Origin of the sequence: Nocardioides currus (genome assembly GCF_003057875.1) — a bacterium.
In the GTDB taxonomy this organism is placed as follows: domain Bacteria; phylum Actinomycetota; class Actinomycetes; order Propionibacteriales; family Nocardioidaceae; genus Nocardioides; species Nocardioides currus.
In genome coordinates this window covers 114,084-171,040 of the sequence record NZ_PYXZ01000008.1, presented here as the reverse complement: position 1 = coordinate 171,040, position 56,957 = coordinate 114,084, and the positions used below count along the sequence as shown (strand labels likewise).

Genomic DNA, 56,957 nt, shown 5'->3' with positions numbered 1-56,957 from the left:
GGCCGGCTCGGCCTTCGGCTCCGGCTTCTCGGGCGCGGGGGTGTCGAACAGCGACCCACTCGACGCGGGTTCGGGCTTCTTCGCCGCCTCGGACGCCTGGGTGTCGAAGAGCGAGCCGCCGGACGCGGGAGCCTTTGCCTCGGGGGTGTCGAAGAGCGACGACCCACCCGACGCCTTGGCGGCGGGGCCGGCGTCGGCGGTCTCGGTGACGGTGTCCTCGGTGACGGTGACGTCGCCGGCCTCCGGCTCGTCCTTGGTGGCGACGTCGGTCGCGGCGGTGGCGGTCGCCGTACCAGCAGCGGCGGTGGCCGGGGCTGCGGCGGACGCGGAACCGGGTGCGGCCTTCGTCGCCTGCTCGCCCTTCACCGAGGCGAGCAGCATCTGCGCGACGTCGAGGACCTCGACCTCCTCGCGGGCGTTGCCGGCGGCCTGCTCGGCGGTCAGCCCGTCGGAGAGCATCACGCGGCAGAACGGGCAGCCGACGGCGATCTGGTCGGCACCGGTGCCGACGGCCTCCTTGGTGCGGTTGAGGTTGATGCGCTCGCCGATGTTCTCCTCCATCCACATGCGCGCGCCGCCTGCGCCGCAGCAGAAGGACTTCTCGGAGTTGCGCTCCATCTCGGTGAACTCGGCGCCGGGCAGGATCTCGAGCAGCTCGCGCGGCGGCGTGTAGACGTCGTTGTGGCGACCGAGGTAGCACGGGTCGTGGTAGGTGATCGAGCGCTTCGCGGCGCCCGCGCCGTCCTTGACCGGCGTCAGCCTGCCCTCGCGCACGAGCCGGTTGAGCAGCTGCGTGTGGTGGACGACCTCGAGCTCGATGCCGAAGTCCTTGTACTCGTTCTTGAGCGTGTTGAAGCAGTGGGCGCAGGTCGAGACGACCTTCTTGACCTTGTACTCCTTGAAGGTCTCGACGTTCTGCTGCGCGAGCCCCTGGAAGACGAACTCGTTGCCCGCGCGACGCGCCGGGTCACCGGTGCAGGTCTCGCCGTTGCCGAGCACGCCGAAGGAGACACCGGCCATGTCGAGCAGCTCGGCGACCGCGCGGGTCGTCTTCTTGGCGCGGTCCTCGTACGCCCCGGCGCAGCCGACCCAGAACAGCCAGTCGACGGACTCGAGCGACTCGAGGTCCTCGCCGACGACGGGCACGTCGAACTCGAGGCCCTTGGCCCAGTCCATCCGCGCCGAGGCGGACATGTTCCACGGGTTGCCCTTGTTCTCGAGGCCCTTGAACAGCCCGTTGAGCTCGGCGGGGAAGTTGGACTCGACGAGCACCTGGTAGCGACGCATGTCCATGATGTGGTCGACGTGCTCGATGTCGACGGGGCACTGCTGGACGCAGGCGCCGCACGAGGTGCAGTTCCACAGCACGTCCTCGTCGATGACGAAGGCGGCGTCGGTGGGGTTGTAGAAGTAGTCGAGGACGTCGGTGCCGACGGTGCCGCCGCTCTCGCCCTTGGTGCCGGAGCCGATCAGCGCGCGCTCGGCGTGGGCCTCGTCGCCGTCGGACTTGGCGTAGGCGTGGTCGCGCAGGCTGGTGATCAGCAGCTTGGGCGACAGCGGCTTCTCGGTGTTCCACGCGGGGCACTGCGACTGGCAGCGGCCGCACTCGGTGCAGGTCGTGAAGTCGAGGATGCCCTTCCAGGAGAAGTCCTCCACGGAGCCGACGCCCAGCACGGAGTCCTCGTCGAGGTCGTCGATGTCGTCGAGGGTGATCGCCTGGCCGGCCGACGTGAGGGGCTTCATGGCGCCCAGCGCCGTACCCCCGTCTGACTCGCGCTTGAAGTAGATGTTGAACCACGCCGTGAAGCGGTGCCACGCGATGCCCATGGTGATGTTGCGGGCGATCACCATCAGCCAGATCATCGCCAGCGCGATCTTGAACGCGGCGATGGCGTAGATGAGGTTCTCGAGGGTCTCGGGGTCGTTGGTGTAGAGCGCGTCGCCGATCCAGGAGGCGAGCGGGTAGTGGCTGCGCCCGGCGTCCTCGTCGAGCTTCCACTCCGCGGCGCGCACGAAGAGGATGGCGCCACCCTCGAGGAGCGCCAGCGCCTCGACGAAGTAGGCCTGCCAGAAGTTCGAGCCGAAGAAGCGGCTCTTGCGGCCCTCGCTGCGTGGGTGGTGCAACTGGCGGTAGACGATGAGGAAGACGATGCCGACCGTGCTGAGCAGGCCGATGAGCTCGCTGAACCACTCGTAGGGGTACCAGTGGCCGATCAGTGGCCAGGCGAACGACGGCTCGAAGAGCTGGAAGTACGCCGCCAGCACGGCCGTGCTGAGGAACAGGAACGCCGCGTAGACGAACCAGTGCATGATCCCGACCCAGTGCCACTGCAGCATCCGGGTGTGGAGGAACGTCTCCTTGAGCATCGTCGTCGCGCGCCCGACCGGGTTGTCGGAGCGCCCCGGCGCCGGCTGGCCGCTGCGGATCACGCCGAGCATGCGGCGTACGGCGGGGACCAGCAGCGCGACCGCGGCGACGGTCAGCGCCAGCGAGACGGCGATGGCAAAGATCTGCATGAAGGACTGCTCTCCTCGATCAGGACGTGCGTGTCATGGAGCCTATGGCCACGAGGCCGTGTGGCGAGGGCTCGTTCCCGTGACATGGATCCTACTTGTCGGTAACGTCGCGCTATCGCACCCATCGACCCTGGATGCCTCGACACGCCACGTTGAACCTTCAGTTGTTACCCGACCGTGGGGCCGCAGTGGAACCTCTGTGGGCGGCGACTTGCGAGGCTGTCATCAGTTCGGATTCGACCCGCCACGGCGGGGAAGATCGAGGAGACCTGGATCCGGGGGGGTCCGCGGAGTGGTTTTCCACGCCGCAGTCATGGTCGATTCGCATGATCGTCCGACGCGGCCGGCCGGCTCTTTTCCGAGGGAGCAGGTCGGCCGCCATCTATTTCCGGCGTTCCCCGCCCAGGCGCCGCGTCAGCTCGAGTGCCGTCGCCTGCACGCCGGCGGCCGCCCGGTCCGACGGGGTGCCGTGCGCGAAGGTGAGCGCGACAGCCGCGACCGGGTGCCCGTTGTGGTCGAGCACCGGCGAGGCGACGCTGGCGAGCCCGTCGGACACCTCGCCGTCCTCGACCGCGTGGCCGCGCTGCCGCGACTCGCTCAGCAGTCGGCGCAGCGCCGAGAGCGTGGTGGGTCCGCTGCCGCGCCGCTCCACGAAGGCCGACTGATCGGGGTAGAGCGCGCGGACCTGGCTGCTGGGCAGCGCCATCAGGATCGCTCGGCCGCTGGCGGTCAGGTGGGCGGGCAGCCGCACGCCGACGTCGGTCACCAGCGGGGGGCGGCCCGGTGCGCGCTCCTCGAGGACGTAGAGCACGTCGTTGCCGTGCAGGACGGCCAGGTGGCCGCTGAGCCCGGTCGCGTCGACGAGGGCGGCGAGGGGACGACGGGCCACCCGCTGGAGCGGCTCCTGGCGGGAGAAGCCACTGCCGACCTCGAAGGCCGCGAGTCCCAGCCCGTAGCGGCGTTCGTCCTCGAGGTGCACCACGAAGCCCTCGGCGATCATCGCGTTGACCAGGTGGTAGGCCGTGCTGCGCGGCAGGTCGCAGGCGCTCGCGATGCGGTCGAGGGCGACGGGGTAGGGCTGGCTGGCCAGGAACCGCAGCACCCGCAGGGTGCGGGTGGCTGCGGGGACCTGCGTCATGCTCAGGCCCGGTGGGTGCCACCGGTCGTGTCGGTCGTGTCGGTCGTGTCGGTCGTGGTGTCGGTCGTGGTGCCGTCCTCGGAGCCGAGGGTCACCGAGGTGCCGTCGGGGCGGGTGTCGGTCTCGGTGGTGCGGTCGTCGAGCGTGCGGTCGTCCGTGGCCCGGGAGTCCGCGGCGTGGTCGTCGGCGTCGAGGATCGTGTCGGGCCCGCCGTCGTCGGCGCGGCTCGGCGTGGTCGCCGCTCCGGGCGTGGCGCGGCCCGTGGTCGGGTCGGCGTAGGCCGGGTCGGCCGGGATGTCCGAGGGGCCGGCCGGGGTGGCCGCGGCCGGGGTGTAGTCCTCGGCGCGGTGGTCGACGTTCGGGTCGAGGCGGTCGGCGGCGCGGATCTGGTCCTCGTGCTGGGCCTGCTGCTGGTCGACCTCGGTGCGGGCCACGGCGGCCTCCTCCTCGGCGCGGGCCGCCTCGGCGCGGGCCTTCTCGGCGCGGGCCTCCGCCTGCTCCGCCTGCGCCTGCGCGTCCGGCAGGCCGGCGGCGCGGGTGTCGGCGTCGCGCCGCAGCTCCTGCGCCCTCGCGGCGTTGTCCTCCCGGTTGCGCTTGCGCATCGAGGCGACGACGACGCCGGCGATCGCCAGCACGAGCACGACGATGACGATGGTCCAGACGATCTGCGAGGTGGTCATCAATCCAACCTAGGGGCGCGGCCCGTCCATACGCCACCTCCCTCGGGGTGTCTCGCATCCGAGACACGCAGCGTGGAGGAGTGGGTGGTGCAGGGTGCTCCCCGGGAGTTGGATGAGCGACATGTCACTCGCTCCCGTCATCGTCGGCACCGGCCCGGTCACCTTCGACGAGCTCATCGCCGTCACTCGCGACGGGGCCACCGTCACCCTGGGCGACGACGCCCTGGCCGCCATCGACCGGGCGCGGGAGGTGGTCGACGTGCTCGCCGCCGCCGAGACCCCGGCGTACGGCATCTCGACCGGCTTCGGCGCCCTCGCGACCCGGCACATCCCCACCGAGATGCGGGCGCAGCTGCAGAAGTCGCTGGTGCGCTCACACGCCGCCGGCTCCGGCCCGGAGGTCGAGCGCGAGGTGACGCGCGGGCTGATGCTGCTCCGGCTCTCGACCTTGGCGACGGGCCACACGGGCGTACGCCGCGAGACCGCCCAGCTCCTCGCCGACCTGCTCACCCACGACATCACGCCGGTCGTGCACGAGTACGGCTCGCTCGGCTGCTCCGGCGACCTCGCGCCGCTCTCGCACTGCGCCCTCGCGCTGATGGGCGAGGGCTCGGTGCGCAACGCGGCCGGCGAGCTGGTGCCGGCCGCCGAGGCGCTCGCCGACGCCGGACTGACTCCGGTCGAGCTGGCCGCCAAGGAGGGTCTCGCGCTGATCAACGGCACCGACGGCATGCTCGGGATGCTGGTGATGGCGATCAGCGACCTGCGCATGCTGCTCCGGACCGCCGACATCGCCGCCGCCATGAGCGTCGAGGGCCAGCTCGGCACCGACCGGGTGTTCGCCGCCGAGCTCCACGCGATCCGCCCGCACCCCGGGCAGGCGCAGTCCGCCGCCAACCTGACCTCGCTGATGGCCGACTCCGCCATCGTCGCCTCGCACCGCACGGGCGACTGCAACCGCGTGCAGGACGCCTACTCGCTGCGCTGCTCGCCGCAGGTGCACGGCGCCGCCCGCGACACGGTCGAGTACGCCGCGGTGGTGGCCGGTCGCGAGCTCGCCTCGGCCGTCGACAACCCGGTGGTGCTGGCCGACGAGGGTCGCGTCGAGTCCAACGGCAACTTTCACGGCGCCCCGGTCGCCTACGTCCTGGACTTCCTGGCGATCGTCGCCGCCGACGTGGCCTCGATCAGCGAGCGGCGTACGGACCGGTTCCTGGACAAGACCCGCAGCCACGGGCTCAACCCGTTCCTCGCCGACGACCCCGGCGTCGACTCGGGCCACATGATCGCGCAGTACACCCAGGCCGCGATCGTCTCCGAGCTCAAGCGGCTCGCCAACCCGGCCTCGGTCGACTCGATCCCCTCGAGCGCGATGCAGGAGGACCACGTCTCCATGGGCTGGTCGGCGGCCCGCAAGCTGCGCCGCTCGGTCGACGGGCTCACGCGCGTCGTCGCGATCGAGGTGCTGACCGCCGCCCGCGCGCTCGACATGCGCGCCCCGCTGACGCCGTCGCCGGCGACCGCCGCGGTCGTGGCCGCGCTGCGCGAGGCGGGCATCGAGGGTCCCGGTCCCGACCGGCACCTCTCGCCCGAGATCGAGACCGCCGTCCAGCTCGTCGCCTCCGGAGCCGTCCTCGCCGCCGCCGAGTCGGTGGTCGGGGAGCTCGCGTGAGCACCCCCGCGAGCGTCGAGCAGGTCGCGCGCGACTTCGCCCGACGCATCGACCAGCGCGACTGGGACGAGCTCGCCGCCCTCCTGGCCGCCGACTTCCGTGGCGACTACCGGCACGACGGCAAGGCCTTCACACGCGACGAGTGGGTCGCGTACAACGCCGACTACCCCGCCCTGGTGCGGTTCGTCCCGGAGGACCTCGTCGTGGCCGGCGACCGCGCCGTCCTCCGCTCGCACGTCTTCAACGACGACGTCGCCTTCTACGTCGCCAGCTTCCTGACCGTCGTCGACGGCCTGATCACCGAGCTCGTCGAGGTGTGGACCGACGACATCCCTGCTCCCGAGGAGAACCAGTGAACGACTCGACCAACCCCCGCCTGCCCATCCACGCCGCCACCGGCACCGAGCTGACCGCGAAGTCGTGGCAGACCGAGGCCCCGCTGCGGATGCTGATGAACAACCTCGACCCGGCCAACGCCGAGCGGCCCGAGGACCTCGTCGTCTACGGCGGCACCGGCAAGGCGGCCCGCAGCTGGGAGGCGTACGACGCCCTGGTGCGCACGCTGCGCGACCTCGAGGACGACGAGACGATGCTCGTGCAGTCGGGCAAGCCGGTCGGGGTGATGCGCACCCACGCGTGGGCGCCGCGCGTGCTGATCGCCAACTCCAACCTCGTCGGCGACTGGGCCAACTGGGAGGAGTTCCGCCGCCTCGAGGACCTCGGCCTGACGATGTACGGCCAGATGACGGCCGGCTCCTGGATCTACATCGGCACGCAGGGGATCCTGCAGGGCACCTTCGAGACCTTCGCGGCCGTCGCCGACAAGAAGTTCGGCGGCACGCTCGCCGGCACCATCACGCTGACCGCCGGTCTCGGCGGCATGGGCGGCGCGCAGCCGCTCGCGGTCACCATGAACGACGGCGTCGCCATCTGCATCGAGTGCGACCAGTCGCGCATCGAGCGCCGCATCGAGCACCGCTTCCTCGACGTGCAGGCCGCCTCGCTGGAGGAGGCCGTCGCGATGGCGATCGAGGCGCGTGACGAGCGTCGCCCGCTCTCGATCGGCGTGCTCGGCAACGCCGCCGAGATGGTGCCGGCGCTGCTCGAGCAGGGCGCGCCGATCGACGTCGTCACCGACCAGACCTCGGCCCACGACCCGCTGTTCTACCTCCCCGTCGGCGTGCCGTTCGAGGAGTGGCAGGCCCAGCGCGAGGCCGACCCCGTCGGCTTCACCAAGGCCGCGCAGTCCGCCATGGCCGCCCACGTCGCCGCGATGGTCGGCTTCATGGACGCCGGCGCCGAGGTCTTCGACTACGGCAACTCGATCCGTGACGAGGCCCGCAAGGGCGGCTTCGACCGCGCCTTCGACTTCCCCGGCTTCGTGCCCGCTTACATCCGCCCCCTGTTCTGCGAGGGCAAGGGCCCGTTCCGCTGGGCCGCCCTGTCCGGCGACCCCGCCGACATCGCCGCCACCGACCGCGCCATCCTCGAGCTGTTCCCCGACAACGAGCGCCTGCACAAGTGGATCACGATGGCCGGCGAGCGGGTCTCGTTCCAGGGGCTCCCCGCCCGCATCTGCTGGCTCGGCCAGGGCGAGCGCCACCTCGCGGGGCTGAAGTTCAACGAGATGGTCGCCAGCGGCGAGCTCACGGCCCCGGTCGTCATCGGCCGCGACCACCTCGACTGCGGGTCGGTCGCCTCGCCGTACCGCGAGACCGAGGCGATGAAGGACGGCTCGGACGCCATCGCCGACTGGGCGCTGCTCAACGCGCTCGTCAACACCGCGTCCGGCGCCACCTGGGTCTCGATCCACCACGGCGGCGGCGTCGGGATGGGTCGCTCGATCCACGCCGGACAGGTCTGTGTCGCGGACGGTACGCCGCTGGCGGCCGAGAAGATCGAGCGCGTGCTCACCAACGACCCGGGCATGGGCGTCATCCGCCACGTCGACGCGGGCTACGACCGCGCCGCCGAGGTCGCGGCCGAGCGAGGTGTGCGGATCCCGATGACGGAGGGCTGATTCTCCTCCGGCGCTCGGAGCGCCGTGCAAGGATCCCGGCATGGCCAAGAACGTGACCAGGTCCCGTGTCCGTCTCACGAGCATCAGCTCCCGGGCGTGGGAGCACCCGGCGGACCGTGGCGCGCTGGTCGCGCTGCGCAAGCTCAAGGGCTTCGACACCGTCCTGAAGACCCTGAACGGGCTGGTCAACGAGCGCCAGTGGCGGCTGCTGCTCCTCGGGTCGGCGGTCAAGGCCGACGAGCGGCAGTTCACCCGGCTCCACCACCTGCTCGCCGACGTCGGGGCCACCCTCGACGCGACCGACCTGCCGGAGCTCTACGTCCGGGCCAGTCCCGCGTTCAACGCCGAGACGATCGGCATGAACAAGCCCGTCATCGTCATCAACTCCGGCATGGTCGACCTGCTCGACGACGAGGAGCTGCGGTTCGTCATCGCGCACGAGCTCGGGCACGCCCTGAGCGGTCACGCCGTCTACCACACGCTGCTGCACCGGCTGCTCAACGTCAGCGGGATCTTCTACGCCCTGCCGGGCGGCGCGCTCGGGATCCGCGCGCTCATCGCCGCGCTGCGGGAGTGGTCGCGCAAGTCGGAGCTGTCGGCCGACCGGGCCGGGCTGCTGGCGACCCAGGACCCGGCCGTCGCGACCCGCGTCCACATGAAGCTGGCCAGCGGCGGGCACCTCGACGACCTCGACATCACCTCGTTCTTCGCCCAGGCCTCCGAGTACGAGGAGACCGAGGACCTGCGTGACTCGGTGCTCAAGATGTTCCTGGTCGAGAACCGGACGCACCCCTTCAACGTGGTCCGGGCCGCCGAGCTGCGGCGCTGGACCGAGTCGGGCGACTACACCGCGATCCTGCGCGGCACCTACCCCCGCCGCGAGGACGACGCCGAGGCGAAGGTCAGCGACGCCGCCCAGGACGCCGCCAAGAGCTATTCGACGGCCTTCGCCAACACCCAGGACGCCCTCGGGCGGATGGTGCACGACGTCGCCGGGTTCATGGGGTCGGCCAAGCTGTGGATCGACGAGAAGTTCGGCTCCCGCGGGACCGAGTGATGTTCGTCAAGGTCTGCGGGCTGGACACCGTCGACTCGGCGCGGGTGGCGGTCGACGCCGGGGCCGACGCGGTCGGCGTCGTGATGAGCGAGGGCAGCCCGCGCGACCTGCCTGTCGAGGCCGCCTCCACCATCGTCGACTCGGTGCGCGGCGAGGTTGTGACCGCGCTGGTGGTCAGCGACCTGCCGGTCGCGCAGGCGGTCGCGGCGGCGCACCGGGTCGGCGTGGACGTCCTCCAGCTCCACGGCGGCTACACCCGCGACGACTTCGCGCAGGCGCACCGAGACTTCGGCCGCGTGTGGCGGGCGACGTCGCTGCGCGACGACACCGACCTCCACGTCGGGGCCTGGGACGAGGAGCTGCTGCTGCTCGACGCGCCCCGGGCGGGATCGGGGGAGCGGTGGGACCTCGGCGCCCTCGCGGCGCGGCGACCCGACGGCGACTGGCTGCTGGCGGGCGGCCTGCGCCCGGACAACGTCGCGGAGGCGATCCACCTCGCCGCGCCCTGGGGCGTCGACGTGTCGAGCGGGGTCGAGGGCGCCCGCGGGGTCAAGGACCACGACGCCATCAGGGCCTTCGTGGCCGCCGCACGCTCGGCCGGCTGACAGCCCTCAGTCGGCGACGACCTGCTCGCCGGTCGCAGGGTCGGTCAGCGGCGCGGCGGGACCGGCGATCCCGTTGACGGCGGGGGTGATCAGCCGCTCGACGACGAGCGCGAGCACGGCCATCGCCGAGCAGCCGGCGACGATCATCGCGATGAAGGCCCACGACCAGCCGTGGTCGATCATCACGCCGGCGACGACCGGGCCCAGGATCGTGCCGGCCTGGAAGGCGCCGGCGCTGATGGCGTTGTAGCGGCCCCTCAGGTGGTCGGGGGCCATGTCGTTGGTGATCGCCGGGATCGTCGGCTGCAGCAGGGTCTCGCCGAGCGCGAAGACGCCGTTGAACGCGAGCACCCCGATCGCCGCGGCGAGGGTGCCGGCGACCACGCCGGTCAGCCCGAGGGTCAGCCACGCCACGGCCCACAGGGCGGTCATCACGACGAGCACGCGCGTGCGGCGCCGCCCGCTGATCCTCCGCAGCACGACGAACTGCAGCAGTACGATCGTGGCGGTGTTGACCGCGAACCCGAACCCGATGACGCGCGTCGACACCTCGTTGACCGACCGCGCGAACGCCGGCAGCCCGGCCTCGATCTGGCCGTAGCCGACGAACGTCCCCAGGAAGGTCAGCGCCGTCAGCCACACGACCGCCGGCTGCCGCAGGATCGCGAGGTAGGAGCCGGGTGCGTCGTCGTCGGCGGGCCGCTCGGCCAGGCCCTGCACGTGTCGCAGCGGTCCGAGCAGCAGCAGGATCGGCACCAGCATCGAGGCGGCGTCGGCCAGGAAGATCACGGTGAAGGTGGTCGCGTCGGTGACGTCGGCATAGAAACCGCCGATGATCCCGCCGACGCCGATGCCGAGGTTGATGAGCGCGAAGTTGATGCCGAAGTACTGCTGGCGCGTCTCGCCGGTGGTCACCGCGGCGACCAGCGCGTTGAAGGCCGGCCACGAGACGCCGAAGTTGATGCCCAGGAACGCGAAGCCGAGCGCGAAGAGCAGCGGCGTGGTGGCGAAGGCGATGACCACGCAGCCGACCAGCTGGCACGAGGTGGAGAACAGCAGCATCCGGCGGGCCCCGACACGGTCGACCAGCACGCCGCCCGGGCCGGTGACGGCCAGCGCCACCACGGCGATGAAGGCCATCAGGAGGCCGGCGAGGTCGAGCGAGATCCCGCGGACCTCGTTCATGTAGATGATCGTGAACGGGAGGGTCAGGCCGCGGCCCAGGGTCTGGACGACGACGGTGGAGAGCAGCCACCGGCCCTCGGTCGACAGCGACGACCAGAACTCGCTCACGCCGGGACGCTCCACGCTCGACTCGCTCACGAGAGCGCATCCTGCCCGCTGGCACCGACGACCGACGAGTCGATATCGGACATCACCATCCCAGGCCGAAACGCCCGCCGCCGAAATGCGGCGTGGCCCGCCCCCGGAGGGACGGGCCACGCGGTGCAGGGGTGGCGTGCGCTAGAAGACCCTGCGGCTGCTGCCGCCGATCGGCACGAAGTTCAGGATCAGTCCGACGATCAGCAGGATCGCGCCGATGGTGGTCAGCAGCGAGTTCGAGATGACCAGGCCGATGATGAGAAGAATCAGGCCAAGAATGACCATGGTGGTGCCTCCTTTTTGTCCGCTCCGTGGTGGAGCGCGTCCCTACGTTGCCCGATCGTGGACACGGTTGTCCACCTCCACAGGGGTGGTGACCCTCGGGAGGCGGTGCCACTATCGAGGCGTGAGCGAGCTGCCGCCGTCCCAGCCCCAGACCATCTCCTACCCGGCCGAGGCGCGGGTGTCCTCCCGCTACCAGCAGGAGCGGATCGATCCCCACGTCATCGTGCTCTTCGGGGCCACCGGCGACCTCGCCCGGCGCAAGCTGCTGCCGGGCATGGCCCACCTCAGCGTCTCCGAGCTGGCGCCCGACATCCGCATCGTCGGCACCTCGCTGGAGGAGATGGGCGACGTCGAGTTCCGCGAGTTCGCCCGGACCGCGATCGAGGAGTTCGGCGTCCACAAGCTCACCGCCGAGCAGTGGAACCAGTTCGACGACAACCTGGTCTACGTCCCGCAGTCGGCCGGCCCCGCGGCGCTCGCGGCGGCCGTGGGCCAGGCGGAGCGACAGCTCGGCAGCGACGTACGCCGCCTGCACTACCTGTCCGTGCCGCCGAAGGCGGCGCTGCCGGTGATCGAGATGCTCCGCGACGCCGACCTCGTCAAGCGGTCGCGGATCGTGATGGAGAAGCCGTTCGGCACCGACCTGGAGAGCGCGATCAGCCTCAACGCCCGGGTGCACGAGACGTTCAAGGAGTCGCAGGTCTTCCGGATCGACCACTTCCTCGGCAAGGAGGCCGCGCAGAACATCCTGGCGTTCCGCTTCGCCAACGGGCTCTTCGAGCCGATCTGGAACCGCAACTTCATCGACCACATCCAGATCGACATCCCCGAGACGCTCGGCCTCGACCAGCGGGCGAACTTCTACGAGTCGACCGGTGCCTACAAGGACATGGTCGTCACTCACCTGTTCCAGGTGCTCGCGTTCGTGGCGATGGAGCCGCCGACGGCCCTGGAGCCGCGGGCCATCTCGGAAGAGAAGAACAAGGTGTTCCGCTCCCTGCTGCCCATCGAGACCAAGAACGTCGTGCGCGGGCAGTTCACCGGCTACACCGAGCTGCCCGGCGTCGCCTCCGACTCCGACACCGAGACCTTCATCGCGCTGGCCTGCCACCTCGACAACTGGCGCTGGGCCGGGGTGCCGTTCTACCTGCGGACGGGCAAGGAGCTCGCCGAGGGCAAGCGGATCATCTCCATCGCGTTCCGCGAGGCGCCGCGCTCGATGTTCCCGCAGAACAGCGGCGTCGGCTCGGCCGGCCCCGACCACCTGACCTTCGACCTGGCCGACGAGTCGAAGGTGTCGCTGTCGTTCTACGGCAAGCGCCCAGGCCCCGGGATGCGCCTGCAGAAGCTGTCGATGCAGTTCTCCACGGGGGAGACCGAGTCGGCCGGTGACGTGCTCGAGGCCTACGAGCGGCTGATCCTCGACGCGATGCGCGGCGACCACACGCTGTTCACGACCGCCGAGGGCATCGAGTCGCTGTGGGACCGTTCGGCCGGCCTGCTCGACAACCCGCCGCCGGTGAAGCCCTACGCGCCGGGCACCTGGGGACCCAATGCCATCCACCAGCTCATCGCTCCCCACGCCTGGCGACTGCCGTTCGAGCGGGTGTGGCGGGCGAAGAAGTGACCGGCGGATCCACGAGTTTGCCGTTGTCCCCTTGACAGGGAGTTTGTTAGTGCGATGAACTAACAAATGTGACTCAGACCACCGTTCGCGTCGGCAAGAGCCTGCGCCCGCAGGGCAAGGTGCGCCAGGAGGACGCTCGCCGTCACCACCGCACCCTCCTGCTGCAGCACCTGTTCCGCACGGGCGCCGCCAGCCGGGCGGACCTGGCGCGCACCAGCGGCCTGACCCGGGTCACGGTCTCCGACCTGGTCGGGGAGATGCTCGCCGACGGCCTGGTCGAGGAGCTCGGCGCCCCGGCCGAGGCGCGGGTCGGGAAGCCGCCGACGCTCGTCGGGATGGTCGTCGACAGCTCGCACGTCGTGAGCCTCGACCTCTCCTCGGTCGACACCATGCAGGGCGCGGTGATGAATCTCGCCGGCGCCGTCGTGGACCGTGCCGAGGTGTCGTCGGGCGGCGCCCGTGGCACCGACGCCGTCGCCCTCGCCGTCGAGCTGGCCCGGACCCTCGTCGAGCGCAGCGGCCGCCCGGTGCTGGGCATCGGGATCGGCTCGCCCGGCATCGTCGACGACCGCGGCACCGTCCTCGACGCCCCCAACCTCGGGTGGCACGGCACCGACCTGGCGGGTGAGGTCGCGGCCGCGACCGGCCTCCCGGTGCACGTCGCCAACGACGCCAACGTCGCCGCCCTCGCCGAGCACACCTACGGCGGGGCTGCCGAGGGCGGGCTGCTCGTCCTCCGGGTCGGCTTCGGTGTCGGCGCCGGCCTGATCCTCGAGGGCGTCCTGCTCCACGGCCACGCCGCCGCGGCCGGCGAGATCGGCCACGTCACCGCCGAGGACGACGGCGAGCCCTGTGCGTGCGGTCGGACCGGCTGCCTCGAGACCCTCCTCGCCGTACCCCGCCTGCGGGCCAGGTTGGCCGCGGCGGACGACGAGACCGCCCTCCTCGCCGCCACCGGAGCCCGGCTGGGCGAGGTGCTGGCCCCGATCGTCGGAGCGCTCAACGTGCACGAGCTCGTGCTCACCGGACCGCTAGACCTGCTGGACGGCGCGCTGCGCGACGCCGTCACCACCACCCTGCGTCGCCGCGTCATGGCCGTCACCTCCGACAGCCTCACGGTGCGTACGTCGAACCTCGGGGACGACGTAGTCCTGGTCGGCGCCGCCGGCCTTGTCCTGGCCGGAGAGCTGGGCGTCTCGTGACGCCCGTCGCCGGTTCCACCCATGAAAGGAACGACTGGTGCGTACGACGACCAAGCACGCTCTCGCCCTGACGACGGCGTTGTCCATGGCCCTGGCGCTCGGCGCCTGTGGCTCAGGAGACGACGGCGACGACGGCGCCAGCGAGTCCGGCTCGAGCTCCTCGGAGATCCGGGTGTGGCTCAACGGTGCCGACACCCCGCAGGAGGCTCGCGACTACCTCAAGACGACCTTCGAGGACGAGAACCCCGGCGCCACCCTCACCATCGAGGAGCAGCAGTGGGAGGGCCTCGTCGAGCGCCTGACGACCGCGCTCTCCAGCGAGTCCGAGACGCCGGACGTCGTCGAGGTCGGCAACACCCAGGCCGCGACCTTCACCACCGCGGGCGCCTTCACCGACCTGAGCGACCAGCTGGCGGACCTCGGCGGGGACGACCTGCTGCCCGGCTTCGTCGACGCCGGCACCGCCGACGGCAAGACCTACGCCGTGCCCTACTACGCCGGGTCGAAGTACGTCTTCTACCGCAAGGACCTGTTCAAGAAGTCCAAGATCGACGTGCCCACGACGACGCAGGAGTTCGTCGACGCCGCGATCAAGCTGAAGAAGGACAACCCGCAGCCGGCCAACTTCTCCGGCTTCTGGCTCCCCGGCCAGGACTGGCGCAACGCCGTGTCCTTCGTCTGGAACGACGGTGGCGACCTCGCGACCGAGGACGGCGGCACCTGGACCGGCGCCCTCGCCTCGCCCGAGTCACAGGAGGGCCTCGCCACGGTGCAGACCCTCTTCGAGCAGGCCTCCGGTGCGGCCAAGGACGGCAACGAGACCGACCCGCAGGTGCCCTTCTGCAACAACGAGATGGCCATGATGTCGGCTCCCGGCTGGATGGGCGGCGTGCTCGCCGACGCCGACGCGGGCTGCCCCGACATGATGGACAAGGTCGGCGTCTTCGCCCTCCCCGGCAACGACGGCAGCCCGGCGCCGGTGCTGCTCGGCGGGTCCAACATCGCGGTCGCGGCCCAGTCGCCCGACCAGGACCTCGCCAAGAAGGCCGTCGCCATCATGCTCAGCGACGACTACCAGTCGATCCTCGCGGCCAACGGCCTCACCCCGGCCAAGGTGTCCCTGGCCAGTGAGCTGGGCGACGACGAGTTCGCCCAGGCCACGATCGCGGCCGCCAGCAACGCCAAGCTCACCCCGGCCGCCGCCGGCTGGGCCAGCGTCGAGGGCGCCCGCATCCTCGAGGACCTGTTCGTCGGCATCGCCAACGGCGGCGACATCGCCGACCTGGCCGCCGGGGCTGACAAGGCCATGGAGGAGCAGCTGAACTAGCGGCGTACGCCGCACTGCCTGCGCGGTCGGGACCCACCCGTCCCGGCCGCGCGGGCCCAGCACGCCCGACCGTCCGCCCGCGCACCCGAGGAGGTGAACGATGTCCACGACCATGGTCCGCACCACGCCGACCCGGTCCGCCAGCCCGACGCCGCCACCGCCGCGGACGCGCAGGTCGGTCCTGCCCTACACGCTCCTGCTGCCCGCGCTGCTCGCGCTGTGCGCCGGCCTCGGCTACCCGCTGGTGCGTCAGGTCGTGCTGTCCCTCCAGGGCTACGGCCTCGCCCAGCAGTTCGGGCGGCCGGCCGAGTGGGTCGGCCTCGACAACTACGCCGAGATCCTCGGCGACCGCTACCTGTGGCTGCTCGTCCTGCGCTCGGTCGTCTTCTGCCTCGTGTGCGCCGCCACCACGATGGTCATCGGGACGCTGCTCGCGCTCGCCATGCGGCTGATGTCCAAGCCGGTGCGACTCCTCGTGCAGACCGGCCTCCTGCTGGCCTGGGCGATGCCGGTGCTCGCCGCCCTGACGGTCTGGCAGTGGCTCTTCGACTCGCAGTACGGCGTCGTCAACTGGCTCCTCGCCCGGGGCGGCCTCGACTACGAGGGCCACTCCTGGCTGATCGAGCCGCTCTCGTTCTTCTTCGTCGCCGCCGTCGTCGTGGTGTGGATGAGCGTCCCGTTCGTCGCCTTCACCGTCTACGCCGGGCTGATCCAGCTGCCGGCGGAGATCATCGAGGCCGCCGAGGTCGACGGCGCCGGCCCGGTCCAGCGGCTCCGGCACGTGATCCTGCCGCTGACGCGACCGATCCTGCTGATCGTCGGGCTGCTGCAGGTCATCTGGGACCTGCGCGTCTTCACCCAGATCTACGTGCTCCAGAACGCCGGCGGCGTGACCCGGGAGACCAACCTGCTCGGCACCTACATCTACCGCTCGGGCATCGGCGAGGGGAACTTCGGCGTCGCCTCCGCGGTCGCGGTCTTCATGCTCGCGCTGACCGTCGTGCTGACCTGGCCCTACGTCGCCAAGATGGTGAAGGACGTCGACGCATGAGTCTCACCGTCCCCCTTCGCACCCGCGTCGTCGTCGACCTCGTCGGCGTCCTGGTCTTCGTGGCCTGCGTCTTCCCGGTCTACTGGATGGTCAACACGTCCTTCCTGACCCGCCGCGAGATCCGCTCGCCCGACCCGACCTGGCTGCCGTTGGGCGGCGGGCTCGACAACTACCGACGGCTCTTCGCCGACGACGGGTTCGTCAACGCCCTCGGCATCAGCCTGATGGTCACCGTCGGCACGGTCGTGGTCGCGCTGCTGTTCGCGTTCCTGGCCGCGCTGGCCGTCTCCCGCTTCCGCTTCCGCGGCCGCCGCTCGTTCGTGGTGACGCTGCTGGTCGTGCAGATGATCCCGGCCGAGGGCCTGTTCATCTCCCAGTACAAGATGCTCGACACGCTCGAGCTGACCAACACCGTGATCGGCCTGAGCGGGCTGTACGTCGCTGCGGTGCTGCCCTTCACGATCTGGACCCTGCGCGGCTTCGTCGCCGGACTGCCGGTCGATCTCGAGGAGGCCGCGATGGTCGACGGGTGCACGCGGGTCGGCGCCTTCTTCCGGATCACCTTCCCGCTGCTCGCCCCGGGCCTGGTGGCCACCGGCGTCTTCGCGTTCATCCAGGCCTGGAACGAGTTCACCCTCGCGCTGGTCGTGATGACCAACGCCGAGAAGCGCACGCTGCCGGTGTGGCTGAGCACCTTCAGCGACGTCAACCGCGGCACCGACTGGGGCGCGGTGATGGCCGGCTCGACGCTGATCGCGGTCCCGGTCATCATCTTCTTCCTGCTCGTGCAGAGCCGGATGGTCGCCGGCATGACCTCGGGTGCGGTGAAGGGATGAGCGCCGAGGTCGAGCGGCTCGCGCTCGCCGTCCAGCTGGCGTCCTTCGCCGGCACGTCGCTGCCCGACGACTGGGCGCGCCTGCTCGAGGAGGGCCTCGGAGGCATCTGCCTCTTCGGCAGCAACACCACCGGCGATGTGAAAGGCCTGACGGACGCGATCCGGGCGGTGGCGCCGTCCGCCGTGATCGCGACCGACGAGGAGGGCGGCGACGTCACGCGACTGCACTACGCGAGTGGCAGTCCCCACCTCGGTGCGGCGGCGCTGGGGGCCGCCGACGACCTCGACCTCACCCGCGCCACCGGCGCCATGATCGGTACGGCGCTCGCGGACTGCGGCGTCGACCTCGACCTCGGCCCCGTCGCCGACGTCAACAGCAACCCCGACAACCCCGTGATCGGCACCCGCAGCTTCGGCTCCGACCCCGCCCACGTCGCGCGCCACGTCGTCGCCTGGGTCGAGGGCCTCCAGTCGGCGGGTGTGGCGGCGTGCCTCAAGCACTTCCCGGGCCACGGCGACACCGCCACCGACAGCCACCTCGCGCTGCCGCTGCTCCCGGTCACGACCGACGTCCTCGAGTCGCGGGAGCTGGTGCCGTTCCGGGCGGCCGTCGAGGCGGGCGCAGCGGCGGTGATGACCTCGCACATCGTGGTGACAGCGCTCGACGACCAGCTGCCGGCGACCCTGAGCCCGGCGGTGCTCGGGACCCTGCGCACGCTCGGGTTCGACGGCGTGATCGTGTCCGACGCGCTCGACATGGCCGGCGCGAGCGAGGGTCGCGGCATCCCCGAGGCCGCCGTGCTGTCGCTGGCCGCCGGCGCCGACCTGCTCTGCATCGGGCCGGACAAGGAGTCCGGCCTCGTGCGGGACGTCCAGGCCGCGATCGTCACCGCCGTGGCCGACGGGCGACTCACCGAGGAACGGCTGGCCGACGCGGCCCGCCGGATCGAGAAGCTGCCCCGCGGAGCCGGGCGCCCAGCGGCGTACGACCTCGACGGCCAGCTCGCCGGCGCCCGCGCCGCGCTGCGTTTCGACGGCGACCTGCCCGACCTGACCGGCGCCCAGCTGGTGCGCGTCGAGACCGAGCCCAACATCGCGGTCGGGGCGGTGCCCTGGGGGCTCGACGCCCCCGTGGTCGAGGCCGGGTCGGTGTTCGGCGGTCCTGTCGTCGTGCAGGCCCGCGACGCCCATCGGCACCCCGCGACGCTCGCGCTGCTCGCCGACCTCGCCGCCCGCGGAACCGTGGTTCTCGTCGACTACGGCTGGCCGGGGGAGCTCCCGCTCGCCGTGCCGCGGATCGTGACGCACGGCGGGTCCCAGCCGTCGTACGCCGTGGTGGAGGACGTGCTGCGTGCGCAAGGGTGGCACCCGTGATCGGCATCGACATCGGCGCGACCAAGGCGCTCGGGGTCGCCCTCGGCGGCGACGGCTCGGTCGTGGCGCAGGTGCGCTTCCCCACCCAGGCCGGACCCGACGGCGTGCTGCGCACGGCCGCGCGGGTGGTGGACGAGCTGAGCGGCTCGGTCGGCCCCGCCTCGATGGTCGGCATCGGTGTCCCCGGCATGGTCGACCCCGACAGCGGCGAGGTCTCGCACGCCGTCAACCTGGACATCGACGGCGTGCCCCTCGCCCTCGCCGCCCGACTCGCCGAGGTGGTCGGGCGCCGGGTCGTGGTCGAGAACGACGTCAACGTCGCCGCGCTCGGCGTCGCCGCGCTCACCGGGTCCACCGACCTGGCCTACCTCGGGATCGGCACCGGCCTCGCCGCCGGGATCGTGGTGGACGGACGCCTCCGCCGCGGGGCCAGCGGGGTGGCCGGGGAGATCGGCCACGTCTCGGTCGACCCGGCCGGCGTGCTCTGCGGCTGCGGCCAGCGCGGCTGCCTGGAGACGATCGCCTCCGGGTCGGCCCTCGCCCGCATGTGGCCCGGCGGCGAGTCCGCGCGGGTGGGCAGGTTGCGAAAGGCCGCGCTGGACGGCGATGCGCACGCCGCGACCGTGTGGAACCAGTTCGCCGACGGACTCGCCCAGGCCGTCACCGCCGTCGCGCTCGGCGTCGACCCCGAGGTGATCGTCCTCGGCGGCGGCGTGGTCGAGGCCGGTGACGCCCTGCTGCACGCCGTGGAGGAGGCGCTCGACCGGCGGGCGTCGCGGTCGCCGTTCCTCGCGACCCTCCACCTCGCGGACCGCCTCGAGCGCGTGCCCTCCGGACCCTTCGCCGCCGTCGGAGCGGCGATGCTCGGGGCTAGTCGCTCCTGAGCGCCTCGTGCGTCGAGAGCGTCCTCAGCAGGTCCGCCACGACGCCGCCGAGCTCCCAGCGCGACATCGGTTCGGTCGTGCTGGCGATGTCGTCGAAGGTGACCGCCTGGAACACCAGGTCGACGAACGGCGCGAGCTCGAGCACGCGGTCGACGTCGGCGTCGGGGTAGGCAGCACGCCACTGCTCGGCGTACGTCGCCTCGAGCCCCTGGTCCCCGGGCCGCGACCGGGTGAAGTGGGCGAGGTGGGAGGCGTCGAGGAACGGGTGGGAGACGCAGCCGTCGGTCCAGTCGAAGATGCGCAGCGAGGTGCCGTCCCACGCGACGTTGCCGAGGTGCAGGTCGCCGTGGGAGAGCGTGTCGGGGATCCCGGCCGCCCAGAACTCGCGCACCACCGCGTCGACGCCGGAGGTCCGGACCGTCTCGAGCTCCTCGGGCGTGAGCAGCGGCAGCTCGGTGCTGTGGTCGAGCAGGTCGTGGAACGCAGCCAGGGTCTCCTCGACGCCGCGGACCCGGCAGCCGCCGGCGACCAGCTCGTCCACGTGGGCGACCGCGTCGACCTGGGTGCGCGCCCACACGGTCGCGACCTCGAGCCCGGCACCGTCCGCGCGGTCCTCGTCCTCGGCGCCGACCAGCGGCTCCATCAGCAGCCAGCCCTGCTCCTCCTCGACCGCGACCAGGGACGGCACCAGGTCGGGGAAGAGGCGGGCGACGGTCGGGTGGACCCTCGCCTCGGCCCGGAAGTGCTCGCACGGCGCCTTCAGCCACAGGTCACCGGCGTCGGTGCGCACGCGGGCCACGGCCGAGATGCTCCACATCTTGACGGCCTCGATGGGGTGCGTACGCCGCCGCCCCGACCCCTCCAGCACGGAGTCGATCCACGCCTCGACCTCGTCGAACCACCCGGGGCGGAACCACGCGGGCCGGCCGGGTGGGGTGCGTGCCGGGTCGAGCTCGGTGACGGCGGTCGCGACCACCGCGGCGAGGGCCGGGTCGGCGAGCCGGTCGGGGGTGACGAAGGTGCCGGCCGGGTCGCCGTGACGCACGCCGACGAGCTGCACCCGTCCGCCGTCGTCGAGCCTGGCCGTCGGGGACACCAGCACGTCGGCGCCCACGAGCCGCAGCGAGACCGCGAGGCTCGACCCGGGCGAGTCGTCCTGGTGCACGAACGACGGCAGGGCTCCCGTCTCGTCGACGAGGACCCCGCCGTCGTGGAGGAGCGCGACGTGGTGGACCTCGGTCATGCGACCGAGCGTCCCACTTCCTCAGGCCCGGAGCGAACCGATTGCGTCGTGGATCGCCAGCGTGCGCTGGGCCGACTCGACGTGGAGGTTCTCCACCATCCGCCCGTTGTAGGTGACGACACCCGTGGTGCGGGCGTCCCACGCGGCGAGGATGCCGCGGGCGTCCTCGACGGCCTTCTCGCTCGGCGCGAACGCGGTGTTGGCGCCCTCGACCTGGCCGGGGTGGATCAGGGTCTTGCCGTCGAAGCCCATCTGGCGGCCCTGCTCGCACTCGGCGAGGAAGCCGTCGAGGTCCTTGACGTCGTTGTAGACGCCGTCGACCACCGAGATGCCGGCCGCCCGGGCGGCCAGGACGACGGTGTGCAGGGAGGGCAGGATCGGCGCCCGGCCGGGGACGTGCTCGGCGTAGAGCTCCTTGACGAGGTCGTTGGTGCCGAGCACGAGCACGGTCAGCCGCTCGGAGGCGGCGGCGAGCTCGCGCGCGTCGAAGATCGCCTCCGGCGTCTCGACCATGGCCCAGAGCTTCGTGTGCTCGGGCGCCCCCGCTGCTGCGAGCGCGTCGGCGAGGTCGCGGACCTGGGCGGCGGAACCGACCTTGGGCACGACGACGGCGTCGGGGCCGGCCGCCGCGGCGGCAGCCAGGTCGGCCTCGTGCCACTCGGTGCCGGCGCCGTTGACGCGGATCGTGAGCTCGCGACCGCCGTACTCCCCGGAGCGGACCGCTGCCGCCGCAGCCTCGCGGGCCTCGGCCTTCGCGTCGGGGGCGACGGCGTCCTCGAGGTCGAAGATGATCGCGTCGACCGGGAGGGTCTTCGCCTTCTCCAGCGCCTTGGCATTGGAGCTCGGCATGTAGAGCACCGAGCGGCGCGGCCGGAAGTCCTCGCTCATGCCGACACCTCCACGGCGTCGTAGGCCGCCTTCAGCTTCGGGTCGATCGCGGCCAGCTGCTCGGCGAGCTCGACCATCACCAGGCACTGCTTGAGGGACGCGTCGTCCTCCATCTTGCCGTCGAGCATCACGGCACCGGTGCCGTCACCCATGGCGGCGACCACGCGGCGCGCGTGGCGGATGTCGTCGGCGCTGGGGGCGAAGACGCGGTTGGCGATCTCGATCTGCTTGGGGTGCAGGCTCCAGGTGCCGACGCAGCCGAGCAGGAAGGCGTTGCGGAACTGGTCCTCGCACGCGACCACGTCGGCGATGTCGCCGAACGGGCCGTAGTAGGGGTAGATCCCGTGCATCGCGCAGGCGTCGACCATGCGGGCGATCGTGTAGTGCCACAGGTCCTGCTGGTAGGTCGTGCGGTGCGCGTCGGGCTGGTCGGGGTCGGGGTCCGACCGCACGAGGTAACCCGGGTGGCCGCCCCCCACGCGGGTGGTCTTCATCCGGCGGTCGGCCGCGAGGTCGGCCGGGCCGAGCGAGAGGCCCTGCATGCGCGGCGAGGCGCCGCAGATCTCCTCGATGTTGGCCACGCCGCGCGCGGTCTCGAGGATCGCGTGCACGAGGATCGGTCGCTCGAGGCCGGCACGCGCCTCGAGCTGCGCCAGGAGCCGGTCGACGTAGTGGATGTCCTCGGCGCCCTGCACCTTGGGCACCATGATGACGTCGAGCTTGTCCCCGATCTCGGTGACGAGCGTCGTCAGGTCGTCGAGCACCCACGGGCTGTCGAGCGCGTTGATCCGGGTCCACAGCTGCGTCGGACCGCTCTGCCCTCCGAGTTCGGCGGTCTCCTTCGCGATCCGCACCAGGCCGGCGCGCGCGGCCTCCTTGTTGTCGGCCTTGACGGCGTCCTCGAGGTTGCCGAGCAGCACGTCGACGGAGCCGACCATCTGGGGGACCTTGGCGGCCATCTTCTCGTTGGACGGGTCGAAGAAGTGGATCGCCCGGCTGGGCCGGGCGGGGATCTCCGTGACTGGCTGTGGCGCGCCCACGGCGAGGGGGCGGAAGAAGTCCTTGCTTGATCGCATGGGCCGGAACCTACCCGCCGTCGACCGGTCCTCGATATGACCGATCCCACGCGAGACAGCGGTCTCGGGGCTCCGCTAGGTTTCCCCCGGGAGGCCGGGAGCAACCCGGCCCGATCCGTCTGGGGGACACACATGACCAGGAAGCTGGGGCTCGCTGTCGCGGCCACGGTAGTTCTTCTCGCCGGCTGCGGCGGGGACGGCGGGGGCCGTCCCTCCGTCGACGAGCTCACCGACGTGCTGACCGAGGGGGGCGAGATCGGCGGCGAGGACTTCAGCCTGCCGAAGGACCAGGCGGAGTGTGTCGCCAAGGCCTTCCACGACTCCGACCTGTCCGACGAGGCGCTCAACGCGATGGTCGAGAAGGACGAGGACTACGAGCCGTCCGACGCCGACACCAAGGCGCTGTCCGACCTCGGCTCCGAGGACATGGTCGCCTGCATGTCGGGCAGCTGACCCACTAGCTGCGCCTCGACCGGCGCGACCGGCGCAACCACCAGCGCCGCGGCTGCGCGTCCTGCTGCTCCTGCAGCGCAGCGCGCTGGGCGGCCCGTCTGGTCTCTCGCCGTTCGTGCCAGAGCGCGACCTCGTCCTCGGGGTCGCGTTCTGGCGTGATGACCGGGGGTCCGCCCTGGAGCTGCATGCGGGCACGCCGCACGCGCGCGTTGAACTCCTCGACCTCGCGCCGCACCTCGCGCTCGGTGGGGAGCCGGTCCAGCGTCTGCGCCAGCTCCGCGTCCTCCTTGCGGATCGCGAGCGCCGGCGGCAGGACACTGATCTGCTCGCGCTCGACGAGCTTCTTGAGCCACCAGTCGGGGTCGTGCTCTCCGCCGAGACCCTCGATCGGCTTGCCCGCTCCGGGCAGGTCGTCGAAGTCGCCGCGCTCCTGCGCGATGCGCAGCTGCTCCTCGACCCACTGCGACTGGAACCTGATGCGCGCAGCGGACGCCGACTGGCCGGTGCGCGCGTCGCGCGCCTTCTCGTGGTGGCTGGTGTCGCGTGGCTCGTCCGTGCTCATGACCCTTCCACCATAAATCGCGGGCTCAAGCCTGCCCGGCGTCCCTAGGCTCGTGACATGTCCTCCGTGCTCTCCGTCAACGTCGGCTCGCCGTCCCCGCGCTCGGCCAAGCCGACCCCCACGGGCATCATCAAGGTGCCGGTGCCGCAGATCGAGGTCGCCGACCCCGGTCCCAAGCGACGCGCCGCCGACGGGTCGGGGGTCTCGGGCGTGGCCGGCGACTTCATCGGCAGCGGCCGCCACCACGGCGGTGCCGACCAGGCGGTCTACGCCGTGGCCCGCGAGGAGCTCGACCACTGGGGGCGCGAGCTCGACCGGGACCTGCCCGACGGGATGTTCGGCGAGAACATCACCACCACCGGCCTCGACGTCGACGCCTCGACGTACGGCGATGTCTGGACCGTCGGGAGTGCGGTGCTGCGCGTCAGCGCTCCCCGGGTCCCGTGCGCCAACTTCGCCGCGCGGATGGGTGAGCGGGGCTGGGTCCGGCGCTTCGCCGCCCGGGGTCGGGCCGGGACCTACCTCGCCGTCGTCGAGCCCGGGGTGATCCGCCCCGGCGACGCGATCGCCGTCGCCCGCTCCGGTTCGGGCCTGCTGGTCCCCTCGCTCCTGGCCGCGTGGATGGGCGACCTCGACGAGATGCGCTCGGCGCTCACCCACGACGACCTCGACGACGAGAGCCGCGGCCACTTCATGCGCGCGCTGGCGCGGCGGGGGTAGGCGCGACCACTTCGTCGGACGTCACGCGGGACGTCCGACGATGCGGCGGTGTGGGCGACCGCATCGTCGGACGTTGCGCAGACCGCGACGATCTGATCCGGCTGGCCGTCAGTTCAGGATCCGCATCGTCTTCGGCACGCCGCCGCCGCGCTGGACCTCCTCGACCAGCTCCTGCAGCGCCGTCAGGGCGACGTTCTGCGAGAGCGGACCGTGGGACACCCGCGCGACGCCGAGCTCCTGCTGCCGCGCGAGCGACGGGGTGCCGGGGATGGCGATGGTGGTCAGCCGCTGCGGGCCGTAGGCCTCGACCAGCGTCACGATCTCCTCCTCGGTGAGGATCGCCGGCACGAAGACGACCGGCGCGCCGGCGTCGAGGAACGCCTTGCCGCGCTCGACCGCGTCGGCGAGCACCTCGCCCCGGTCGCGCTCACGGCCGAGGTGGAAGGCGTCGGTGCGGGCGTTGAGGACGAAGTCGGGCACGCCCTCCGCGGCGGCCGCGGCCATCACGGACTCCACCTGCTTGGCCGCCTCGGCGAGCGGCTTCATCTGGTCCTCCAGGTTGCAGCCGACCACCCCGACGCCGATCGCGCGGCGGACGGTGTCGGCGGCGTCGCCGTACCCGCCCTCGAGGTCGGCGCTGACCGGCAGCGACGTGTGCTCGACGATGCGCCGGCACATGTCGATCATCTCCTCGACGGGGATGACCTCGCCGTCGGGGTAGCCCAGGGTCGCGGCGATCGAGTGGCTGGCGGTGGCCAGTGCCTTGGTGCCCTCGGTGTCGCTGACGACCTTGGCGCTGATCGCGTCCCAGACGTTGACGACGGTGAGGAGCTCGGGAGCGTGGTGGAGCGCGAGGAGGTCGGTGGCCTTGCTGGAGGTGGTCATGCCTGCCATCCAAGCAGCCGGGGTCAATCGCCGAAAGCAGTCTTGGGTACGGCGAGGAGGGCCACCGCCGCGCACAGCGCCGCGACCGAGCAGACCGCCCAGACCGTGAGGTAGCCGCTGAGCGGGGCGTGCCCCTCGGTCGGGTCGCCGAGGGAGCCGGTGGAGGCGAGCGCGATCGCGAAGATCGAGGAGGCGATCGCCCCGCCCACGGTCTTGGTCGCGTTGGTCATGCCGGTCGCGAAGCCGGTGCGGTCGGGCGGCGCGGCGGCCGCGGCGGCCGCGGGCAGCGCCGCGACGAGCGCACCCGACCCGATGCCGGCGACGCCCATGTTGATGAGCGCCTGGGTGGTCGTGTCGTGGAACGGGATCCACAGCGCGTAGCCGATCGCGACGAGCACCGAGCTCGCGATCAGGGCGCCACGGGCGGTGAGGGTGCGTGAGGTCAGCGGGAGCGTGAAGGCGCCGATCGCGAGGCTGACGACGTAGACGCCGATCAGGGTGGAGACGAACCCGGCGTCGGCGCCGAGGCCGTAGCCGACCGTGTCGGGATCGGTGCGGGCGAAGGTCGACAGCGGGATCTGCGCGCCCAGCACGGACATGCCGAAGAGGAATGCGGTCAGCTGCACCGGCCACTGGGCGCGGGTGGCGATCAGGTCGACGTCGATCAGCGGCTCGGCGATCCGCCGCTCCGCTCGCACGAACGGCACGACGAGCACCAGACCGCCGACGACCAGCAGCCAGGCGAGGATCGAGCCGGGGCCCTCGAGGCGGACCACGATCAGCCCGGCCATCAGCACCCCGAGGGCGCCGGTGATGAGGGTGAAGCCGATCCAGTCGATGCCGCCCTCGGACCGCCCGGGCAGGTCCTCGATGCCGAACCAGATCACCACGAAGCAGACCGTCACGGCGATGGCCGGCAGGCTGAGCAGCACCGTCATCGACGTCGACTCGACCAGGGCGCCGGACGTGAGCGCGCCGATGATGACCGCCAGCTCGAGCGCGCCGACCAGGATCGCCGCCGCGCGGCGCGTGAGGAGGCCCTGGCGCCCGGTGTCCGCCGTACGCCGATGGATGATCGCGACCTCGAGCGGCAGCCACACGACGTAGGCCCCCTGGATCGCCCAGCCGATCAGGAAGGTCGTGAACGACGGGGCGAACGCCAGGATCCACGACCCGAGCGCGGTGATCGCCGTTGAGATCAGCAGCACGTTGCGGTGCCCGATCAGGTCGCCGAGGCGGGCGAGCAGCGGCACGCACAGGGCGCTGACGATCAGCTGCGCCGCCTCGAACCAGTTGACGTCGGCGTCCGCGATGTCGAGGTGGTCGGCGATGTCGCTGAAGATCGGCGTGTAGTAGCCCTGCAGGATCCCGCTGGCGATCTCGACGCAGACGAGGAAGCCGACGATCCGGAACAGGTGGGTGCCGACCCCGGGCCGCTCGGGGGTGGTGGTCGTCATCTCGGGAGCCTCTCGATCAGGGTGCGATACCAGGCGACCCCGTCGATGAGGTCACGGATCCCGAGGTGTTCGTCGTAGGAGTGGATGGCCTCGCGCTGGGCCTTGGTCATCCGGAAGGGGGCGAAGCGGTAGACCCGCTCGCTGATCTGCGTGAAGTGGCGCGAGTCGGTGGCGGCCATCATGACGTAGGGAGTGGGCACCGCGTCGGGAAAGACCGACAGGATCGTCTGCTCCAGCAGTCGGAACGCCTCGTCCATCGGCGAGACCGGCGACGGCTCGCCCTGCTCGACGACCTCGATGCGGATGTCGTCGTCCCGGATCGCCCGGCGCAGGTGGTCGAGCACGCCGGCCACGGTGTCCCCGACCATGATCCGGATGTTCAGCCCGGCGCGGGCGCTGCTCGCGATCACGTTGAGGGCGGGGCTGCCCGACAGCGTCGTCGCGGCGACGGTGGTGCGGGTCATCGCGGCGGCTTCCGGGCCGGCGGCCAACAGTGCCTTGGTGACCAGCGGCGTGATCCGGTCGGCGTTGCGGGCGACGGGCCGCACGGGCGCAGGGAGGTACGGCGCCAGCCGCCGCAGCAGCTCCAGCGTCGGTTCGGGGGCGGACGCGGGGAAGGGGCTCTTCTCGATCCGCAGGATCGCCCGGGCGATCCGCGCCGTCGGTCCGTTGCGTGCCGGGGTGGACGCGTGCCCGCCCCGGCCCTCGGCGACCAGCTCGACGCTCGTGGTGCCCTTCTCGGTCACCCCGATGACGCCGAGCGGCGGCTCGACGCCGGGGAACGCCTGGTGGGCGATCGCCCCGCCCTCGTCGAGCACGAACCACGGGGTGACGCCGCGCGTGCGCAGCTCCTCGACGGCCGCGACCGCCGCCGTGCCGCTGACCTCCTCGTCGCAGCCGAAGGACAGCCAGACGTCCTGGGCGGGGGTCGCGCCGGCCTCCAGCAGCAGCTCGACCGCCTCGCAGATCGCCACGACGCAGCCCTTGTCGTCGAGGGTGCCGCGGCCCCAGATCGAGCCGCCGTGGATCTCGCCGCCGAAGGGCGGGTGCTGCCACGGTGCGCTCTCGTCGACCGGCACCACGTCGAGGTGCGCCATCAGCACGACCGGACGCTCGTCGCCGGTGCCGGCCCATCGGAACAGGAGCCCGTGGGTGCCCACGCGGGTCAGCTCCAGGGACTCGTGCAGTCGGGGGAACTGCGCCCGGAGCTCGTCGAGCAGCCGGTCGAAGACGGCGGCGTCGACACGGTCCGGATCCCGGTCGGAGACGGTCGGGATCCGGACCAGGGCCTGGAGCTTGTCGACGACCCGGTCGCGTGGTTGAGCCATGCGCCGAACCTAGTCGGCGTCGGTCACCTCGAGCAGCACCTTGCCCACCGCGCCGTCCTCGACCGCGGCGTGGGCCAGTGCGGTCTCGGTCAGCGGGTAGTGGTGGAGGGGGAGCCCGTGCTCCTCGCCGACGCCGAACGCGCCGTCGACCAGGGCGGCGGTGATGTCCTCGGCCGCGGCCCGCAGTGCGGCGTCGCCGACGGTGTAGAGCAGCACCCACTGGAAGCGCGCGTTGGTGGAGAACGTCTCCCGCACGCTCAGGGCCACGTCGTCGCCGCCGTTGTTGGCGTAGATCGCGATGGTGCCGCGCGGCTTGATGACCTGCACGTCGAGGCGCAGGTTCTGCGCCGGGGCCACCTCGACGACGATGTCGACGCCGTCCGGGGCCACCGCCCGGATCGCCTCCACCGTGTCGCCGTCGTGGTAGTTGACGACGTGCTGGGCGCCCGCCGCCGTGGCGAGGACAGCCTTGTCGTCGCTGCTGATCGTCGTGATGACCGTGGCGCCGGCCCAGCGCGCGAGCTGGATCGCGGCGTTGCCGACGGCACCGGCGCCACCCGCGACGAGCACGGTGAGCCCGGCCATCGCTCCGGGGGCGAGCCGGTCGGGCCCGTCCTCGGAGGTGGTCAGGGCGCGGTGGGCGGTCACGGCCGGCACCCCGAGCGAGGCGCCGACGTCGAAGCTCGCGCCGTCGGGCAGCGGGGTCAGGTTGGCGACGGGGAGCACGACCAGCTCCTGCGCCGTACCCCCGGGACGGGTGTGCTGCGCGAGCATCGTCCAGACCCGGTCGCCGACGGCGAACGTGTCGACGCCCTCGCCGACCGCGTCCACGACGCCGGCGCCGTCCTGGCCCGGCACGATCTCGGGGAAGGCCAGCTCGCCCATGCCGCCGGCGCGGAACTTCCAGTCGGTGGGGTTGACCCCGGCGCGGACGATGCGCACCCGCACCTCACCGGGGCGGGGCTCGGCCACCTCGCGCTCGACGACGTCGAGGACGGAGGCGTCGCCGCTCTCCGTGTAGACGACGGCGCGCATCAGCTGGCCTCGAGCGTCGGGTAGTCGGTGTAGCCCTCGGCGCCACCGCCGTAGAAGGTGTCCTGGTCCGGCTCGTTGAGCTCCGCCCCGGTGCGCCAGCGTCGCGCGAGGTCGGGGTTGGCCAGGAACTCGCGACCGACGGCGACGAGGTCGCCCAGGTCGTCGGCGAGGATCGTCTCGACGGCCTCGAGGTCGGTGACCGAGCCGAAGCCGGAGTTGAGCATGACCGGGCCGCCGAAGCGGGCTCGGAGGTCGGCGACCAGCGGGCTGCGCGGGTCGGCGAGGATGCTGAGGTAGGCCAGCCCGAGGTCCTTGATGCCGTCGAGCAGCGCCTCGTAGGTCGCCGTCGTGAACGCCTCGTCCTCCTCCAGCACACCCTGGATGTTGTGGGCCGGCGAGATGCGGATGCCGACGCGGTCGGCGCCGATCTCCGCGGCCACGGCCCGGGTCACCTCGACGGCGAAGCGGGCGTGAGCGGCCGGCGACCCGCCGTACGCGTCGGTGCGGGTGTTGGAGGACTGCCCGAGGAACTGGTGGATCAGGTAGCCGTTGGCGGCGTGCACCTCGACCCCGTCGAGACCGGCGTCGACCGCGTTGCGGGCGGCGGTCACGAACTCCTGGACCACACCGGGGATCTCGTCCGTCTCGAGGGCGCGCGGGGTCGGCATGTCGACCTGGCCCTCGGCGGTCACCATCTTCCCGTCGGCGGGCAGCGCGCTCGGCGCGACGGACTCGAGCCCGCCCTTGTTGTCGGGGTGGGCGACCCGTCCGACGTGCATCAGCTGGGCGACCACGTGCCCGCCGTCGGCGTGCACGGCCTCGGCGACCTTGCTCCAGCCGGCGAGCTGCTCGGGGGTGTGGAAGCCGGGGGTGTCGAGGTAGCCCTGGCCGACCGCGCTGGGCTGGGAGCCCTCGGTGATGATCAGTCCGGCCCCGGCGCGCTGGCCGTAGTACTCCGCGTTGAGCTCGCCGGGGACGGTGCCCTTCGCGCGGTTGCGGGTCAGGGGCGCCATCACGAAGCGCTGGGGCAGCGTCCAGCTGCCCACGGTGATCGGTTCGAATGCCTTGGACACGGGTGTCCTCTCCTCGACGACTTGGTTGATTCCTTCACCAGGTGCAAGGAGGCGGCGGCCCGAGTCATTCCCGGAAGCGGCCGCGGTGGACCACGTCGGTGCGCCGCGGCCGACGGGCCGGCGAGCCCGGGCTGCCGGTGTCGGCGACCCGGTGGCCGACCGTGATCGCGCCGATGGGCTTGAGGTGGTCCGGGACGCCGAAGGCCTCGCGGAACGCACCGGTCCGGGCGCCCGGGACGCCGAAGAAGCAGGCGCCCAACCCCTCGTCGACGGCGGTCTGCAGGATCAGCAGGGAGGCCATCGCGGTGTCCATGTGCCAGTACGGCACGGGCCAGTCGTGCGTCCTCTTGTCGGACTCGTCGTAGCGGTCGAGGTAGGCGCCCTTGTCCGACATCGGCACGATCACGACCGGGGCGGTGCGCATCCCGTCCAGCCACCGGTTGCTGGCGTCGGGCTCGGGCGAGGTGGCCTCCCAGAAGAGCGCCACGTCGGACGGGGTGTCGAGGACGAGGAACGCCCAGCCCTGGGTGAAGCCAGCGCTGGGTGCGCGGACGGCGTGGTCGAGCATCCGGTCGACCACGGCGGGGTCGACGGGACGCTCGGCATACCTGCGCACCATCCGCCGGCGGCGTACGACGTCCTCGAACTCCACGACGACACTGTGGCACGCGCGGTGTGGCACGCTCGCGCCATGGAGCAACTCGTCGAGCTGGACCAGTCGGGGCCGGCCGAGCGCGGCTGGGTGGTCGAGGCGATCCGCCGGCTCAAGGCCGACCAGACGCGGTCGGCCGACACGCACCTGCACGCCATGCGGATCCCCGCCATGCCCGGGATCGACCTCTACCTCAAGGACGAGTCGACGCACCCGACCGGCTCGCTCAAGCACCGCCTCGCCCGCTCGCTGTTCCTCTACGGCCTGTGCAGCGGACTGATCTCCGAGGGCACGCACGTCGTCGAGGCGTCGTCGGGCTCGACCGCGGTCAGCGAGGCGTTCTTCGCGCGGATGCTGGGGCTGCCGTTCACCGCGGTGATGGCCAGGTCGACCTCGCCGTCCAAGATCGCGCTGATCCAGCGCGAGGGCGGCGTGTGCGTGCTGGTGGACGACCCGGCGTCGGTCTACGACGTGGCGCGCGGGCTCGCCGAGAAGAGCGGCGGGCACTACCTCGACCAGTTCACCTTCGCCGAGCGGGCCACGGACTGGCGCGGCAACAACAACATCGCCGAGTCGATCTTCGACCAGCTCGCGATGGAGCGGCACCCCGAGCCGACGTGGGTCGTCGTCGGTGCCGGCACCGGCGGGACGTCGGCCACGATCGGACGCTTCGTCCGCTTCCGCGGGCTGTCCACCCGGGTCTGCGTCGTCGACCCGGAGAACTCCGCGTTCCTCGCGGCCTTCCGTGACCCCGGCTGCGGCGAGACGACCTGCGGCTCGAGGATCGAGGGGATCGGGCGCCCGCGGGCCGAGCCGTCCTTCCTGCCGGAGGTGGTCGACCGGCTGGTGCGCGTGCCCGACGCGGCGTCGGTGGCCGCGTCGCACTTCCTGCGGTCGCGGACCGGCCAGCTCGCCGGTCCCTCGACCGGCACCGCGCTCTACGCCGCCACCAAGCTGGCCTGCGACCTGCACGCCGCCGGGGAGTCGGGCTCCATCGTGACGCTGCTGTGCGACGACGGCGTGCGCTACCTCGACACCTACTTCTCGGACGCCTGGGTCGCCGAGCAGGGGTGGGACCTGGCGCCGTACGTGTCGGTCCTGAACACCGCGTGGGACACCGGCGCCTGGACGGGGTGATCAGTCTCGGATCCGAGACGTTGCGGCGGGGGGTCGCGTTGACCCGGCGACCGCGAGCCGATGGACTCGACGCATGAGCTTCGAGGCGATGTGGCGCGACCTGCACGACGTGGGGCGCTCGGCCTCCTCGGGCGGCTACTTCCGTCAGCCCTGGACCTCGGCGGAGAGCGAGCTCCGTGCCTGGTTCACCGAGCAGGCCCTCGCGCGCGGCCTCGACGTCGAGACCGACGGGATGGGCAACCAGGTCGCCTGGTGGCGGCCCTCCGAGGCGAGTGGTCCGGCGGTCCTGACCGGCTCCCACCTCGACTCCGTGCTCGACGGTGGGGCGTACGACGGCCCGCTCGGCGTGGTCTCGGCGCTGGCCGCCGTCGACGTGCTGCGCGCGCGCGGGTTCTCGCCGAGCCGCCCGATCGGCGTCTCCGTCTTCACCGAGGAGGAGGGCTCGCGCTTCGGCCTGGCCTGCCTCGGCTCCCGGCTCGTCACCGGCGCCTCGACCTGGGCGGACGCGCGCGAGCGCCGCGACCGCGACGGCGTCTTCCTCGGTGACGCGGTCGCCGCGGCCGGGCTCGATCCGTCGACCGGACTGCTGTCGCTCGACGACGTCGGCTGCTTCGTCGAGCTGCACGTCGAGCAGGGCCGCGACCTCGTCGACCGCGACGTGGCCGTCGGCGTGGCCAGCGAGATCTGGCCGCACGGGCGCTACCGCTTCGACTTCGAGGGCGAGGCCAACCACGCGGGCACCACGCGGATGGAGGACCGCCGCGACCCGATGCTCACCTACGCCATGACGGCGCTGGCCGCCAACAAGCAGGCGCGCCTGGCCGGTCAGCGCGCCACCTTCGGCCGCATCGAGGTGGCGCCCAACGGCACCAACGCCGTGCCCTCCCGGGTGACCGCGTGGCTGGACGCGAGGTGCTCCTCCGACGAGGCGCTGGCCGAGCTGGTCGACGCGATCTCCCGGCAGGCCGGCGAGCGTGCGTCGCGCGACGAGACCTCGCTGAGGGTCACGCCCGAGTCGGTGTCGGGCTCGGTCGCCTTCGACCCCGACCTCGCCCGCGACCTCGCGGGCATCGGCGACTGGCCGATCATCCCGACCCAGGCCGGCCACGACGCCGGCATCCTGTCCGCCGCCGGGATCCCGACCGCGATGCTCTTCGTGCGCAACCCGACCGGCATCTCGCACTCGCCCGACGAGCACGCCGAGACCGCCGACTGCCTGGCCGGCGTCGACGCCCTCGCCGACACCCTGGCCAGGCTCGCCCGATGAGCGAGGTCGTGACGTCGTTCGTCCTCGAGCGTGCCCTCCTGCCCGACGGTGTGCGCAGCGACGTACGCGTGGAGATCGCCGACGGCCGGTTCGCGTCAGTGACACCGGATGCGTCACCGGCGGGGGAGCGACTCGCCGGGCTCACTATCCCCGGCCTCGCCAACACCCACAGCCACGCCTTCCACCGGGCCCTGCGCGGCCGCACGCAGCGCGAGCGCGGCAGCTTCTGGACCTGGCGCGACCAGATGTACTCCGTCGCCGAGCGGCTCGACCCCGACACCTACCTCGCGCTGGCCACCGCCACCTTCCGCGAGATGGTCGCGACCGGGATCACCGGCCTCGGCGAGTTCCACTACCTCCACCACCAGCCCGACGGCCGCCAGTACGACGAGCCCAACGCCATGGGTCTCGCGCTCATCGAGGCCGCGCGCGTGGCGGGCCTGCGGATCACGCTGCTCGACACGCTCTACCTCTCCAGCGGCTTCGGCGCTCCGCCGCAGGGCGCGCAGGTGAGGTACGACGACGGGTCGGCCGACGCCTGGGCCGAGCGCGTCTCCGGGCTCGGCGGGACCGACTCGGCGCTCGTCGCCGGCGCCCTCCACTCCGTGCGTGCGCTGCCGGCCGACCCCGCGTCCGCGCTCGGCCCGCTCGCCGGCTGGGCCGACGGCCGACCCCTCCACGTCCACCTCTCCGAGCAGGTCGCCGAGAACGACGGCTGCCTCGCGGCGTACGGCGTGACGCCCGCGCGCCTCCTCGCCGACCACGGACTCCTCGGACCGATGACCTCGGCCGTGCACGCCACGCACCTCACCGACGACGACGTCGCGCTGCTCGGGTCGGCGCGGTCGTTCGTGTCGTTCTGCCCGACCACCGAGCGCGACCTCGGCGACGGGGTCGGTCCGTCGCGTCGCCTGCACGACGCGGGGGCGCGTCTGACCCTCGGCTCGGACAGCCATGCCGTCGTCGACCTGTTCGAGGAGATGCGCGCGGTCGAGCTCGACGAGCGGCTCGTGACCCAGCAGCGCGGGCACTGGCAGGCGGCCGAGCTGGTGCACGCCGCCACCGTCGCCGGTCACGCCAGCCTCGGCTGGGACGACGCGGGCGCGATCGCCGTCGGCCGGCGCGCCGACCTCGTCACGCTCGACACGGCCAGCCCACGCACCGCCGGCACGGGCGCCGACGAGCACACCGTCGTCTTCGCCGCGACCGGCGCCGACGTCGTCCAGACCGTGGTCGACGGGCGGGTCGTCTTCCGGCAGGGTGACCGCGAGCAGGTCGGTCGCGACCTGGCGGACGCGATCGGGAAGGTGTGGGCATCGTGAGCTCCGTCGTGATCACCGGCATCGGTGAGCTGACCACCAACGACCCGGCGCGCGAGGGCCTGCTGGGCCTCGTCGAGGACGCCGCGGTCGTGCTCGACGGCGACACCGTCGTGTGGGTCGGCCCGGCCTCTGAGGCGCCGGCGGCCGACACGGCGTACGACGCGGGCGGCCGCGCCGTCATCCCGGGCTACGTGGACAGCCACAGCCACCTGGTCTTCACGGGCGACCGGTCGCGGGAGTTCGCCGCCCGCATGACCGGCGAGCCCTACTCCGCCGGCGGGATCCGCACCACCGTCGCGGCCACCCGTGCGGCAGGGGACGAGCAGCTCGTCTCGCACGTCGCCCGCCTGGTCGCCGAGATGCGCGCGCAGGGCACCACCTCGCTGGAGATCAAGAGCGGCTACGGGCTGTCGGTCCACGACGAGGCTCGCTCGCTCGCCGTGGCCCGCCACTTCACCGAGGACACCACCTTCCTCGGCGCCCACGTCGTCCCGAGCGGCACCACCCCCGAGGACTACGTCGACCTCGTCACCGGCCCGATGCTGACCGCGGCCGCACCGCACGCGCGCTGGATCGACGTCTTCTGCGAGGACGGCGCCTTCGACGTCGACCAGGCGCGGGCGATCCTCACGGCCGGAAGCGACCACGGCCTGCGCGGTCGCCTCCACGCCAACCAGCTGACGTACGGCGCGGGCGTCAAGCTCGCCGCCGAGCTCGGCCTGGTCGCGGTCGACCACTGCACCTACCTCGCCGACGACGACGTGAGTGCGCTCGCCGACTCCGGCACGATCGCGACCCTGCTCCCCGGCGTGGAGTTCTCGACCCGGCACCCCTACCCCGACGCCCGCGCCCTCCTCGACGCCGGCGTGCGGGTGGCGATCGCGAGCGACTGCAACCCCGGCTCGTGCTTCACCTCGTCGATGGCGCTGTGCATCGCGCTGGCCGTCCGCGAGATGCGGATGAGCCCGGCCGAGGCGCTGCACGCGGCCACCGCGACGGGTGCCGCCGCCCTCGACCGCGACGACGTCGGCGTGATCGCCCCGGGCAAGCGTGCCGACCTGGTGCTCCTCGACGCGCCGTCGTACCTCCACCTCGCCTACCGCCCCGGCGTCCCCCTCGTCGCCGGAGTCTGGCAGGGCGGGCGTCCGGTCGTCCCCGCCTGACGTCCGACGCTGCGGTCGCCGGGGCAGCCACCTCGTCGGACGTTGAGCGGTGCGTCCGACGCTGCGGTCGCCGGGGCAGCCACCTCGCCGGACGTCCCGGCTGAGGTCCGACGCAGTGGTCGCCTACGCCGCGCCCATGGCCGCGAACAGCACGGCGGTCGCGTGGCGGACGGGCTCGTCGGCGGCCGCGCGCCGGGCGGAGGCGAGGGCCTCGTCCAGCCGCTCCCCGCGCGCCAGGCCGGCGTGCAGGTCGAGCATCACCGCGACGGTCGCCGCGTCGTCGACGTCGGCGATGGAGGCGATCACCCCGGCGGTGCCCTGCGTCAGCAGGGCCGACGCGAAGCCGATCACGTCCTGCCCGCCGCCGCTCCCGATGGCCGCGACGACCCCCGAGCGGCAGGCGGGCAGCACGATCCGGTGGGGCGGCTCGGCGAGCCGGTGGATGTCGCCGACCGTCAGCGGGCCGTCGGCGAGGGTCAGCGAGGAGAACATCGGGCTCTCGGAGCGGAAGGAGCCGTGCGCCGCGATGTGCACCAGCCCGGCGCCGTCGAGCAGCGACAGCACCCGCGGCACGGTGGCCTCCTCGCCGACGACGGTGGTGGCGCCGCCGGCGAGGGGCGCGACCTCCCCGCCGCCCGAGGGCAGTCCCGGCCCCGCGACGAACACCGCTCGCGACGACGAGGAGGACGCCGCCCGGGCGCGCGCCCACGCGGTCGCCGACGGGGTGATGGCGACGGGCCGCTGGTGCAGCGAGGGCAGCAGCCCCCACGGCGCGCTGAGCAACCCGGTGGGCGGGGAGACCACCACGGGCCGGTCGGGCGGCAGCAGTCGCACGACCGAGCCGAGCAGCGCCGACTCGAGCCGGGCGGCGAGGGGCGCGAGGTCGATGGGGCGTCCGCGCGTGGCGCTGCGCAGGCCGTAGAGGGCGCGGTCGACGGCCTTCTGCGCGGCCGCCAGCGGACCCACGTCGATCGTGCGCCACCGGCCGTCGCGCACCACGACGGCGTACAACCGCTCGTCGACGTTGACCAGCTCGACCAGCACCCGGTCATCGAGCCGCTCGACGAGCTCGTCGGCACCGACCGTCGCCGTGCGTCCGCCGGCCCCGGACGTCGCGGCCCAGGCGAGGCGCACGGCCCGCTCCCGCTGGCTGCGCTCGCGGACGAGAGCGGCGACGACGTCGGGGTCGGTCTCCTCGCCGATGCGGTGCGAGAGCCCCCGGATCGCCGCGAGGTGGTCGTCCACCACCGGGTCGGTCGGCGCCGGCACCGGCTCGCTCAGCGACGCGGCGCGACCGCGATCGGCCCACTCCACCAGGGCACGCGGCCCGCGCCGGAGGGCGTGGCGCACGGCCAGGGTGGACAGGTCGGAGCTGTGGATCGCGGTCATCGCGCGGAGCTCGGGGCTGCCCAGCGTCGCGCGGTGCTCCGCGAGCGCGTCGAGCCCGTGCCCCACGGCCTGGAGCACCCGCGGCCGCCCGCGCACCTCCAGGTCGAGCGCGTGCGCCAGCCAGGCCGTGCTGCGGCTGAGGGGGGTGCCGCGGTGCCGGCCGAGCGCGGCCTTCGAGAGGTACGTCGATGCGCCGGCCGGGTCCGTCGCCGCGAGCTCGCGCCCGGCGAGCAGCTGGGCCAGCACCCGGTCCTCGGTCCGGTCGTCGGCCAGCGAGCCGGCGAGGGCGACCGCGGCCCGGCGCGATCCCCGGCCCAGCTCGATCCGCGCCTGGAGGGCCACCAGGTCGGCACGGATCCGCCACCAGTCGCGCTCCTGCCGCACGAACAACGCTCGTGCGGCGCGGGCGTCGTCGAGCGCGAGGTCCGGCTTGCCCTGGCCGAGCCGGGCGCTCGCCCGCATCACCAGCAGCTCGGCGCGCGAGCGCGGTCGGCTCTCGGTCCACGCGGCCGCCGACTCGAGCGCGGCGACCGCCTCGTCGGACAGCCCGGCGGTCAGCAGCACCCGCGCGCGGTCGAGGGCCAGCTCCACCTGCGGCTGGTCGTGCGCGGTGTAGTCCGCCGAGAGCCGCGCGAACGCCGCCAGCGAGCCGGGCACGTCGCCGCGGAAGAACCGGATGAGGGCGAGGTTGTGGCGGACGTGGTGCCGCTCGAGGCGCTGCCCCTGCCGGGTGAACAGCTCGTCGGCCGCGCGCAGGTCGCGCTCGGCGCGCGAGAACCCGCCCCGCAGCAGCTCCACGAACGCGCGCAGGTTGAGGGCCCGCGCCTCCCACACCTCGTCCCCCGCGCGGTGGAAGCTCGGCACCGCCTCCTGCAGGTCGGCGACGGCGTCGGCGTGCCGACCGAGGTAGGCGAGCACGTGGGCCCGGCGCATCAGCACCTTGGGGCGTACGGCGCCGTCGACCGTGGCCTGGTCGGCCGCACCGTCGAGCTCGCGCAGCGCGGCGGCCGAACGGCCCCGCAGCGCGAGCGCGACCCCGAGGGTGGCGCGCACGTCCGCCTCACGGTCCGGGTCGGCCCCGGCCGAGAGCCGCCGGGCGGTCCGCAGGTGCGTGACCGCGAGGTCGATGTCGCCCCCGTCGCGCAGCAGGATGCCGAGCGCCTGGTGGGCGTAGGAGAGCTGGACCGGGTCGGTCGTGCCGCCGATCCGCTCGGAGGCGATCGCGGCCGCCCGGTCGGGGTCGACGGGGACCAGGGAGAGCAGCTCCTCACCCGACACATCTGCCACTCGTCACACCTCCCACCCGGTCTGCCCCGTCGCTATTCTCGAGCAGGGCAACATCGTCCGGCGTCGCCCGTCACGTTCCATCCAAGCCCATCCGGGGGTTCGCCATGACCAACCAGCCCACAGACCAGCCGAAGGACAAGGACCCGGACAGGGACCCGGACAGGGACCCGGACAGGGACCCGGACAGGGACCCGGACAGGGACCCGGACAGGGACCCGGACAGGGACCCGGACAGGGACCCGGACAAGCTCGGTCCGCGCCTGCGCAAGGAGATCCTGCGCGAGCAGATCGCCTACCTGATCGAGGCGATGGGCGGGCCCGAGGCGGCGGCCGTGGTGTGGACCGAGGACGGGTGGCTCGACTACCTCTACCGGCCCGGCTTCATCCTCGCCCGCGACGAGCACTGGGCCGAGGTCGCCGAGGTGGTCGGCGGACGGCGTCTCGCCGACGACCGCTCGCAGCGGATGCGTGGGCTGACCGCGATCCAGGTGGAGACCGAGAAGGACACCACGATCGACGAGGTCCTCGGCCGCGTCGACCGGGAGCTCGGCGTCGGCAAGGCCACCCCCGACCACATCCTGTTCGTGACGCCCGGCGGTGGCTACGCCTGCCCGGCGACCGAGCCGGAGGAGGTCCGCGGCGCCGTCGCTCCGTGGCCGCCGATGACCAGCGACACCGGCGCCGGCACCGGCGTGTTCGTCTCGGTGGTCGACACCGGCTGGTGGCCCCCGGCCGCGACGGCGCCCGAGTCACCGTGGCTGGAAGGCGTCACCGGCGACCCGGAGACGATCGACCTGAACAACATCCACCCCTACGCCGGGCACGGCACGTTCATCGCCGGCGTCGTGCGGACGCAGGCTCCGGCCTCGGAGATCCGGGTCGAGGGCTTCCTGCCGCTCGGCGGTGCGGTCTACGAGTCGGAGATCGTGATCCAGCTCGGGCAGGCGCTCGAGCTGTCGCCCGACATCATCTCGCTCTCGGCCGGCTGCCCCACGCGCGACGAGGTGCCGCTGCTCAGCTTCGAGGTGTTCCACGAGCAGCGCCTGCGCCACCAGAAGGGCACCGTGCTCGTGGCCGCGGCCGGCAACGACGGGCACCGGCGGCCGTTCTGGCCGGCGGCCTTCCCGTGGTCGGTGTCGGTGGGAGCCCTCGACCCGGACGGCAAGCGCGCGCCGTACTCCAACTTCGGCAGCTGGGTCGACGTCTACGCGCTCGGCACGGACCTGGTCAACGCCTACCCGACCGGGACCTTCTTCTGCCACGAGTCGCCCAACATCGGCGACAAGCGGGAGTTCTGGGGCCTGACCAAGTGGAGCGGCACGTCCTTCTCGACCCCGCTCGTCTCGGGGCTGATCGCGGCCCGGATGAGCCAGCACGGGATCAGCGCACGGATCGCGGCCGACCAGCTGCTGGCCGAGGCCCGGGTCGCGGGCCGGCGCGGCGTGGGCCCGGTGCTGGAGCCCAACAACTAGGGGATCAGAAGGTCAGCCACTGGGTGACGCCCTGGCCGGAGATGCTGAAGCGCACCGGTCCGGGCAGGTTGCCGGCGAGCTCGAAGACGCCGTCCTCGTCGCTGGCCGAGGTGAGGCTCTCGCCGACGACGTTGGTCATCACGACGGTGACCGTGGCGCCGGGCAGCACATGGCCCATCACACGGTCGCCGTCGATCTCGAGCTCGAGGCTGCCGATGCTGGAGGTGAAGGACACGGTGCGGGGCTCGTCCACGCCGGCGCTACGCACCATCGCCGGCGTCTGGAGGGAGTCGTAGGTCAGCTCCATGAGCTCGTCGTCGATCGTCCGCCACGCGAAGGCGGCCTGCGCGGCCTCGCGGTGCCGCGGGTCGATGTCGTGGTGTTCGCGCAGAGCAAGGGCGAGGTCGTCCAGGACGGCCTGCTCCTCAGGGGTGCTCTCGTTCATGGGTTTCTCCCGTCAGGGGCAGGTGGTGCGAGGTGCCGCAGGGCGCGGCTGGTGCGCAGCTGTTGGATCGCGCGGGCCCGGGTGGGGCCGATGCTTCCCACGGGGATGCCGCACCGCTTGCTGATCTCGGCGTAGGACAGGGGAGGGTCCTCGGTGAGCAGGAGGAGCAGCTCGCGTCGGTCGTCGGGGAGCTCGAGGAGAGCATCGACCAGCGCGGAGTGTCGTTCGGTGATCATCAGGGCCTCGGCCAGGTCGGGCGCGTCGTCGGCCCGGTCGAAGACCGGCGACTCCTGGGGGTCGGCGGGGACCGAGCGGCCGCGGCGCTCGAGGTAGCGCAGGCACTCGTTGCGGGTGACCGTCGAGAGCCAGCCCGGCAGGGCCAGCGGCTCCTCGATGCGGTCGAGGTGCTCGACCAGGCGCAACCACACGGTCTGGTTGACGTCGTCCGCGTCGGCGCCGTACAGGCGATGACGTCTGATGAGGGACGTCACCAGAGGCAGGAGGCGTTCGACGAGCTGATTCCACGCGGTTTGGCTACCCCCGCGAGCCTGGATGACCAACGTCCCCATGTCCGTCCCCCCGGTCGGCCATGGTGAGTCGCTCCGAACGCTCCCTTCTTCCATCATGATGACGTCCCTCACATCGGGTAGGAGCGAGCTGTTGGGTCCTTGATACACCCAGTCCAGGATTCGCCGGTCGTGTTTCCTCTGGGGCCACTGTGTCGGACCCTGCGGGTCACCGCCACCTGAGGTAGCCCGGTGGCCGATCTGAGGTAGCCGACCGGCCCCGGATAGGGCGGCCGTCCGATGTGGGGCCCTACCTCAGCGGCGCACTCTCTCCTCATCACCAGCCAGGTGAGGCACCCAGATGAGGAGAACGACATGTTCAGCACCGACAGCTTCATGAACGCCGAGGTCACCTACCGCGAAACCCGCGTCCGCCGCGGGTGGAGCAGGGCCAGGAAGGACACGTCGGGCACCACCGCCCGATGAGCACCCTGGCAGACACAATGGACCCTGTGTCGACCACCCGCAGCACCGACCTCGTCGGACGCGATGCCGAGCTGGCAGCCCTGATCGCCCAGCTCGGCATCGGCGCGTCCGGGGAGGCTCGTGCCGTGCTCCTGGCCGGCGACGCCGGGGTCGGCAAGACCCGCCTGCTGACCGAGCTGCGCGACGTCGCCGTCGCCGCCGACTGGCAGGTGCTCGCCGGGCACTGCCTCGACCTGGCCGACGGCTCGTTGCCGTACCTCCCCTTCTCCGAGATCCTCGGTCGCGTCCTGACGGAGCGGCCGGAGGTGGCTGCGAGCGTGACCGAGCGTCACCCCACTCTCGCCCGCCTCCAGCCGGGCCGTCGCCTGCGCGCGACCGACGACAGGGACGCGGACCAGTCCCTCGACCGGGGCAACATCTTCGCCGCCGTCCACGACCTCTTCGAGACGCTCGCCGAGGACGGTCCGCTGCTCGTCGTCGTCGAGGACGCGCACTGGGCCGACCAGTCGACGCGCGACATGCTGAGCTTCCTGTTCTCCCGGCCGTTCGCCGGCCCGGTCGCGCTGGTGGTGTCCTACCGCTCGGACGACCTGCACCGCCGCCACCCGCTCCGCCCGCAGGTGGCCGAGTGGGCGCGGCTGCGCGGGGTCGAGCGCGTCCAGGTCGAGCCGCTGAGCGACGGCGACGTGCGCGAGCTCGTCTACGCCATGCACCAGACCGAGACGATCACCGAGGCCAGCGTCGCGGAGATCGTCGACCGCGCCGGCGGCAACGCGTTCTTCGTCGAGGAGCTGGTCGGGGCGACGTGGGCCACCGGCGGCCAGATCCCCGCCGAGCTCGCCGACGTCCTGCTCGTCCGGCTCGACCGCCTCGACGACCGCACCCTCGAGGTCGTGCGCGTGGCCAGCGTCGCCGGCCGGCACGTCTCGCACGAGCTGCTCGCCGCGGTCACCGGGCTGGGGGCCGTGGAGCTGGAGGGGGCGATCCGCTCGGCCGTGGAGAGCAACGTGCTGGAGCAGGCGCGCAACGCGTCGTACGCCTTCCGCCACGCGCTGCTCGGGGAGGCGGTCTACGACGACCTGCTCCCCGGCGAGCGCGCGCGGCTGCACACGGCGTTCGTCACGGCGCTCCAGTCGGGGACCGTGGCCGGCACCGCCGCCGAGCTGGCCCTGCACGCGCGCCGCGCCGGCGACCGCGTGACGGCGGCGATGGCGAGCATCGAGGCCGGCAACCAGGCCTTCGCGGTCGGTGGCCCGCACGAGGCGGCGATGCAGTTCCTGGAGGCGATCGAGCTGCTGGCCCAGCTGCCGGAGGTGCCTGCCGGCCTTGACCCGCACGCGCTCGTACGCCGCTGCGCTGAGGCGTTCATCGCCTCGGGCCGCGTCTCCAAGGCGGTCACCGTCCTCCGCTCGCACCTCGCGTCGATGCCGACCGACGCCGCCCCGGTCGACCGTGGGCAGATCCTCACCGCGATCGCCGCGGCGCTGATGCTCACCGACACGACCGAGGACCCGGAGGCCATCGCGGCCGAGGCCGTCGAGCTGCTCGCCGACGCGCCGCCCAAGATGCTGGCGCGGGCGCTCGGCGTCCACGCCCAGGCCCTCGGGCACTGGAACGAGGAGCGGGCGCGCGCCGTGGCGATGGAGGGCCTCGCGCTGGCGGAGCGACACAGCCTGACCGGCATCGCCGTGGAGATCTCGACCACCCTGATCAGCCTCGACGAGTCGCCCGACCACGACCGGCTCCGCTCCGCGTGGCGGGCGGCGGCCGACCGCGCCCGCGAGGCCGGGCACGTCGAGGCGGAGCTGCGGGCGGTCTACTTCCTCGGGCGCTTCCACCACGACCGCGGCGACACCGACGAGGCCATCGACGCCTACGACGAGGTGGTCCGGCGGGCCGAGGAGGTCGGGCTGCGATGGGCACCCTTCCCCGCCGAGGCGCGGTGGATGAAGGCGAGCGTCCTCGCCGACCGTGGCCGGCTCGACGAGGCCCGCGCCCTCCTCGACGTCTCCGGGCTGAGGCCGCCGATGGTCTACGAGTGGCTCTACTACGCCGAGCAGGTCTACCTCGACGTGCTCCGCGCGCGGGTGAAGCCGACGGCGTTCGAGACCCTGCGCGTCTACTGGTCACGCGACGGCCTGATCGCCATCGTCGCCGGGTCCGCCGAGCTGGTGCGCGCAGACCAGGACGGCGACGCCGCGCGGGCCGTCGAGGTCTACGACCGGATCGTCGCCACCGTCCGGCCGTTGTGGCACGAGTGGTTCCAGGCCCGGCTGCGCCTCGCCGTCCTCGTCGTCGGCATCCACGCGAGCGCCGCGGCCCAGCAGTCCGCCGCCGAGCGGGAGGCCGGCGCCGACGTCGTACGCCGCATGGTGGGCGACGCCGAGCGGGTGATGGACTACTACGCGGAGTACGACGCCTCGCGCGGCCCGGAGTTCCACGCCTGGGTCGCCCGGCTCGCCGCCGAGGACCTGCGGTGGCGCTGGCTCAGCCAGCTCGACCCGCCGGACGCCGAGGAGCTGGTGGTGGCCTGGCGAGCGGCCGAGGAGGCCTTCGTCGCCTACGGCAACGTCCACGAGGTCGCTCGCGTGCGTGCGCGCACGGCGGAGGTGCTGCGCGCCACGGGCGACGCGGCCGGCGCCCGGGAGATGGCCGACCTGGCCCGCGAGTCCGCGCACGCTCTCGGGGCCCTGCCGCTCCTGGCCGAGCTGACGGCGCAGGGATCGGCGGCCCAGCCCGCCGCCCGGGCCGAGCAGGAGGGCGTGACGCTGACCCCGCGGGAGTCGGAGATCCTGGCGCTCGTCTCGCAGGGACGCACCAACGGCGAGATCGGCAAGCAGCTGTTCATCAGCACCAAGACGGTGTCGGTGCACGTGTCCAACATCCTCGGCAAGCTCGCCGCCTCCTCGCGCACCGAGACCGCGGCGATCGCCCGCCGGCAGGGGCTGATCCCGGCCTGATGGAAGATCTCGACTTCCGCTGCTCGGTCGCGAGCAGCGACGACGGCGAGCCGATGGCCGGCACAGCACCGACCGATGCCGCCTTCCTGCTGGTGGAGCACGCCGGGTCCTGGGGGCGGCAGGCGGTGGCCGAGAGCCGCATGCCCGAGGGCGTGAGGGCCCACCTCGGGTCGCTGTCCGGCGTGCGGGTGCAGCTCATCCGGCGCCACGGCGGCGGGGACGACGACGGCGTGCGGGTCTTCCACGCCGTGGCGGACACCGGCGGCTTCGCCGTACGCACGACCGTGCTGGCGCGGGTGGAGGACCTGCTGGACCTCGACCTCGAGCGCGACCTGGTCGAGCACGACGGACTCCTGTGGCTGGTGTGCACCAACGGCCGTCGCGACCGGTGCTGTGCCGAGCTCGGACGGCCGATCACGGCGGCGCTGGCCGACCGCTGGCCGCACGAGACCTGGGAGACGACGCACCTGGGCGGGCACCGCTTCGCCGGCACGTTGCTGGCGCTGCCGAGCGGTCAGACCCTCGGCCGCCTCACGCCGGACAATGCCGTGGCGGCCTGCGCCGAGGTGTCGGCGGGCGGGGTTCCGCTCGGGCTGAGCCGCGGTCGCGCCGGTCGCGGCGGAGCGGAGCAGGTGCGCGAGCTGCACGTGCTGGCCGGCGGCCGCCCCGACGTGGAGGTCCGCGAGGTCGTCGGACCGCCCCGCCGGCAGAGCTGCGGCGACCTGCCGGCGAAGCCGTCCTCGACGTGGCGCGTCGTCGTGTAACTGCCAGTTACATTCGGCTCGGTCCCGGCCTAGCATCGACCCATGACCACCCTGAGCGAGCGCCCGGACCAGATGGCGACCACGGACGCTGCTGCCCACGCGCTCAGCGAGCGCCGCTACCAGAAGATGCGCCCGATGGGCCGCTCGTCGATGCCGGTGGTCACCGACGGCCTGCCGCCCGGGCCGCGCTGGCCGGCCTTCGCCCAGAGCATCGGCCTGCTGCGCTTCCGGCACCGCTTCATCCCGTGGGCGCACCGCACCTACGGCGACACCTTCACCATCCGGATCCTGCCGCAGGGCCGCCCGATCGTGCTCTTCACCCGGCCCGAGCACGCGCGCGAGATCTTCGCCGGCGACCCCGAGGTCTTCCACGCCGGCAAGGGCAACGCGATCCTCGGCCCGATGATGGGCGAGCACTCGCTGCTGCTGCAGGACTCCAGCGAGCACAAGCGGGCCCGCAAGCTCCTGATGCCCGCCTTCAACGGCCACGCGCTGCGCGATTACGCCGACCTGGTCACCGACGTCGCCCGCGCCGAGGTCGGCTCGTGGCTGCCCGGGGAGTCGTTCTCCGCGCTCCAGCGGATGAACCGACTGACGCTCGAGGTGATCCTGCGGGTGGTCTTCGGCGTCACCGACGAGGCGCGGCTCGCCGAGATGCGGCCGCGGGTCAACCGCGTCGTCGACATCAGCCCGGCGATCCTCTTCGGCTACGGCATGCCCCGCCTCCAGGCCGTCGGGCCCTGGAAGGCGGCCAAGGACAACGCGATCGCGCTCGACGCCCTGATCTACGCCGAGATCCGCGAGCGCCGGGCGGCGAGCGACCTCGACACCCGCACCGACGTCCTCTCCCGGCTCATCCGGGTCGGCACCGACGACGGCTCCGACCGGCTCACCGACGAGGAGCTGCGCGACCAGCTGGTCACGCTCCTGCTCGCCGGCCACGAGACGACGGCCACGGCGCTGGCCTGGGCGCTGCACGAGCTCGGCCGCTCACCCGAGCTGCTCGCGCGGTCGCGGGCGGCCGCGGCCGACGGCGACGACGACTGGCTCGAGGCGGTGCTCAAGGAGTCGATGCGCCTGCACCCGGTGATCCCGATGGTCGTGCGCACCCTGATGGGGCCCGCGACCGTGGGCTGCCACGACCTCCCCGCCGGCACCACCGTCGCGCCGTCGATCATCATCGCCCACGCCCGGGCCGACAACCACCCGTCGCCGACGACCTTCCGGCCCGAGCGCTTCATCGACGGGCAGCCGGCGACGAACACCTGGATCCCGTTCGGCGGCGGCGTCCGCCGGTGCATCGGCGCGGGCTTCTCGTTGATGGAGGGCGTGGTCGTGCTGCGCGAGGTGCTGGCGCGCTTCGACGTCGAGGCGATGGGCGCCGACGTCCCCAAGGTCCGCAACATCACCAGCGTCCCGCGCGACGGTGCGGTCGTGCGCGTCACCCGCTGAGGCGCGCTCGGTCCGACGGCGGCCGGTAGCGCCGCAGGAGCCACGCGATCCACGCGCCCGTGCCCACGAGGTAGACCCCGAGCGAGGACCAGAACCACCAGCCCGGCGCGGCACCGTCGTTGCCCGCGGCCCGGCCGGTGAGCAGCATCAGCGAGACCAGCAGCACGCCCGTCCAGGCCACGAAGCCGAGCATGTCGCCCTCGAAGCGCCGGCGGAACGCCGTACGACGCTCGGGCGCCAGCCAGTAGTCCTTGTGCGGCAGGTTGAGCCACGTCCCGTTGCCCGCCGTCGCGAAGCGAGCGAGGAGCGCGCCGCCGACCAGCATCACCAGTCCCAGCACGGTCCACAGCACCAGTGCCTCGGTCCGGCTGCCCCAGCTGTCGGCCCGGCCCGACCCGTCGAAGTGCAGCGGCACCCGGGCGGGAAGCGTGAGCGCGAGCCGGACCAGCACGGCGACGTACGCCGCGCACACGACGCCGAAGGCCAGGCGGGACGCGCGCTCGCTCATGCTCCTAGGAGACCATGGCGCCGTATTGGGATCCTCACCGCCCGTCCGCGACAATGGGCGGGCAGCGGATCCGAGACGTTTCGATGGACAGGGAGTGTGCCGTGGCCGACAGGAAGGACCGCCCGGTCCTGAACGGACTGATCGCGCTGGTCGCCGTCGCCGCCGTGATCGGCGTGATCGGCGGGCTGGCCGCCCTCGTCGGCAGCAAGGTGCTCGGCCTCGACGGCGAGGCGGCGGCGTCCGCCCAGGACAGCGCCACGAGCGACGCCTCGCTCTACCTCCCGGAGCCGACGATCACCTCCGAGGCCGTGGAGCCGGAGGAGTCGGCGTCGCCGACCGCCGACGCCGTGAGCCCCCCGGCGAGCGAGAAGCCCGACACCGAGATCACCCTCGAGTCCGCCCAGTCCTCCGTGGCGCCCATGCAGCAGATCGACCTCACCGGCACCTACCCCGCGGGCGAGGGGGCCATCCTCCAGGTGCAGCGGTTCGAGGGCGGGTCGTGGCAGGACTTCCCGGTGACCATGTCCGTCAGCGACCAGGACTTCGCGACCTACGTGCAGACCAGCCAGCCGGGCGAGAACAAGTTCCGCGTCATCGACACCGACAAGGACCTGTTCTCCAACGAGGTCGTCGTCACCGTCGGCTGAGCCGACCGCCGGGCCGGCCGCTCCGCACGTCGAGGCGGCGGGTGTGGAAGCCGACCCACACGGTCCCGACCGCGGCCAGCGCGCCCATCGTGAGGCAGGCGGCCGCCAACGGCGCCGCGGCCGCCACCGCTCCGACGACGAGCGCGCCACCCGACCCGCCGATGTCGCCGCACAGCCGCCAGCCGCCGAGGAACTGGGCCCGCCCCTCGACCGGCGCCGTGTCCGCGCCGATGGTCATCACGATGCCTGCGCCGAGTCCGTTGCCGACGGCCATCAGCGCCATCACCGCGGCCACTCCGGCCGCGGAGGTCGCGAGCGGCAGGACGAGGCAGCCGACGGCGGTGGTCGCGACGACGGGTACGGCGACCACGAACCGCCCGTAGTTGTCCATCAGCCAGCCGCCGGGGAACGAGAAGGCGATGTCGACCGCGGCGGCCACGGCGAAGATCAGCGAGGTGGTGCTCGCCGAGAGCCCGACGTGCTCGGCCCACAGCGGGAGCAGCCCGATCCGCAGCGAGCGGCTGGCCGCGATGATCACCACGGCGACCCCGAGCGTGAGCAGCGTGCGGCGGTGCTCCACGAGGACGGACCACACCGACAGGTGGGTGGTCGTCGTGGCGCGGGCCTCGGAGCCGAAGTCGGGCATCGACCGGGCGAGCAGCGCGGAGCACAGCGACATCACGGACGCGAGCCAGAACACCCAGGTCAGGCCGCCGAGGTGGATGAGCGCGGCGCCGAGCAGCGGCCCGATCAGCACGCCGACGCGCATGCTGGCCCCGAGGCCCGACATCGCGCGGGCCCGCATCTCCAGCGGGACCGCGTCGATCATGAAGCCCTGGCGGGCCATCAGGAAGACCGTCCACGTCATCCCGCTGAGCACCACGGCCAGCCCGAGCGCGAGCACCGAGTCGGTCAGCGCTGCGAACGCCATCGCGACGGCGTCGAGGGAGCCGACGGTGGTGAGCGCGCGACGCTCACCGATCCGGGCGATCAGGGCGCCGGCGGGGAGCGAGGCGACCAGGCTGCCCAGCCCGAGAGCGGCCACGACCAGGGCGGCGACCGAGACGTCGGCACCGAGCTCGCGGGCCCGCAGGGCGAGGATGGGGAGCACGGCGCCGTGCCCGATCGCGTTGACGACGGTCGGTCCGTAGGCCGCCACGGCGATGTCACGGAGGCGGAAGTCGCTCGCCTCGATGCGCTCGCTTCCCCGGGACGTCACCGTGCCATTGTCAACGCAGGCTCCGCCGGTCGGTCCGCGGGTGCCTCGGCGGTCATCTGCTCGGGACGCGGCCGCGCCACGCGCTGCCCGAGCACCACGCCGCCGATGACGAGCAGCACGCCGAGCGCCTGCACGGTGCCGAACGCCTCGTGGGCGAACGCGACGCCCAGCGCCGTACCCACGACCGGGTTGACCAGGCCGATCAGCGACACCGCACCCGCGGGCATGGCACGCAGGCCGGTGAACCAGCAGACGTAGGCGAGCCCGGTGCCGACGACCGCGATCCACGCGTAGCCGAGCGCGGCCGACAGGTCCACCGCCGGAGGCGCGCCCTCGACCAGGAGGGCGACCGGGAGCAGGGCCAGGCCGCCGACGACCAGCTGCCAGGACACCAGCGTGATCATGTCGACCGGCGGGGTCCAGCGCTTGATCAGCACGAACCCGAGAGCGCTGACGAGCACCGACCCGACGGCCCCGGCCAGCCCGAGCACCGTCACGCCGTCGGGGCTCTTCAGCACGAGCAGCGTGACGCCGGCCAGGCCGATGAGTGCGGCGGCGACCCGGGCGAGGGCGGCACGCTCCCCGATCAGCAGCCAGGCCAGCCCCATCACGGCCAGCGGCGAGCTCGCCTGCACCGTGGCGGCGAGGCCGCCGGGGAGGTAGTAGGCCGCCACGAAGATGAGCGGGAAGAACATCCCGATGTTGAAGATCCCCAGCACCACCGCCTTCCACCACCAGTCGCCGGAGGGCAGCCGTCGCCGCCACGCGAGCAGGGCGAGGCCGACGGGGAGCGCGCGCACCAGCGCCGCGAACAGCGGACGGTCCGGCGGGAGGAACTTCTCGGTGACGATGTAGGTCGTGCCCCAGGCGGCGGGGGCGACCGCGGTCAGGAGGATGAGCCCGACGCGGCTGCGGAGAATAGTTTCCATGGAAGAGATAATATCTGCCGGAGAAGATATATTCCACCCATGAGCACCGACGACCATGTCGCTCGCATCCAGGAGCAGTGGGCCCGCGAGCGCCCCGACCTCGACACGAGCGCGATGGGGATCATCGGCCGGCTGCACCGGCTGGCCGACGCCCTGCACGCGGAGCTGCGCCCGGTCTTCGAGGAGGCCGGGCTGAGCGACGGCGACTTCGACGTGCTGGCCGCGCTCCGCCGGGCCGGGGACCCCTTCGCCCTCACGCCCGGTCAGCTGGCCGAGACCACGATGATCACCTCGGGCACCGTGACCAAGCGGGTGGACCGGCTGACCGCGGCGGGGTGGGTGACCCGCGAACGGGTCGAGCACGACGGGCGCGTGCGCCGCATCGCGCTCACGCCCGCCGGCCGTGATCTCGTCGACCGGGTCGTCGGCCTTCACTTCGCCAACGAGGAGCGGCTGCTCGCGGGGTTCTCCGACCTGGAGCGCACCCGGCTCACCCGCCTGCTGACGCAGTGGACGACGACCCTGGGGATCTGAGGATCAGTCGGGGATCCAGTCGAAGGTGTCGGGGTTGGGGCCCGTGCGACCCTCCTCGCCGCGATCGAGCTCGTCGAGGGCGCTCATGTTGGCGTCGGTGAGCTCGAAGTCGAAGATCTCGAAGTTCTGCTGCATCCGCTCGCGGTGCATCGACTTCGGGAAGATGATGTCGCCGCGCTGGAGGTGCCAGCGCAGTGTGACCTGGGCCGGCGAGCGGTCGTGCACGGAGGCGACCTCGCCGATGGTGTCGTCGTCGTTCACCGCGCCCTGCGCGATCGGCGACCACGCCTCGGTCAGTGCCCCGTGGCGGGCGTTGGCCGCCCGGGCCGCCTCGTTGGCGAAGAACGGGTGCACCTCGATCTGGTTGACCACCGGCACGACGCCCGTCTCGGTCACGATCCTGTCGAGGTGGTCGGGCTGGAAGTTCGAGACGCCGATCGACCGGGTCTTCCCGGCCTGCTGCGCCTCGATCAGTGCGCGCCAGGTCGAGACGAAGTCACCGTCGTAGCGGGTGGGCAGCGGCCAGTGGATGAGGAAGAGGTCGGTCTGATCCAGGCCGAGGCGCTCGAGCGACTCGTCGATCGCGCGCCGGGCGTCGTCGGGGCGGTGGAAGGTGTTGTTGAGCTTGGTGGTGACGTAGAGGTCGTCGCGGTCGAGCCCGGAGTCGGCGATCGCCCGGCCGACGCCCTCCTCGTTGCCGTACATCTGTGCCGTGTCGATGTGGCGGTAGCCGACCTCGAGCGCGGTGCGCACGGTGGCGGCCGTGTCCTCCGGTGGCACCTGGAAGACGCCGAAGCCGAGCTGGGGGATGGACGTGCCGTCGTGCAGGGTCAGGTTCGGAACAGTCATACAAGGGCCTACGCAGATCGGCCCCGGAGTATTCCCCCGGGGCCGATCCGGACGGCCTCAGCCCACCGTCACCGCGGTGTCGTCGACGACGAAGCTGGTCTGGAGCGAGGAGTCCTCGTTCTCCAGCAGCTTCACCGTGACCGCCTTGCCCTTGTAGGCGAGCAGGCTGTGCGTGAACTGGGCGTACGCCACGTTGGCGCCGACGTTGCTGAAGGTCTTCAGCGTGGTGGTGACGCCACCGACCACCACCTGCACCTTGAGGGTGTCGTAGGCGGTCGAGCCGGTCTCGGCGGTGTCCGTGCGGATCCAGTACGACAGGGTCGCCGTGGTGGCGCTGGCCGGGATCGTGATCGTCTGGGTCAGGTTCTCGCTCGAGGTGCGGCCGTTGCCACCGAGCCACGCCTTCCACGTCCCGCCGTGCGCCGGCTTCGAGGACGACGACGTGATCGCGCCGGTGGTGCCGCCCCACGAGGTGGCGCCCGACTCGAAGCCCGGGTTGGCGAGCAGGTTGCCCCCGGCGGGCGGCAGGGTGGTGCCGTAGTCGACGTCGACGTACTTCCAGAGCATGAACGCGATGGCGTCGATGTTGCGGTCGAGCGCGGTCGCGTTGACGTTGGCCGTGGTGTCGCACGCCGCGTGGTAGCAGGGGTCGAACGCGCGACCGGCCTGGCCTCCCCACTTGCTCGCCTGGGCCGAGGTCATCGTGCTCTCGGCGCCGGTGAAGGTGCCCGACGTCGGGATGCCGTAGCTGCGGAACGCCGCGTGGTCCGAGCGCCCCTGCACGTCGATGTACTCCCACGGCACGCCCTTCGACGTGAAGTAGGACGTGAGGTCGTCGCGGGCCCCGTTGCCGGCCGGGTTGTCGTCGTAGACGAAGTAGCCCGGGTTGGGCGAGCCGATCATGTCGAAGTTGAGGTAGAGCTCGATCTTGTCCTTCTCGGCCGTCGAGAGCGTGGACACGTAGTGCTTCGAGCCGAGCAGGCCGAGCTCCTCCGCGCCCCAGAAGCCGAAGCGCAGGTGGTTCTTCGGCGTGATCCCGCTGGCGGCGAAGGCGAGCGCGTTCTCCAGGATCCCGGCCGAGCCGGTGCCGTTGTCGTTGATGCCGGGGCCGACCGAGACCGAGTCGAGGTGCGCGCCGGTCATCACGACGTGGTTGGGGTCGCCGCCCGGCCAGTCGGCGACGAGGTTGTACGTCGTGCCGGCCGAGGTGGAGAACGTCTGGACCGTGGTGGTGTAGCCGGCGGCGTCGAGCTTGGCCTTCACGTAGTCGAGCGAGGCCTTGTAGCCGGGGCGGCCCGACGCGCGGTTGCCGCCGTTGGCGTTCGCGATCGTCTGGAGCTGGGCCAGGTGGGACTGCACGTTGGCCACGGAGATGTCGGGCGCGGCGGCGAGCGGTGCGGGCGCTGGTGCGGCCGCCTGGCTGGTGGGGGCGACGAGGGCGAGCGCGGCCACGACGGCGGCGGGCGCGAGGAGGGAACGCTTCACGTGGGTCTCCTGAGGTGGGGGAATGACTGTGCCCCCGGCGCGAGACGCGCCGGGGGCACAGGGGAGGGGGAGGTGCGTCAGCTCACGCTGACCGCGGTGTCATCGACGACGAAGCTCGTCTGGAGCGAGGAGTCCTCGTTCATCAGGAACTTCACCGTCACGGCCTTGCCCTTGTAGGCGAGCAGGCTGTGGGTGTTGAGGGTGTACGTCGCGTTGGTGCCGACGTTGCTGAAGGTCTTCAGCGTCGTGGTGACGCCACCGACGACCACCTGCACCTTCATCGTGTCGTAGACGGTCGAGCCGGTCTCCGCGGTGTCCGTGCGGATGTAGTACGACAGGTTCGCGGCCGTGGCCGTGGCCGGGATGGTGACCGTCTGCGTCAGGTTCTCCGACGAGGTGGCGCCGTTGCCGCCGAGCCACGCCTTGTAGGAGCCGGTGCGGGCCGGCCGGCCCGTGTTGGTGGTGATCACACCGGTGGTGCCGCCCCACGAGGCCGCACCCGACTCGAAGCCGGGGTTGAGCAGGATGTTGCCGCCGGTCGGCGGGGGCGTGGTGCCGCCACAGGTCGGGTCGGCCGACTGGGCCGGCAGGTTGACAGCGTTCCACGCGGCCTTGACCGCGTTGAACTGGGCGCAGGAGCTGTCGAGGTTCTTGGCGGCCTGCAGGGTCCAGGTGCGGTACTTGAGGTAGTTCGCGCCGCTGGTCTTCATCAGCATCGCGTTGTACATCACCTTCATGGCGTTCTGGATGCCGATGCCGGTCACGGCCTGGCCGTTGCACTTGGAGGCGCCGCCGTTGGCAAGCAGGTAGAACCAGTGGTCGCCGGGGCCGGCGGCCGCGTGGACCTCCGCGTTGGGGATCGAGCTGGAGTAGCAGACCGGGTCGCCGACGTTGCCCGGGTTGGACATGTCGCGGATCGGGCCCGAGCCGACGAGGTTGATCTCCTCGCCGATCGTGTAGTCGCCCGGGTCGGCCGGGTTGTTGGCGTAGAACTCGGTCGCCGTGCCGAACGTGTCGGCGACGAACTCCTGCGTGCCGCCGCCGGAGATGCCGCCCGGGGTCTTGTCGTCGATGCCGTGGCCGAACTCGTGGGCGACCACGTCCATGGCGCCGATCCACTCGTTGGTGCCCTGGCGGTGGCCGATCTGGACCTGCGTGCCGTCGTAGTAGGCGTTGACGTCGTTGAGGCCGACGCGTATCGGCACCCAGCCGCCCGAGCCGTTCATCCCGTTGCGGCCCAGCCAGCTGGAGAGCATGAGGCGCTCCTGCTCGGCGCTGTAGAAGGCGTCGACGCAGCCGGTCTCGCGGTTGGTGGCGACGCCGTTGCCCCAGGCGTTGTCCGTCCCGGTGAATGTCGCGTTGGTGGCGGAGTCCTGGCACTTGAGGGTGGTGGCGTTGGTGTTGGTCATCGAGTAGGAGGTGCCCGAGCCGGAGGTCGGGATGGTGACGTTGCCCTCCCAGGCGCCGGAACCGGTGCCCTGCACCACGTGCTCCTTCGAGCCGAGGACCGACCCGTCCTGCGCGTCGACGTAGACCGACTGGCGCGAGGGCTCGCCGGCGTCCTGGCCCGAGACCGTCGTCTCGTAGGCGAGGTGGCTGGTCGCGCCGTCCTGCCAGATGACGAGCGAGGTGGGCTCGACGTTCTCGACCGCGTCGACCTGCGATCGGGCGATCTCGATGGCCCGGTCCTGGGTGAGCGTCGGGGTGGTGGAGGCGACGTCGACCGGCGCGGACTGGGCGACCTCGGTGTTGAGGACCGCGCCGTCGGCGCCGGTGACGACGACGAAGTCGCCGCCGATCACGGGGAGGCCCTGGTGCAGGCGCTCGTAGGCCACGGCGACGGTGTCGTTGCCGCCGGCGAAGGTCGCCGACCGCACGAGCTTGTCACCCTGGGCCAGCTTGACCTTGCCTTCGTGCTTGGAGATCCACTGGGCCGCCTTGTCGTTCGCGGCCTGGAGGGAGCTGGGCTCCTTCTGGGCTGCGGTCGCCGGCGCGACCGAGGTCATCGGCACGGCCAACGTGGCGGCCGACAGGGCCAGCGCGGCCAGACCTGCCAGTCGTGGAGTGCTCGTCAGTGAGCGTGTCACGGGGGTTCCTCTCCTTCATGGCCGGATCTCGGCCACCCGATGTGCCTGTGGAGTGACAGGCGCATGCACAAAATGGCAACGGGAAGGGAATCGGTCTATGGAGTTGGACCTGCAGGAAGGTGCAATGCGCGAACTTGTAGGTTCACTGAGCGAGACCGGTGGTGCTGCTGGTGCCTGTGGGCGTCATCCTTCGGTGCCGCTCCGACGTGTGCGGGTCAGGCCGCCGAGGCCGCGGCCGCGAGCGCGGCCGCCACCTCGGGCGCGTGCTCGGGGGTGACGAGTCCCGCCGTCACGCGGATGTGGGGGGTGGTCGCGTCGGCCGGGAAGAACGGCGTCCCGCCGGCGCCGCGGATGCCTGCGGCCGCCAGCCGCAGGAGGGCCGCCCGCTCGTCGAGGACGGGCAGCCACAGGTTGATGCCGTCGGGCGTGCGGACCTCCAGCCCGAGCTCGCCCAGCCGTGAGGTCAGCTCGCGCTGGCGACCGAAGTACTGCCGGCGAGCCTCGGAGACCTCGTCCATCGACCGGGCCTGCGTGAGCAGGTCGTGCAGGATGGTCTGGACCATCCGCGAGGTCCAGCCGGGCCCGAGCATCCGCCGGGCGACGAGCGGGTCGACCATCTCGGCCGGCCCTCCGAGGGCGGCGATGCGCAGGTCGGGACCGTGGGACTTGGAGAAGCTGCGCACGTGCACGACGCGGTCGGGCAGGTGGGTGCCGAGCGACACGTCGGGGCTCGTGCTGATGGCCCCGGAGTGGTCGTCCTCGACGATCCACGGCACCGCGTGGGGCCGTCCGCCCAGCACCGAGGCCAGCCGTCCGGCGCGCTCGGGCGTCATCGAGACACCGGTGGGGTTGTGTGCGCGCGGTTGCAGGACCAGCGCGACCGGGCGCGAGTCGAGCGCGGCGCGCAGCGACTCGGGGCGCAGGCCGGAGCCGTCGACCTCGACGGGCACGATCTCCGCGCCGAGCGACTCGACGAGGTCGTAGAAGGGCGGGTAGCCCGGGGACTCCAGGGCCACGCGGTCGCCGAGCCGCACGCACTGCTCGAGCACCCGCGCGATCCCGTCGGTCGCCCCGTCCACCACGGTGACGACCTCGACGGGGTAGGGCCAGGTCTCCTGCAGCACCGAGCGCAGCTGCGGCAGCACCGGCTCGTCCTGGTAGACGCCGGTCCCGGCCCTGGCGGACACCCGCCCGAAGGCCGGGCCGAGGCTGGGCAGCAGCTCGGGATCGGGGGTGCCGCGGGAGAGGTCGAGGCGCAGCCCGTCGGGGCTGGCGCCGACGAGGCCGCGCTGGCGCGGGCTCAGCCACGCCCGCGGGGTCTCCCGCACGAAGGTGCCCGACCGTCCTCGCGAGACGACCACGCCCGTACGCCGCAGCGCCTGCCACGCAGCACTGACCGTCGCCGGGCTGACCCCGAGCTCGGCGGCCACCTCCCGCACGGTCGGCAGCCGGTCGCCGGGCGCGAGCTCACCCGCGCGGATCGCGCGCCCGAAGACGCCGGCGATGCCCTGCGGCGACCGGTCGCCCAGCGCGCCGAGATCGGGTGAGCGGATCACGATTTTTACCCCCACGAAAGGGATGGGAAATGTTCAAGCCGAAGGATAACGTTACCGCCACACGAATGTGACCCACATCACCTGGAGGACCGACGTGACGACCGTGCGAGCTGCGATCACCCAGACGACCTGGACCGGCGACAAGGACTCGATGCTGGACAAGCACGAGCAGTTCGCCCGGGACGCGAAGGCGCAGGGCGCCCAGGTCATCTGCTTCCAGGAGCTCTTCTACGGGCCCTACTTCGGGATCACTCAGGACCAGAAGTACTACCGCTTCGCCGAGCCGGTCGACGGCCCGATCGTCACCCGCTTCGCCGCCCTGGCCAAGGAGCTCGAGCTGGTGATGATTCTCCCCATCTACGAGGAGGAGCAGACCGGCGTCTACTACAACACCGCGGTCGTCGTGGACAGCGACGGCACCACCCTCGGCAGCTACCGCAAGCACCACATCCCGCACCTCGACCGGTTCTGGGAGAAGTTCTACTTCCGCCCCGGCAACCTCGGCTATCCCGTCTTCGACACCG

General features: G+C 72.4%; 50 protein-coding genes (2 of these 50 cut by a window edge). 25 read left to right on the top strand and 25 right to left on the bottom strand.

Annotation, left to right across the window (positions count from 1 at the left end):
• The 3 genes from C7S10_RS17465 to C7S10_RS17455 all read right to left on the bottom strand — a co-directional run.
• Positions 1–2,517, bottom strand: the 5' portion of a protein-coding gene (locus tag C7S10_RS17465; protein WP_108345716.1) for a heterodisulfide reductase-related iron-sulfur binding cluster. It extends 1,131 nt beyond the left edge of the window; the window shows 2,517 of its 3,648 coding nt (coding positions 1–2,517); its start codon is at positions 2,515–2,517; its stop codon lies beyond the left edge, outside the window.
• 382 nt (positions 2,518–2,899) lie between these two features.
• Positions 2,900–3,655 carry an IclR family transcriptional regulator gene (locus tag C7S10_RS17460; protein ID WP_108345715.1) on the bottom strand — a complete coding sequence of 252 codons (756 nt, stop codon included), beginning with the start codon at positions 3,653–3,655 and terminating at the stop codon, positions 2,900–2,902.
• A 2-nt stretch (positions 3,656–3,657) separates the two neighbouring features.
• Positions 3,658–4,335 carry a hypothetical protein gene (locus C7S10_RS17455; RefSeq protein WP_108345714.1) on the bottom strand — a complete coding sequence of 226 codons (678 nt, stop codon included), beginning with the start codon at positions 4,333–4,335 and terminating at the stop codon, positions 3,658–3,660.
• 121 nt (positions 4,336–4,456) lie between these two features.
• Between C7S10_RS17455 and hutH the strand changes: the two genes are divergently transcribed.
• From hutH to C7S10_RS17430, 5 genes are read left to right on the top strand one after another with little or no spacing between them, the layout of a single operon-like run.
• A complete protein-coding gene (gene hutH / locus C7S10_RS17450; RefSeq protein ID WP_207769442.1) occupies positions 4,457–6,007 on the top strand; it encodes a histidine ammonia-lyase in 1,551 nt (516 codons plus the stop codon).
• The gene (locus tag C7S10_RS17445; protein ID WP_108345712.1) at positions 6,004–6,363 is read left to right on the top strand and encodes a nuclear transport factor 2 family protein; all 360 of its coding nucleotides are present in this window, start codon (positions 6,004–6,006) and stop codon (positions 6,361–6,363) included. The genes hutH and C7S10_RS17445 overlap by 4 nt, the downstream gene beginning before the upstream one ends.
• The gene (hutU, locus tag C7S10_RS17440; protein ID WP_108345711.1) at positions 6,360–8,027 is read left to right on the top strand and encodes a urocanate hydratase; all 1,668 of its coding nucleotides are present in this window, start codon (positions 6,360–6,362) and stop codon (positions 8,025–8,027) included. Before C7S10_RS17445 ends, hutU begins: the two co-directional genes overlap by 4 nt.
• Positions 8,028–8,067: 40 nt before the next feature.
• A complete protein-coding gene (locus tag C7S10_RS17435; RefSeq protein WP_108345710.1) occupies positions 8,068–9,084 on the top strand; it encodes a M48 family metallopeptidase in 1,017 nt (338 codons plus the stop codon).
• Positions 9,084–9,689 carry a phosphoribosylanthranilate isomerase gene (locus C7S10_RS17430; RefSeq protein ID WP_108345709.1) on the top strand — a complete coding sequence of 202 codons (606 nt, stop codon included), beginning with the start codon at positions 9,084–9,086 and terminating at the stop codon, positions 9,687–9,689. Before C7S10_RS17435 ends, C7S10_RS17430 begins: the two co-directional genes overlap by 1 nt.
• A 6-nt stretch (positions 9,690–9,695) precedes the next feature.
• Here the strand turns inward: C7S10_RS17430 and C7S10_RS17425 are convergent, their stop codons facing one another.
• On the bottom strand, positions 9,696–11,012 hold the full coding sequence (locus C7S10_RS17425) for an MFS transporter (protein WP_108345708.1): 1,317 nt from the start codon (positions 11,010–11,012) through the stop codon (positions 9,696–9,698).
• Positions 11,013–11,153: 141 nt separating this feature from the next.
• Positions 11,154–11,297, bottom strand: a complete 144-nt coding sequence (locus C7S10_RS22335; protein ID WP_165807207.1) for a hypothetical protein — start codon at positions 11,295–11,297, stop codon at positions 11,154–11,156.
• Between the two features lie 130 nt (positions 11,298–11,427).
• Between C7S10_RS22335 and zwf the strand changes: the two genes are divergently transcribed.
• The 7 genes from zwf (at position 11,428) to C7S10_RS17390 (ending at position 19,597) form a co-directional block, all read left to right on the top strand.
• Complete coding sequence (gene zwf / locus C7S10_RS17420) at positions 11,428–12,924, top strand: glucose-6-phosphate dehydrogenase (protein WP_423802721.1); 1,497 nt, start codon at positions 11,428–11,430, stop codon at positions 12,922–12,924.
• A 68-nt stretch (positions 12,925–12,992) separates the two neighbouring features.
• Complete coding sequence (locus tag C7S10_RS17415) at positions 12,993–14,126, top strand: ROK family transcriptional regulator (protein WP_108345707.1); 1,134 nt, start codon at positions 12,993–12,995, stop codon at positions 14,124–14,126.
• Between the two features lie 37 nt (positions 14,127–14,163).
• Complete coding sequence (locus C7S10_RS17410) at positions 14,164–15,453, top strand: extracellular solute-binding protein (RefSeq protein ID WP_207769439.1); 1,290 nt, start codon at positions 14,164–14,166, stop codon at positions 15,451–15,453.
• Between the two features lie 100 nt (positions 15,454–15,553).
• Positions 15,554–16,504: a carbohydrate ABC transporter permease gene (locus C7S10_RS17405; RefSeq protein WP_207769438.1), complete on the top strand. Its 951-nt coding sequence runs from the start codon at positions 15,554–15,556 to the stop codon at positions 16,502–16,504.
• Positions 16,501–17,340 carry a carbohydrate ABC transporter permease gene (locus C7S10_RS17400; RefSeq protein WP_108345705.1) on the top strand — a complete coding sequence of 280 codons (840 nt, stop codon included), beginning with the start codon at positions 16,501–16,503 and terminating at the stop codon, positions 17,338–17,340. Before C7S10_RS17405 ends, C7S10_RS17400 begins: the two co-directional genes overlap by 4 nt.
• Complete coding sequence (locus tag C7S10_RS17395; RefSeq protein WP_108345704.1) at positions 17,337–18,713, top strand: glycoside hydrolase family 3 protein; 1,377 nt, start codon at positions 17,337–17,339, stop codon at positions 18,711–18,713. The genes C7S10_RS17400 and C7S10_RS17395 overlap by 4 nt, the downstream gene beginning before the upstream one ends.
• Positions 18,710–19,597 carry an ROK family protein gene (locus C7S10_RS17390; RefSeq protein ID WP_243395449.1) on the top strand — a complete coding sequence of 296 codons (888 nt, stop codon included), beginning with the start codon at positions 18,710–18,712 and terminating at the stop codon, positions 19,595–19,597. Before C7S10_RS17395 ends, C7S10_RS17390 begins: the two co-directional genes overlap by 4 nt.
• Here the strand turns inward: C7S10_RS17390 and C7S10_RS17385 are convergent.
• From C7S10_RS17385 to C7S10_RS17375, 3 genes are read right to left on the bottom strand one after another with little or no spacing between them, the layout of a single operon-like run.
• Positions 19,584–20,840 (bottom strand): phosphotransferase family protein, encoded by a 1,257-nt coding sequence (locus tag C7S10_RS17385; protein WP_108345703.1) that lies wholly within the window; start codon positions 20,838–20,840, stop codon positions 19,584–19,586. The two genes, C7S10_RS17390 and C7S10_RS17385, sit on opposite strands and share 14 nt — an antisense overlap.
• 21 nt (positions 20,841–20,861) lie before the next feature.
• Positions 20,862–21,728, bottom strand: a complete 867-nt coding sequence (locus tag C7S10_RS17380) for an HpcH/HpaI aldolase/citrate lyase family protein (protein WP_108345702.1) — start codon at positions 21,726–21,728, stop codon at positions 20,862–20,864.
• A complete protein-coding gene (locus C7S10_RS17375) occupies positions 21,725–22,804 on the bottom strand; it encodes an HpcH/HpaI aldolase/citrate lyase family protein (protein WP_108345701.1) in 1,080 nt (359 codons plus the stop codon). The genes C7S10_RS17380 and C7S10_RS17375 overlap by 4 nt, the downstream gene beginning before the upstream one ends.
• A 132-nt stretch (positions 22,805–22,936) precedes the next feature.
• On the opposite strand from C7S10_RS17375, the gene C7S10_RS17370 reads away from it, so the two are divergent.
• Positions 22,937–23,257 (top strand): hypothetical protein, encoded by a 321-nt coding sequence (locus tag C7S10_RS17370; protein ID WP_108345700.1) that lies wholly within the window; start codon positions 22,937–22,939, stop codon positions 23,255–23,257.
• A gap of 4 nt (positions 23,258–23,261) precedes the next feature.
• Here C7S10_RS17370 and C7S10_RS17365 read toward each other — a convergent pair whose 3' ends face one another.
• On the bottom strand, positions 23,262–23,819 hold the full coding sequence (locus C7S10_RS17365; RefSeq protein WP_108345699.1) for a DnaJ family domain-containing protein: 558 nt from the start codon (positions 23,817–23,819) through the stop codon (positions 23,262–23,264).
• 57 nt (positions 23,820–23,876) lie between these two features.
• Between C7S10_RS17365 and C7S10_RS17360 the strand changes: the two genes are divergently transcribed.
• Positions 23,877–24,539 (top strand): MOSC domain-containing protein, encoded by a 663-nt coding sequence (locus C7S10_RS17360; RefSeq protein WP_108345698.1) that lies wholly within the window; start codon positions 23,877–23,879, stop codon positions 24,537–24,539.
• A 108-nt stretch (positions 24,540–24,647) separates the two neighbouring features.
• On the opposite strand, the gene C7S10_RS17355 is transcribed toward C7S10_RS17360, so the two are convergent.
• The 6 genes from C7S10_RS17355 to C7S10_RS17330 form a co-directional block, all read right to left on the bottom strand.
• Positions 24,648–25,424 (bottom strand): isocitrate lyase/PEP mutase family protein, encoded by a 777-nt coding sequence (locus C7S10_RS17355; protein WP_108345697.1) that lies wholly within the window; start codon positions 25,422–25,424, stop codon positions 24,648–24,650.
• A 23-nt stretch (positions 25,425–25,447) separates the two neighbouring features.
• Positions 25,448–26,881: an MFS transporter gene (locus tag C7S10_RS17350; protein ID WP_108345696.1), complete on the bottom strand. Its 1,434-nt coding sequence runs from the start codon at positions 26,879–26,881 to the stop codon at positions 25,448–25,450.
• Positions 26,878–28,209, bottom strand: coding sequence for a M20/M25/M40 family metallo-hydrolase (locus C7S10_RS17345; RefSeq protein ID WP_108345695.1), 1,332 nt, complete (start codon positions 28,207–28,209; stop codon positions 26,878–26,880). Before C7S10_RS17345 ends, C7S10_RS17350 begins: the two co-directional genes overlap by 4 nt.
• Positions 28,210–28,218: 9 nt before the next feature.
• Entirely contained in the window at positions 28,219–29,244 is a 1,026-nt protein-coding gene (locus tag C7S10_RS17340) for an NADPH:quinone reductase (protein ID WP_108345694.1), read from the bottom strand.
• A complete protein-coding gene (locus C7S10_RS17335) occupies positions 29,244–30,317 on the bottom strand; it encodes an alkene reductase (RefSeq protein WP_108345693.1) in 1,074 nt (357 codons plus the stop codon). The genes C7S10_RS17340 and C7S10_RS17335 overlap by 1 nt, the downstream gene beginning before the upstream one ends.
• Positions 30,318–30,381: 64 nt before the next feature.
• Positions 30,382–30,969, bottom strand: coding sequence for a nitroreductase family protein (locus tag C7S10_RS17330; protein WP_108345692.1), 588 nt, complete (start codon positions 30,967–30,969; stop codon positions 30,382–30,384).
• Between the two features lie 39 nt (positions 30,970–31,008).
• On the opposite strand from C7S10_RS17330, the gene C7S10_RS17325 reads away from it, so the two are divergent.
• The 4 genes from C7S10_RS17325 to hutI all read left to right on the top strand — a co-directional run bounded on the left by C7S10_RS17325 (position 31,009) and on the right by hutI (position 35,858).
• Positions 31,009–32,106 carry a PLP-dependent cysteine synthase family protein gene (locus C7S10_RS17325; RefSeq protein WP_108345691.1) on the top strand — a complete coding sequence of 366 codons (1,098 nt, stop codon included), beginning with the start codon at positions 31,009–31,011 and terminating at the stop codon, positions 32,104–32,106.
• Positions 32,107–32,179: 73 nt separating this feature from the next.
• A complete protein-coding gene (locus tag C7S10_RS17320; protein WP_207769436.1) occupies positions 32,180–33,373 on the top strand; it encodes an allantoate amidohydrolase in 1,194 nt (397 codons plus the stop codon).
• Positions 33,370–34,695 (top strand): formimidoylglutamate deiminase, encoded by a 1,326-nt coding sequence (locus C7S10_RS17315; RefSeq protein WP_108345690.1) that lies wholly within the window; start codon positions 33,370–33,372, stop codon positions 34,693–34,695. The genes C7S10_RS17320 and C7S10_RS17315 overlap by 4 nt, the downstream gene beginning before the upstream one ends.
• Positions 34,692–35,858, top strand: a complete 1,167-nt coding sequence (hutI, locus tag C7S10_RS17310) for an imidazolonepropionase (RefSeq protein WP_108345772.1) — start codon at positions 34,692–34,694, stop codon at positions 35,856–35,858. Before C7S10_RS17315 ends, hutI begins: the two co-directional genes overlap by 4 nt.
• 123 nt (positions 35,859–35,981) lie before the next feature.
• Here the strand turns inward: hutI and C7S10_RS17305 are convergent, their stop codons facing one another.
• Complete coding sequence (locus tag C7S10_RS17305; RefSeq protein ID WP_133176551.1) at positions 35,982–38,534, bottom strand: CHAT domain-containing protein; 2,553 nt, start codon at positions 38,532–38,534, stop codon at positions 35,982–35,984.
• A 104-nt stretch (positions 38,535–38,638) separates the two neighbouring features.
• Here C7S10_RS17305 and C7S10_RS17300 point away from each other — a divergent pair, with 104 nt between their 5' ends.
• Complete coding sequence (locus tag C7S10_RS17300; RefSeq protein ID WP_108345688.1) at positions 38,639–40,006, top strand: S8 family peptidase; 1,368 nt, start codon at positions 38,639–38,641, stop codon at positions 40,004–40,006.
• A 4-nt stretch (positions 40,007–40,010) separates the two neighbouring features.
• Here C7S10_RS17300 and C7S10_RS17295 read toward each other — a convergent pair whose 3' ends face one another.
• Both C7S10_RS17295 and C7S10_RS17290 read right to left on the bottom strand, forming a co-directional pair.
• Positions 40,011–40,451 carry a hypothetical protein gene (locus C7S10_RS17295; RefSeq protein ID WP_108345687.1) on the bottom strand — a complete coding sequence of 147 codons (441 nt, stop codon included), beginning with the start codon at positions 40,449–40,451 and terminating at the stop codon, positions 40,011–40,013.
• Positions 40,448–41,020, bottom strand: coding sequence for an RNA polymerase sigma factor (locus C7S10_RS17290; protein WP_108345686.1), 573 nt, complete (start codon positions 41,018–41,020; stop codon positions 40,448–40,450). The genes C7S10_RS17295 and C7S10_RS17290 overlap by 4 nt, the downstream gene beginning before the upstream one ends.
• Positions 41,021–41,469: 449 nt before the next feature.
• On the opposite strand from C7S10_RS17290, the gene C7S10_RS17280 reads away from it, so the two are divergent.
• From C7S10_RS17280 to C7S10_RS17270, 3 genes are read left to right on the top strand one after another with little or no spacing between them, the layout of a single operon-like run.
• Entirely contained in the window at positions 41,470–44,403 is a 2,934-nt protein-coding gene (locus C7S10_RS17280; RefSeq protein ID WP_165807206.1) for a helix-turn-helix transcriptional regulator, read from the top strand.
• The gene (locus C7S10_RS17275) at positions 44,403–45,167 is read left to right on the top strand and encodes a sucrase ferredoxin (RefSeq protein ID WP_108345683.1); all 765 of its coding nucleotides are present in this window, start codon (positions 44,403–44,405) and stop codon (positions 45,165–45,167) included. Before C7S10_RS17280 ends, C7S10_RS17275 begins: the two co-directional genes overlap by 1 nt.
• A gap of 42 nt (positions 45,168–45,209) precedes the next feature.
• On the top strand, positions 45,210–46,619 hold the full coding sequence (locus C7S10_RS17270) for a cytochrome P450 (protein ID WP_243395447.1): 1,410 nt from the start codon (positions 45,210–45,212) through the stop codon (positions 46,617–46,619).
• Here C7S10_RS17270 and C7S10_RS17265 read toward each other — a convergent pair.
• On the bottom strand, positions 46,609–47,127 hold the full coding sequence (locus C7S10_RS17265; RefSeq protein WP_108345682.1) for a DUF1648 domain-containing protein: 519 nt from the start codon (positions 47,125–47,127) through the stop codon (positions 46,609–46,611). The two genes, C7S10_RS17270 and C7S10_RS17265, sit on opposite strands and share 11 nt — an antisense overlap.
• Before the next feature lie 101 nt (positions 47,128–47,228).
• On the opposite strand from C7S10_RS17265, the gene C7S10_RS17260 reads away from it, so the two are divergent.
• On the top strand, positions 47,229–47,774 hold the full coding sequence (locus C7S10_RS17260; RefSeq protein WP_108345681.1) for a hypothetical protein: 546 nt from the start codon (positions 47,229–47,231) through the stop codon (positions 47,772–47,774).
• On the opposite strand, the gene C7S10_RS17255 is transcribed toward C7S10_RS17260, so the two are convergent.
• Together C7S10_RS17255 and C7S10_RS17250 are read right to left on the bottom strand one after the other, a co-directional pair.
• The gene (locus C7S10_RS17255) at positions 47,761–48,993 is read right to left on the bottom strand and encodes an MFS transporter (protein ID WP_108345680.1); all 1,233 of its coding nucleotides are present in this window, start codon (positions 48,991–48,993) and stop codon (positions 47,761–47,763) included. The two genes, C7S10_RS17260 and C7S10_RS17255, sit on opposite strands and share 14 nt — an antisense overlap.
• Entirely contained in the window at positions 48,990–49,922 is a 933-nt protein-coding gene (locus tag C7S10_RS17250; protein WP_108345679.1) for an EamA family transporter, read from the bottom strand. The genes C7S10_RS17255 and C7S10_RS17250 overlap by 4 nt, the downstream gene beginning before the upstream one ends.
• Positions 49,923–49,961: 39 nt before the next feature.
• On the opposite strand from C7S10_RS17250, the gene C7S10_RS17245 reads away from it, so the two are divergent.
• Positions 49,962–50,456 (top strand): MarR family winged helix-turn-helix transcriptional regulator, encoded by a 495-nt coding sequence (locus C7S10_RS17245; RefSeq protein WP_108345678.1) that lies wholly within the window; start codon positions 49,962–49,964, stop codon positions 50,454–50,456.
• Between the two features lie 3 nt (positions 50,457–50,459).
• Here the strand turns inward: C7S10_RS17245 and C7S10_RS17240 are convergent, their stop codons facing one another.
• From C7S10_RS17240 to C7S10_RS17225, 4 genes are all read right to left on the bottom strand, one after another.
• Entirely contained in the window at positions 50,460–51,305 is an 846-nt protein-coding gene (locus C7S10_RS17240; protein ID WP_108345677.1) for an aldo/keto reductase, read from the bottom strand.
• A gap of 57 nt (positions 51,306–51,362) precedes the next feature.
• On the bottom strand, positions 51,363–52,790 hold the full coding sequence (locus tag C7S10_RS17235; RefSeq protein ID WP_108345676.1) for a M28 family metallopeptidase: 1,428 nt from the start codon (positions 52,788–52,790) through the stop codon (positions 51,363–51,365).
• A 77-nt stretch (positions 52,791–52,867) separates the two neighbouring features.
• Positions 52,868–54,877, bottom strand: a complete 2,010-nt coding sequence (locus tag C7S10_RS17230) for a M4 family metallopeptidase (RefSeq protein ID WP_243395446.1) — start codon at positions 54,875–54,877, stop codon at positions 52,868–52,870.
• A gap of 215 nt (positions 54,878–55,092) precedes the next feature.
• Complete coding sequence (locus C7S10_RS17225; RefSeq protein ID WP_207769435.1) at positions 55,093–56,433, bottom strand: aminotransferase class I/II-fold pyridoxal phosphate-dependent enzyme; 1,341 nt, start codon at positions 56,431–56,433, stop codon at positions 55,093–55,095.
• 94 nt (positions 56,434–56,527) lie between these two features.
• Between C7S10_RS17225 and C7S10_RS17220 the strand changes: the two genes are divergently transcribed.
• Positions 56,528–56,957: the 5' portion of a nitrilase-related carbon-nitrogen hydrolase gene (locus C7S10_RS17220; RefSeq protein ID WP_108345769.1), read on the top strand. The gene runs 419 nt beyond the window's last position; only the first 430 of its 849 coding nucleotides appear in the window; its start codon is at positions 56,528–56,530; the stop codon falls past the right edge of the window.

Bases quoted from the DNA above. Each gene is read 5' to 3' on its own strand.
- C7S10_RS17460 (WP_108345715.1), bottom strand. From the start codon at position 3,655: ATGACGCAGGTCCCCGCAGCCACCCGCACCCTGCGGGTGCTGCGGTTC.
- C7S10_RS17455 (WP_108345714.1), bottom strand. From the start codon at position 4,335: ATGACCACCTCGCAGATCGTCTGGACCATCGTCATCGTCGTGCTCGTG.
- hutH (WP_207769442.1), top strand. From the start codon at position 4,457: ATGTCACTCGCTCCCGTCATCGTCGGCACCGGCCCGGTCACCTTCGAC.
- C7S10_RS17435 (WP_108345710.1), top strand. From the start codon at position 8,068: ATGGCCAAGAACGTGACCAGGTCCCGTGTCCGTCTCACGAGCATCAGC.
- C7S10_RS17430 (WP_108345709.1), top strand. From the start codon at position 9,084: ATGTTCGTCAAGGTCTGCGGGCTGGACACCGTCGACTCGGCGCGGGTG.
- C7S10_RS22335 (WP_165807207.1), bottom strand. From the start codon at position 11,297: ATGGTCATTCTTGGCCTGATTCTTCTCATCATCGGCCTGGTCATCTCG.
- C7S10_RS17405 (WP_207769438.1), top strand. From the start codon at position 15,554: ATGTCCACGACCATGGTCCGCACCACGCCGACCCGGTCCGCCAGCCCG.
- C7S10_RS17400 (WP_108345705.1), top strand. From the start codon at position 16,501: ATGAGTCTCACCGTCCCCCTTCGCACCCGCGTCGTCGTCGACCTCGTC.
- C7S10_RS17395 (WP_108345704.1), top strand. From the start codon at position 17,337: ATGAGCGCCGAGGTCGAGCGGCTCGCGCTCGCCGTCCAGCTGGCGTCC.
- C7S10_RS17385 (WP_108345703.1), bottom strand. From the start codon at position 20,840: ATGACCGAGGTCCACCACGTCGCGCTCCTCCACGACGGCGGGGTCCTC.
- C7S10_RS17380 (WP_108345702.1), bottom strand. From the start codon at position 21,728: ATGAGCGAGGACTTCCGGCCGCGCCGCTCGGTGCTCTACATGCCGAGC.
- C7S10_RS17375 (WP_108345701.1), bottom strand. From the start codon at position 22,804: ATGCGATCAAGCAAGGACTTCTTCCGCCCCCTCGCCGTGGGCGCGCCA.
- C7S10_RS17370 (WP_108345700.1), top strand. From the start codon at position 22,937: ATGACCAGGAAGCTGGGGCTCGCTGTCGCGGCCACGGTAGTTCTTCTC.
- C7S10_RS17365 (WP_108345699.1), bottom strand. From the start codon at position 23,819: ATGAGCACGGACGAGCCACGCGACACCAGCCACCACGAGAAGGCGCGC.
- C7S10_RS17360 (WP_108345698.1), top strand. From the start codon at position 23,877: ATGTCCTCCGTGCTCTCCGTCAACGTCGGCTCGCCGTCCCCGCGCTCG.
- C7S10_RS17355 (WP_108345697.1), bottom strand. From the start codon at position 25,424: ATGACCACCTCCAGCAAGGCCACCGACCTCCTCGCGCTCCACCACGCT.
- C7S10_RS17350 (WP_108345696.1), bottom strand. From the start codon at position 26,881: ATGACGACCACCACCCCCGAGCGGCCCGGGGTCGGCACCCACCTGTTC.
- C7S10_RS17345 (WP_108345695.1), bottom strand. From the start codon at position 28,209: ATGGCTCAACCACGCGACCGGGTCGTCGACAAGCTCCAGGCCCTGGTC.
- C7S10_RS17340 (WP_108345694.1), bottom strand. From the start codon at position 29,244: ATGCGCGCCGTCGTCTACACGGAGAGCGGCGACGCCTCCGTCCTCGAC.
- C7S10_RS17325 (WP_108345691.1), top strand. From the start codon at position 31,009: ATGGAGCAACTCGTCGAGCTGGACCAGTCGGGGCCGGCCGAGCGCGGC.
- C7S10_RS17320 (WP_207769436.1), top strand. From the start codon at position 32,180: ATGAGCTTCGAGGCGATGTGGCGCGACCTGCACGACGTGGGGCGCTCG.
- C7S10_RS17315 (WP_108345690.1), top strand. From the start codon at position 33,370: ATGAGCGAGGTCGTGACGTCGTTCGTCCTCGAGCGTGCCCTCCTGCCC.
- C7S10_RS17300 (WP_108345688.1), top strand. From the start codon at position 38,639: ATGACCAACCAGCCCACAGACCAGCCGAAGGACAAGGACCCGGACAGG.
- C7S10_RS17295 (WP_108345687.1), bottom strand. From the start codon at position 40,451: ATGAACGAGAGCACCCCTGAGGAGCAGGCCGTCCTGGACGACCTCGCC.
- C7S10_RS17290 (WP_108345686.1), bottom strand. From the start codon at position 41,020: ATGGGGACGTTGGTCATCCAGGCTCGCGGGGGTAGCCAAACCGCGTGG.
- C7S10_RS17275 (WP_108345683.1), top strand. From the start codon at position 44,403: ATGGAAGATCTCGACTTCCGCTGCTCGGTCGCGAGCAGCGACGACGGC.
- C7S10_RS17270 (WP_243395447.1), top strand. From the start codon at position 45,210: ATGACCACCCTGAGCGAGCGCCCGGACCAGATGGCGACCACGGACGCT.
- C7S10_RS17265 (WP_108345682.1), bottom strand. From the start codon at position 47,127: ATGAGCGAGCGCGCGTCCCGCCTGGCCTTCGGCGTCGTGTGCGCGGCG.
- C7S10_RS17250 (WP_108345679.1), bottom strand. From the start codon at position 49,922: ATGGAAACTATTCTCCGCAGCCGCGTCGGGCTCATCCTCCTGACCGCG.
- C7S10_RS17245 (WP_108345678.1), top strand. From the start codon at position 49,962: ATGAGCACCGACGACCATGTCGCTCGCATCCAGGAGCAGTGGGCCCGC.
- C7S10_RS17240 (WP_108345677.1), bottom strand. From the start codon at position 51,305: ATGACTGTTCCGAACCTGACCCTGCACGACGGCACGTCCATCCCCCAG.